This window comes from Pseudomonas sp. EA_65y_Pfl1_P113, assembly GCF_963970525.1.
GTDB classification, from domain to species: Bacteria; Pseudomonadota; Gammaproteobacteria; order Pseudomonadales; family Pseudomonadaceae; genus Aquipseudomonas; species Aquipseudomonas tritici.
Window position 1 is genome coordinate 1 of record NZ_CAXAQM010000031.1, and the last position, 56,305, is coordinate 56,305.

General features: G+C 59.3%; 55 protein-coding genes, 5 tRNA genes and 1 pseudogene (1 of these 61 cut by a window edge). 30 read left to right on the plus strand and 31 right to left on the minus strand.

What is annotated here, in order from left to right:
* Positions 1–301: 301 nt before the first annotated feature.
* Together AACY52_RS22370 and xerC are read left to right on the plus strand one after the other, a co-directional pair.
* Positions 302–472: pseudogene (locus AACY52_RS22370) on the plus strand (conjugal transfer nickase/helicase domain-containing protein); the annotation flags it as partial.
* Positions 469–1,800: a site-specific integrase gene (gene xerC, locus AACY52_RS22375; RefSeq protein ID WP_339560793.1), complete on the plus strand. Its 1,332-nt coding sequence runs from the start codon at positions 469–471 to the stop codon at positions 1,798–1,800. The pseudogene AACY52_RS22370 and the gene xerC, both read left to right, overlap by 4 nt.
* Positions 1,801–1,972: 172 nt before the next feature.
* Here the strand turns inward: xerC and AACY52_RS22380 are convergent.
* From AACY52_RS22380 to rluD, 7 genes are all read right to left on the minus strand, one after another.
* Positions 1,973–2,049, minus strand: a tRNA-Pro gene (locus AACY52_RS22380).
* Between the two features lie 94 nt (positions 2,050–2,143).
* Positions 2,144–2,219, minus strand: a tRNA-Lys gene (locus AACY52_RS22385).
* 5 nt (positions 2,220–2,224) lie between these two features.
* A tRNA-Pro gene (locus AACY52_RS22390) sits at positions 2,225–2,301 on the minus strand.
* Between the two features lie 9 nt (positions 2,302–2,310).
* Positions 2,311–2,386: transfer RNA gene (locus AACY52_RS22395), tRNA-Asn, on the minus strand.
* Between the two features lie 316 nt (positions 2,387–2,702).
* Positions 2,703–5,267, minus strand: a complete 2,565-nt coding sequence (gene clpB / locus AACY52_RS22400; RefSeq protein ID WP_339419512.1) for an ATP-dependent chaperone ClpB — start codon at positions 5,265–5,267, stop codon at positions 2,703–2,705.
* Between the two features lie 130 nt (positions 5,268–5,397).
* Positions 5,398–6,123, minus strand: a complete 726-nt coding sequence (gene pgeF, locus AACY52_RS22405; protein WP_339419514.1) for a peptidoglycan editing factor PgeF — start codon at positions 6,121–6,123, stop codon at positions 5,398–5,400.
* Entirely contained in the window at positions 6,120–7,082 is a 963-nt protein-coding gene (gene rluD / locus AACY52_RS22410) for a 23S rRNA pseudouridine(1911/1915/1917) synthase RluD (protein WP_049710064.1), read from the minus strand. The genes pgeF and rluD overlap by 4 nt, the downstream gene beginning before the upstream one ends.
* Positions 7,083–7,231: 149 nt before the next feature.
* Between rluD and AACY52_RS22415 the strand changes: the two genes are divergently transcribed.
* Positions 7,232–8,257: an outer membrane protein assembly factor BamD gene (locus tag AACY52_RS22415; RefSeq protein ID WP_339419516.1), complete on the plus strand. Its 1,026-nt coding sequence runs from the start codon at positions 7,232–7,234 to the stop codon at positions 8,255–8,257.
* Between the two features lie 124 nt (positions 8,258–8,381).
* Positions 8,382–8,615, plus strand: a complete 234-nt coding sequence (locus AACY52_RS22420; RefSeq protein ID WP_339419518.1) for a PP0621 family protein — start codon at positions 8,382–8,384, stop codon at positions 8,613–8,615.
* On the opposite strand, the gene thiO is transcribed toward AACY52_RS22420, so the two are convergent.
* The 5 genes from thiO to pilV all read right to left on the minus strand — a co-directional run bounded on the left by thiO (position 8,602) and on the right by pilV (position 11,913).
* Complete coding sequence (thiO, locus tag AACY52_RS22425; RefSeq protein WP_339560794.1) at positions 8,602–9,711, minus strand: glycine oxidase ThiO; 1,110 nt, start codon at positions 9,709–9,711, stop codon at positions 8,602–8,604. The genes AACY52_RS22420 and thiO overlap by 14 nt on opposite strands.
* A 62-nt stretch (positions 9,712–9,773) precedes the next feature.
* Complete coding sequence (locus tag AACY52_RS22430; RefSeq protein WP_339419521.1) at positions 9,774–10,175, minus strand: type IV pilin protein; 402 nt, start codon at positions 10,173–10,175, stop codon at positions 9,774–9,776.
* Positions 10,176–10,186: 11 nt separating this feature from the next.
* Positions 10,187–10,717 (minus strand): PilX N-terminal domain-containing pilus assembly protein, encoded by a 531-nt coding sequence (locus tag AACY52_RS22435; protein WP_339560795.1) that lies wholly within the window; start codon positions 10,715–10,717, stop codon positions 10,187–10,189.
* 6 nt (positions 10,718–10,723) lie between these two features.
* Positions 10,724–11,431: a prepilin-type N-terminal cleavage/methylation domain-containing protein gene (locus tag AACY52_RS22440; protein ID WP_339427184.1), complete on the minus strand. Its 708-nt coding sequence runs from the start codon at positions 11,429–11,431 to the stop codon at positions 10,724–10,726.
* The gene (gene pilV / locus AACY52_RS22445; protein ID WP_339419527.1) at positions 11,428–11,913 is read right to left on the minus strand and encodes a type IV pilus modification protein PilV; all 486 of its coding nucleotides are present in this window, start codon (positions 11,911–11,913) and stop codon (positions 11,428–11,430) included. The genes AACY52_RS22440 and pilV overlap by 4 nt, the downstream gene beginning before the upstream one ends.
* Before the next feature lie 193 nt (positions 11,914–12,106).
* Between pilV and AACY52_RS22450 the strand changes: the two genes are divergently transcribed.
* Positions 12,107–12,688 (plus strand): GspH/FimT family pseudopilin, encoded by a 582-nt coding sequence (locus AACY52_RS22450; protein WP_339436851.1) that lies wholly within the window; start codon positions 12,107–12,109, stop codon positions 12,686–12,688.
* Here the strand turns inward: AACY52_RS22450 and ispH are convergent.
* The 6 genes from ispH to murJ all read right to left on the minus strand — a co-directional run bounded on the left by ispH (position 12,642) and on the right by murJ (position 20,172).
* Positions 12,642–13,589, minus strand: coding sequence for a 4-hydroxy-3-methylbut-2-enyl diphosphate reductase (gene ispH / locus AACY52_RS22455; RefSeq protein ID WP_049710073.1), 948 nt, complete (start codon positions 13,587–13,589; stop codon positions 12,642–12,644). The two genes, AACY52_RS22450 and ispH, sit on opposite strands and share 47 nt — an antisense overlap.
* Positions 13,590–13,782: 193 nt before the next feature.
* The gene (fkpB, locus tag AACY52_RS22460) at positions 13,783–14,220 is read right to left on the minus strand and encodes an FKBP-type peptidyl-prolyl cis-trans isomerase (protein WP_010213263.1); all 438 of its coding nucleotides are present in this window, start codon (positions 14,218–14,220) and stop codon (positions 13,783–13,785) included.
* 7 nt (positions 14,221–14,227) lie between these two features.
* Complete coding sequence (gene lspA, locus AACY52_RS22465; protein WP_339436852.1) at positions 14,228–14,737, minus strand: signal peptidase II; 510 nt, start codon at positions 14,735–14,737, stop codon at positions 14,228–14,230.
* Positions 14,730–17,561 carry an isoleucine--tRNA ligase gene (gene ileS, locus AACY52_RS22470; RefSeq protein WP_339419534.1) on the minus strand — a complete coding sequence of 944 codons (2,832 nt, stop codon included), beginning with the start codon at positions 17,559–17,561 and terminating at the stop codon, positions 14,730–14,732. The genes lspA and ileS overlap by 8 nt, the downstream gene beginning before the upstream one ends.
* Positions 17,562–17,575: 14 nt before the next feature.
* Complete coding sequence (gene ribF / locus AACY52_RS22475) at positions 17,576–18,514, minus strand: bifunctional riboflavin kinase/FAD synthetase (protein ID WP_339427185.1); 939 nt, start codon at positions 18,512–18,514, stop codon at positions 17,576–17,578.
* 119 nt (positions 18,515–18,633) lie between these two features.
* Complete coding sequence (murJ, locus tag AACY52_RS22480) at positions 18,634–20,172, minus strand: murein biosynthesis integral membrane protein MurJ (RefSeq protein ID WP_339560796.1); 1,539 nt, start codon at positions 20,170–20,172, stop codon at positions 18,634–18,636.
* Between the two features lie 253 nt (positions 20,173–20,425).
* Here murJ and rpsT point away from each other — a divergent pair, with 253 nt between their 5' ends.
* Positions 20,426–20,704 (plus strand): 30S ribosomal protein S20, encoded by a 279-nt coding sequence (rpsT, locus tag AACY52_RS22485; RefSeq protein WP_003188401.1) that lies wholly within the window; start codon positions 20,426–20,428, stop codon positions 20,702–20,704.
* 245 nt (positions 20,705–20,949) lie between these two features.
* Here the strand turns inward: rpsT and AACY52_RS22490 are convergent, their stop codons facing one another.
* Positions 20,950–21,435 carry a peptidylprolyl isomerase gene (locus tag AACY52_RS22490; RefSeq protein ID WP_058412780.1) on the minus strand — a complete coding sequence of 162 codons (486 nt, stop codon included), beginning with the start codon at positions 21,433–21,435 and terminating at the stop codon, positions 20,950–20,952.
* On the opposite strand from AACY52_RS22490, the gene AACY52_RS22495 reads away from it, so the two are divergent.
* From AACY52_RS22495 to AACY52_RS22505, 3 genes are all read left to right on the plus strand, one after another.
* A complete protein-coding gene (locus tag AACY52_RS22495) occupies positions 21,434–21,724 on the plus strand; it encodes a DUF3565 domain-containing protein (protein WP_339419699.1) in 291 nt (96 codons plus the stop codon). The two genes, AACY52_RS22490 and AACY52_RS22495, sit on opposite strands and share 2 nt — an antisense overlap.
* A gap of 79 nt (positions 21,725–21,803) precedes the next feature.
* On the plus strand, positions 21,804–23,903 hold the full coding sequence (pta, locus tag AACY52_RS22500) for a phosphate acetyltransferase (RefSeq protein ID WP_339419547.1): 2,100 nt from the start codon (positions 21,804–21,806) through the stop codon (positions 23,901–23,903).
* Positions 23,904–24,803 carry an acyltransferase gene (locus AACY52_RS22505; RefSeq protein ID WP_339419549.1) on the plus strand — a complete coding sequence of 300 codons (900 nt, stop codon included), beginning with the start codon at positions 23,904–23,906 and terminating at the stop codon, positions 24,801–24,803.
* Between the two features lie 106 nt (positions 24,804–24,909).
* Here the strand turns inward: AACY52_RS22505 and cysN are convergent, their stop codons facing one another.
* The 4 genes from cysN to AACY52_RS22525 all read right to left on the minus strand — a co-directional run bounded on the left by cysN (position 24,910) and on the right by AACY52_RS22525 (position 29,228).
* The gene (cysN, locus tag AACY52_RS22510) at positions 24,910–26,808 is read right to left on the minus strand and encodes a sulfate adenylyltransferase subunit CysN (RefSeq protein WP_339419551.1); all 1,899 of its coding nucleotides are present in this window, start codon (positions 26,806–26,808) and stop codon (positions 24,910–24,912) included.
* A gap of 53 nt (positions 26,809–26,861) precedes the next feature.
* The gene (locus AACY52_RS22515; protein WP_339436854.1) at positions 26,862–27,203 is read right to left on the minus strand and encodes a four helix bundle protein; all 342 of its coding nucleotides are present in this window, start codon (positions 27,201–27,203) and stop codon (positions 26,862–26,864) included.
* Between the two features lie 103 nt (positions 27,204–27,306).
* Positions 27,307–28,224, minus strand: coding sequence for a sulfate adenylyltransferase subunit CysD (gene cysD, locus AACY52_RS22520; RefSeq protein ID WP_339531167.1), 918 nt, complete (start codon positions 28,222–28,224; stop codon positions 27,307–27,309).
* Positions 28,225–28,469: 245 nt separating this feature from the next.
* Complete coding sequence (locus AACY52_RS22525; protein ID WP_339419555.1) at positions 28,470–29,228, minus strand: Nif3-like dinuclear metal center hexameric protein; 759 nt, start codon at positions 29,226–29,228, stop codon at positions 28,470–28,472.
* A gap of 102 nt (positions 29,229–29,330) precedes the next feature.
* Between AACY52_RS22525 and algW the strand changes: the two genes are divergently transcribed.
* Positions 29,331–30,485, plus strand: a complete 1,155-nt coding sequence (algW, locus tag AACY52_RS22530; RefSeq protein ID WP_339468366.1) for a Do family serine endopeptidase AlgW — start codon at positions 29,331–29,333, stop codon at positions 30,483–30,485.
* 112 nt (positions 30,486–30,597) lie between these two features.
* Positions 30,598–32,694: a TonB-dependent siderophore receptor gene (locus tag AACY52_RS22535; RefSeq protein ID WP_339419559.1), complete on the plus strand. Its 2,097-nt coding sequence runs from the start codon at positions 30,598–30,600 to the stop codon at positions 32,692–32,694.
* An 83-nt stretch (positions 32,695–32,777) separates the two neighbouring features.
* Here the strand turns inward: AACY52_RS22535 and hemH are convergent, their stop codons facing one another.
* Positions 32,778–33,803 carry a ferrochelatase gene (hemH, locus tag AACY52_RS22540; RefSeq protein WP_339419561.1) on the minus strand — a complete coding sequence of 342 codons (1,026 nt, stop codon included), beginning with the start codon at positions 33,801–33,803 and terminating at the stop codon, positions 32,778–32,780.
* A 14-nt stretch (positions 33,804–33,817) separates the two neighbouring features.
* Positions 33,818–34,717 (minus strand): TIGR01777 family oxidoreductase, encoded by a 900-nt coding sequence (locus AACY52_RS22545; protein WP_339419562.1) that lies wholly within the window; start codon positions 34,715–34,717, stop codon positions 33,818–33,820.
* Positions 34,718–34,927: 210 nt separating this feature from the next.
* On the opposite strand from AACY52_RS22545, the gene AACY52_RS22550 reads away from it, so the two are divergent.
* The 12 genes from AACY52_RS22550 (at position 34,928) to AACY52_RS22605 (ending at position 44,915) form a co-directional block, all read left to right on the plus strand.
* Positions 34,928–35,914, plus strand: a complete 987-nt coding sequence (locus tag AACY52_RS22550; RefSeq protein WP_339560797.1) for an FAD-dependent oxidoreductase — start codon at positions 34,928–34,930, stop codon at positions 35,912–35,914.
* Positions 35,911–36,126: a TIGR02450 family Trp-rich protein gene (locus AACY52_RS22555; protein ID WP_049710090.1), complete on the plus strand. Its 216-nt coding sequence runs from the start codon at positions 35,911–35,913 to the stop codon at positions 36,124–36,126. Before AACY52_RS22550 ends, AACY52_RS22555 begins: the two co-directional genes overlap by 4 nt.
* Before the next feature lie 112 nt (positions 36,127–36,238).
* Positions 36,239–37,198, plus strand: coding sequence for a DUF523 and DUF1722 domain-containing protein (locus AACY52_RS22560; RefSeq protein ID WP_339419567.1), 960 nt, complete (start codon positions 36,239–36,241; stop codon positions 37,196–37,198).
* A 3-nt stretch (positions 37,199–37,201) separates the two neighbouring features.
* Positions 37,202–38,131, plus strand: a complete 930-nt coding sequence (locus tag AACY52_RS22565; RefSeq protein ID WP_339419569.1) for a MerR family transcriptional regulator — start codon at positions 37,202–37,204, stop codon at positions 38,129–38,131.
* A complete protein-coding gene (phrB, locus tag AACY52_RS22570) occupies positions 38,132–39,577 on the plus strand; it encodes a deoxyribodipyrimidine photo-lyase (protein WP_339439080.1) in 1,446 nt (481 codons plus the stop codon). It begins immediately after the preceding gene.
* On the plus strand, positions 39,570–39,992 hold the full coding sequence (locus tag AACY52_RS22575; protein ID WP_339439078.1) for a nuclear transport factor 2 family protein: 423 nt from the start codon (positions 39,570–39,572) through the stop codon (positions 39,990–39,992). Before phrB ends, AACY52_RS22575 begins: the two co-directional genes overlap by 8 nt.
* On the plus strand, positions 39,989–40,771 hold the full coding sequence (locus AACY52_RS22580) for an SDR family NAD(P)-dependent oxidoreductase (RefSeq protein ID WP_339419575.1): 783 nt from the start codon (positions 39,989–39,991) through the stop codon (positions 40,769–40,771). Before AACY52_RS22575 ends, AACY52_RS22580 begins: the two co-directional genes overlap by 4 nt.
* Positions 40,768–42,015, plus strand: a complete 1,248-nt coding sequence (locus AACY52_RS22585) for an FAD-dependent oxidoreductase (RefSeq protein ID WP_339419577.1) — start codon at positions 40,768–40,770, stop codon at positions 42,013–42,015. The genes AACY52_RS22580 and AACY52_RS22585 overlap by 4 nt, the downstream gene beginning before the upstream one ends.
* Positions 42,012–42,821: a DUF1365 domain-containing protein gene (locus AACY52_RS22590; RefSeq protein ID WP_339427188.1), complete on the plus strand. Its 810-nt coding sequence runs from the start codon at positions 42,012–42,014 to the stop codon at positions 42,819–42,821. The genes AACY52_RS22585 and AACY52_RS22590 overlap by 4 nt, the downstream gene beginning before the upstream one ends.
* Positions 42,808–44,079 carry a cyclopropane-fatty-acyl-phospholipid synthase family protein gene (locus AACY52_RS22595; protein ID WP_339419581.1) on the plus strand — a complete coding sequence of 424 codons (1,272 nt, stop codon included), beginning with the start codon at positions 42,808–42,810 and terminating at the stop codon, positions 44,077–44,079. Before AACY52_RS22590 ends, AACY52_RS22595 begins: the two co-directional genes overlap by 14 nt.
* Positions 44,072–44,557 (plus strand): DUF2878 domain-containing protein, encoded by a 486-nt coding sequence (locus AACY52_RS22600; RefSeq protein ID WP_339419583.1) that lies wholly within the window; start codon positions 44,072–44,074, stop codon positions 44,555–44,557. Before AACY52_RS22595 ends, AACY52_RS22600 begins: the two co-directional genes overlap by 8 nt.
* A gap of 52 nt (positions 44,558–44,609) precedes the next feature.
* Positions 44,610–44,915: a YkgJ family cysteine cluster protein gene (locus AACY52_RS22605; RefSeq protein WP_339419584.1), complete on the plus strand. Its 306-nt coding sequence runs from the start codon at positions 44,610–44,612 to the stop codon at positions 44,913–44,915.
* Positions 44,916–44,991: 76 nt separating this feature from the next.
* Here the strand turns inward: AACY52_RS22605 and AACY52_RS22610 are convergent, their stop codons facing one another.
* The 6 genes from AACY52_RS22610 to hemA form a co-directional block, all read right to left on the minus strand.
* Positions 44,992–45,510 (minus strand): acyloxyacyl hydrolase, encoded by a 519-nt coding sequence (locus AACY52_RS22610; RefSeq protein ID WP_339419586.1) that lies wholly within the window; start codon positions 45,508–45,510, stop codon positions 44,992–44,994.
* A 113-nt stretch (positions 45,511–45,623) separates the two neighbouring features.
* On the minus strand, positions 45,624–46,418 hold the full coding sequence (gene murI, locus AACY52_RS22615) for a glutamate racemase (protein ID WP_339427189.1): 795 nt from the start codon (positions 46,416–46,418) through the stop codon (positions 45,624–45,626).
* The gene (locus AACY52_RS22620; protein ID WP_339419589.1) at positions 46,411–47,166 is read right to left on the minus strand and encodes a molybdopterin-synthase adenylyltransferase MoeB; all 756 of its coding nucleotides are present in this window, start codon (positions 47,164–47,166) and stop codon (positions 46,411–46,413) included. Before AACY52_RS22620 ends, murI begins: the two co-directional genes overlap by 8 nt.
* Positions 47,160–47,990, minus strand: coding sequence for a peptide chain release factor N(5)-glutamine methyltransferase (gene prmC, locus AACY52_RS22625; protein ID WP_339560798.1), 831 nt, complete (start codon positions 47,988–47,990; stop codon positions 47,160–47,162). Before prmC ends, AACY52_RS22620 begins: the two co-directional genes overlap by 7 nt.
* Entirely contained in the window at positions 47,991–49,073 is a 1,083-nt protein-coding gene (prfA, locus tag AACY52_RS22630; protein ID WP_010565625.1) for a peptide chain release factor 1, read from the minus strand. It abuts the gene before it with no gap.
* Complete coding sequence (hemA, locus tag AACY52_RS22635) at positions 49,070–50,359, minus strand: glutamyl-tRNA reductase (protein WP_339419594.1); 1,290 nt, start codon at positions 50,357–50,359, stop codon at positions 49,070–49,072. Before hemA ends, prfA begins: the two co-directional genes overlap by 4 nt.
* A 183-nt stretch (positions 50,360–50,542) precedes the next feature.
* Here hemA and AACY52_RS22640 point away from each other — a divergent pair, with 183 nt between their 5' ends.
* From AACY52_RS22640 to pth, 7 genes are all read left to right on the plus strand, one after another.
* Positions 50,543–52,267 carry a tetratricopeptide repeat protein gene (locus AACY52_RS22640; RefSeq protein ID WP_339419596.1) on the plus strand — a complete coding sequence of 575 codons (1,725 nt, stop codon included), beginning with the start codon at positions 50,543–50,545 and terminating at the stop codon, positions 52,265–52,267.
* 4 nt (positions 52,268–52,271) lie between these two features.
* A complete protein-coding gene (lolB, locus tag AACY52_RS22645) occupies positions 52,272–52,889 on the plus strand; it encodes a lipoprotein insertase outer membrane protein LolB (RefSeq protein ID WP_049710107.1) in 618 nt (205 codons plus the stop codon).
* 49 nt (positions 52,890–52,938) lie between these two features.
* The gene (gene ispE, locus AACY52_RS22650) at positions 52,939–53,742 is read left to right on the plus strand and encodes a 4-(cytidine 5'-diphospho)-2-C-methyl-D-erythritol kinase (RefSeq protein WP_370467897.1); all 804 of its coding nucleotides are present in this window, start codon (positions 52,939–52,941) and stop codon (positions 53,740–53,742) included.
* A gap of 37 nt (positions 53,743–53,779) precedes the next feature.
* Positions 53,780–53,854 (plus strand) — tRNA-Gln (locus tag AACY52_RS22655).
* A 46-nt stretch (positions 53,855–53,900) separates the two neighbouring features.
* On the plus strand, positions 53,901–54,842 hold the full coding sequence (locus AACY52_RS22660; protein WP_003208392.1) for a ribose-phosphate pyrophosphokinase: 942 nt from the start codon (positions 53,901–53,903) through the stop codon (positions 54,840–54,842).
* Positions 54,843–54,980: 138 nt separating this feature from the next.
* Positions 54,981–55,589, plus strand: coding sequence for a 50S ribosomal protein L25/general stress protein Ctc (locus AACY52_RS22665; RefSeq protein WP_339419601.1), 609 nt, complete (start codon positions 54,981–54,983; stop codon positions 55,587–55,589).
* 169 nt (positions 55,590–55,758) lie between these two features.
* On the plus strand, positions 55,759–56,305 hold the 5' portion of the coding sequence (pth, locus tag AACY52_RS22670; protein ID WP_017529915.1) for an aminoacyl-tRNA hydrolase. Its footprint extends 38 nt past the window's final position; 547 of the gene's 585 nt are visible here — the first part of the coding sequence; it begins with the start codon at positions 55,759–55,761; the stop codon falls past the right edge of the window.

Genomic DNA, 56,305 nt, shown 5'->3' on the forward strand with positions numbered 1-56,305 from the left:
CAGCAAAGCGATTGAGGTACTCACCGACGCTGGCTCGGCCTACTTGCAAGCTGCCAGCGACTTGGCGGGCAGATAGGCCGACCTCGAATTTAAGACGTAGCACTTCTCGAATCTTACGCATGGATAACCGCTCCACGACGACCTCTCTGCTTCGATAAAAGAGGTCGATGGTAGTGAATTAATCCTGCGTTGCTGCCTGCCTTAAGGGTGGCCGGATGACCGTGGAATGGGTGGCCGGATCATCGTGGAATCAGTGGCCGGATGTTTATGGAATAGGTGGCCGGATGGCCGTGGAATCCGCAAAAAAACTGAAAAAAGCTTGAATATCTGGACATGCGACGTTGTTGGACCGCGAAAATCAAAGCAGCTCAAAGGGTACTTACTTATCGACCCGCTTACGATTTTCAGTGAAGTTCCCTATGACAATGTAAGCCTTTCTCTGAAATCGGAATTGTTGGAATCGCCAGAATGACGACGCCTTTGACGTTAACAGAGGAGTACATTTTTGCGCATGATCTTCGAGAAGCCAGCGCGAAGATCTATCGTGCATCGACCAAAGCACTACTCAAGCATTTCCGAACAACCCCGATTGATCAGATTGATCATCGTGCGGTACTGACATGGAGAAAGAGGGTTCTTGAGAACGGATTATCCAAACGCAGCTGGAACACTTATTCAAATCATCTTCGCACCGTTTGGGGCTATGCCATAGAAAACGGGATGATGACGCATACCACCATCAACCCATTCAAGAAAACCAGCGTTATTCCACCAAAGCGAGCCAGCAAGACAATCAATGGAGACGCCATCCAACGGGCACGCAACTGGCTCACCGGTCTTGTTGGGCAAGAACGCTCTACTCACGAGCGGAGCCAGATAACGCCTGCTTGGTTCTGGCTTGCCGCTTTTGAGATGTTTTATTACACCGGCATTCGGCTGAATGCTCTGTTGTGCCTGCGTTTCAAAGATGTTGACTGGGACAGTCAGATGATCTTGGTCCGGGGTGAAACAGAGAAAACCCATCGCGAATTTTTCCTACCCATCATGGATGGGCTCGCTCCACACCTTTGCAGAATCCTGGGAGAAGCGGAGAAAGTTGGCTTTTCACCGGACGATCAACTTTTTAACGTCAACCGATTCTCCCGGCACTATCACGGCAAGGAAATGAACATCGACCAGGTGGAGTCAATGTACCGCAAGCTCACCGATAAAATCGGCGTGCGGATTACACCTCACCGCTTTAGGCACACCCTTGCGACAGACTTGATGAAGCAGCCAGAGCGAAACATCCATCTAACGAAAAGTCTACTGAACCACTCCAATATAGCGACGACGATGAATTATATCGAAGTAGACTACGACCATATGCGTGTCGTTCTGCATGAGAGAAGCTTGGCTCAGGGTGCTTTGAACCAGGTTAGAAGGGTTGATCCAAGCCGTACCCCCCCGGCTTCATCCGTTACTCCCCCACCCACTCAAATAAGGCTGCCATCGCGAGATAGCGCCCACCCAGAACCCAAGAACCTACCGAACCTACAACAACCAGATACCACGGAAGTCGGTCTTGATCGGCCGAGCAGATCGACTGGCACAGGCGCGCTTCAGAAGGCTCTCGAGCTCGCATCTGCCCAACTACATCGCGGCTCCATGCCACCTGCCATGGAATCGCCAGCCGATCAAATAGAGCAGAGTCTTTTGTTAACGTTAATATCAAGCGGGCTAGGCGCCGGCACATTTAGGAAGCGCACCTCGTCTGAGCGATCAATAGGAATCACTTCGTTCTCTCGAGCATCTCCGTAGCACGACACCTAAGGCAAAACGCACCGTTATAGCGAGCTCTGGTTAATCAGAGGCTTTCGCCTGCCTGCGAAATAATTTTCTGAGAAAACCGCCCTGATACATTAGATTCGAGGTATCTATCTGATCAACAAACGAAAAAAGGCGCCAAAAAGGCGCCTTTTTTCTTGAAAAATGGTCGGGGTAAGGGGATTCGAACTCCTGACATCCTGCTCCCAAAGCAGGCGCGCTACCGGACTGCGCTATACCCCGGTAATAAAAAGGCGACCTTTCAGTCGCCTTCTTCGATCAGTGCTTTTGGCCTCTGATCTTAAGATCTGATTCCAGCGTTAACTGGTCTCAAAAATGGTGGGTCGTGTGGGATTCGAACCTACGACCAATTGGTTAAAAGCCAACTGCTCTACCAACTGAGCTAACGACCCAAATATGGTCGGGGTAAGGGGATTCGAACTCCTGACATCCTGCTCCCAAAGCAGGCGCGCTACCGGACTGCGCTATACCCCGGTTTGAAATTGGCTCCGTGACCAGGACTCGAACCTGGGACCCAATGATTAACAGTCATTTGCTCTACCGACTGAGCTATCACGGAACTACACATTTCAAAGTGTTACTTATTTCAAAGCATTTTTACTGCGGTGCAACCTTCTCTTCGACTTTCCCGTATCGCTACGTTCACGTGTCTGAGGCGCGCTATTCTACAATCTTAAAAACCCCTGTCAACCCTTTAAATTGCTTTTAAGACAATGATTTGCGCTTGTTTCTGATTTCTTCTTGGGGAGAAGAAACCCGTGGGCTGACGTTGCTGCGGGGCGCACTTTACAAGCCTTTGCCTTACAGTTCAACGCCCTATCGAAAAAAAAGGCCCCGCAATGCGAGGCCTTGTCTTATCAGCCAACAGCCTGGGCTCAGTGGAAGACGATTTCGTCGTTTTCCACAGTCGCCGTGACGCTGGTGCCCGGCATGAAGCTACCCGACAGAATCAACTGGGCCAGCGGGTTCTCGATCCAGCGCTGGATCGCACGTTTCAACGGCCGTGCCCCATACACCGGGTCGTAACCAACCGCGATCAATTTCTCCAACGCGTCACTGCCCAGCTCCAGCGACAGTTCGCGCTCAGCCAGACGACTGCGCAGACGCCCCAGCTGGATCTCGGTGATACCCGCGATCTGGTCACGTGCCAGAGGCTCAAAGATCACCACTTCGTCGACCCGGTTGATGAATTCCGGACGGAAGTGCGTGGTCAATGCATCCATTACAGCAGCGCGCTGGCCCTCACGATCACCTACCAGCTCCTGGATCTGCGCCGAGCCCAGGTTGGAGGTCATCACGATCACCGTGTTGCGGAAGTCCACGGTACGCCCGTGACTGTCCGTCAGGCGTCCATCTTCCAGCACTTGCAACAGGATGTTAAACACATCCGGATGCGCCTTCTCGACCTCATCCAGCAGGATCACCGAGTAAGGCTTACGCCGCACGGCTTCGGTCAGGTAACCGCCCTCCTCGTAGCCCACATAGCCTGGTGGGGCGCCAATCAAGCGAGCCACCGAGTGCTTCTCCATGAATTCGGACATATCGATGCGCACCATGGCTTCTTCGGTATCAAAGAGGAACTCGGCCAAGGCTTTGCATAGCTCGGTCTTACCCACGCCGGTCGGGCCGAGGAACATGAACGAACCACTTGGGCGATTCGGGTCGGACAACCCGGCACGGGAACGCCGCACTGCGTTGGACACCGCCACCACGGCCTCTTCCTGACCAATGACCCGCTGGTGCAACAGGCTTTCCATTTTCAACAATTTGTCGCGCTCGCCTTCGAGCATCTTCGACACCGGAATGCCGGTCCACTTGGAAACGACTTCGGCAATTTCTTCCTCGGTCACCTTGCTGCGCAGCAACTGGTTCTCGCTTTTACCGTGCTGATCGACCATCTGCAGGCTGCGCTCCAAGTCCGGGATCACCCCGTATTGCAACTCGGCCATGCGGTTCAGGTCGCCTTTACGACGCGCGGCTTCCAGTTCCTGGCGGGACTGCTCGATCTTTTGCTGGATCTGCGCAGAACCCTGCACTTCAGCTTTCTCCGAGGTCCAGATTTCCTCCAGGTCGGAATACTCGCGCTCCAGACGCACGATTTCTTCCTGAAGTTTTTCCAGACGTTTCTTCGCCGCTTCGTCTTCTTCTTTCTTAAGGGCCTGGGACTCGACTTTCAGTTGAATCAGCCGCCGATCCAGACGGTCGAGTACTTCCGGCTTGGAATCGATTTCCATGCGGATACGGCTGGCCGCTTCGTCGATCAAGTCGATGGCCTTGTCCGGCAACTGACGGTCAGTGATATAGCGATGGCTCAACTTGGCCGCCGCAATGATCGCGCCGTCGGTGATCGCCACCTTGTGGTGAACCTCGTAGCGCTCTTTCAAGCCACGCAGGATCGCGATGGTGTCTTCTTCGCTCGGCTCTTCCACCAGCACTTTCTGGAAGCGACGCTCAAGGGCGGCGTCTTTTTCGATGTACTGGCGATATTCGTTGAGCGTGGTAGCACCGACGCAGTGCAACTCACCCCGCGCCAAGGCAGGCTTGAGCATGTTGCCGGCATCCATGGAGCCCTCACCTTTACCGGCGCCGACCATGGTGTGCAGTTCGTCGATAAACAGAATGATCTGCCCTTCCTGCTTCGACAGTTCATTAAGCAGGGATTTGAGGCGTTCTTCGAACTCACCGCGAAACTTGGCACCTGCAATCAACGACCCCATGTCCAGGGACAGCAGGCGCTTGCCTTTCAGGCCGTCTGGCACTTCGCCATTAATAATGCGCTGAGCCAGGCCTTCGGCAATCGCGGTCTTACCCACACCAGGCTCACCGATCAGCACCGGGTTGTTCTTGGTGCGGCGTTGCAGCACCTGGATAGTGCGACGAATTTCATCGTCACGGCCGATCACCGGGTCAAGCTTGCCCTCTTCGGCACGCTTGGTCAGGTCGACAGTGTATTTATCCAGGGCCTGACGCGACTCCTCGTGGTTGGGGTCGTTTACCGCGTCACCGCCACGTAGGTTGTTGATGGCGTTTTCCAGGGCCTTCTTACTCACGCCCTGGCCCAGCAACAATTTGCCAAGCTTACTGTTCTCGTCCATCGCGGCGAGCAACACCAGCTCACTGGAAATGAACTGGTCGCCTTTCTGCTGGGCCAGACGGTCTGCCTGATTGAGCAGACGCGCCAAGTCCTGGGACATATTCACGTCGCCGGTCGGGTTTTGGATTTTCGGCAGTTGGTCGAGCTCTTTGCTCAACTCCTTGCGCAGGCTGTTGACGTCAAAGCCCACCTGCATCAGCAAGGGCTTGATAGAACCACCTTGCTGTTCCAGAAGTGCATGCATCAGGTGCGCAGGCTCAATGGCCGGATGGTCAAGGCCCACCGCCAAGGATTGGGAGTCTGATAAGGCCAACTGCAATTTGCTGGTTAAACGATCAATACGCATTAGTCACCTTCCTTTTGAGCAGGCCGGAGCTATAAAACATCCTGAATGAAGAAACCTGCCAGATACCCCTATAGATGCGGTCGATTCTGGGAGATTCAAGCTACGGGTAGTTGACGCAGATCAGAAGAGTCTAGCGCTCGAGCCAGATAAGGGAGGCAAACCGACCGGTGCGCGAACTGCGGCGGAAAGAAAAGAAGCGTGGATCGGTCACCGTGCAGAAACCGCCACCGTAAACAGCCGTGACATCGCGCGCGGCAAGGCGCAGACGGGCCAACTGATAGATGTCGGCCATGAACTTGCCGGGAGTGCGGCTGGGCACAAAGGCTTTGGCGGTAATCGGCAGTTGCTGCATGAAGGCTTCACGCACTTCAGGGCCGACTTCGAAGGCCTGTGGGCCAATGGCCGGGCCGAGCCAGACCAACACGTCAGCGGGTTCGGCGTCCAGGCTGTCGAGAGCAGCTTCCAACACGCCTGCCGCCAACCCGCGCCAACCGGCATGGGCAGCCGCCACACGGGTGCCGGCGCGGTTGCAGAACAAAGCGGGCAGGCAATCAGCAGTCATTGCGGTACAGGCAATGCCTGGAGTGCTTGTCCAACTGCCATCGGCTTCGGCAGTCTGGCCAGGATCGGCCTCGACCACCTTGATACCGTGGACTTGGCGCAGCCAAGCCGGCTGTATAACGAAGGCATCGGTAAGCCGACGGCGATTTTCCAGGACGGCGTCCAGGCTGTCCTCGACATGATCGCCCAGATTGAGGCTGTCGAACGGCGCCAGACTGACGCCGCCCGCACGAGTGGTGACGCAGGCCTTCACCTGAGCCGGCGCAGGCCAGTCAGGAATCAGCCAGTCACTCATCCGATAAATGCCTCGCGATCCTGCTTGAGCAGCGACAACAACCAGACCAGATCGTCCGGAAGAGGCGATTCCCAGCTCATCCGCTTACCGCTCGTCGGATGATCCAACTCCAGGAAGCGTGCATGCAGTGCCTGGCGCGGGAAGGATTTAAGCGATTCAACCATTGTCACACTGGCCGCCGGCGGAATACGGAAGCGACCGCCGTAGGCCGGATCTCCGACCAACGGGAAGTTGATGTGCGCCATGTGCACGCGAATCTGGTGCGTGCGGCCGGTTTCCAGCTTGACCCGCACATGCGTGTGGGAGCGGAAACGCTCAAGTACACGGTAATGACTGACAGCTTGCTTGCCGCCCTCCATCACCGCCATACGCTGGCGCTGTTGGCCGTGACGACCGATCGGGGCGTTGATCTTGCCACCTGCCACCACCACGCCGATCACGATGCACTCGTAGATTCGGCTGACGCTGCGGCTTTGCAATTGTGTGACCAACTGCGTCTGCGCCTGAATGGTCTTGGCCACCACCATCAAGCCGGTGGTGTCCTTGTCCAGACGGTGCACGATGCCGCAGCGCGGGACATTGATGATGTCCGGCACGTGGTGCAACAAGGCATTGAGCAAAGTGCCGTCAGCGTGCCCGGCAGCCGGATGAACCACCAGGCCTGCGGGTTTGTTGATGACCAGGATGTCGTCATCTTCATAGACGATGTCCAGCTCAATGTCCTGGGCGACCCATTCTCCCTGGGCTTCCTGCTCGGCAGTCAGCTCAAGAATCGCACCACCATGGACTGTGTCTCGCGGGCGGATAACCGCTCCATCCACAGTCAGGCGGCCGTCTTTGATCCAGGCGGAAAGGCGCGAGCGCGAGTGCTCAGCGAATAATTGTGCGGCGACTTGATCGAGGCGTTGGCCGCCCAATTCGGACGGCACCTCTGCGCGAAGTTCAATTTTATCGGACATGCTCAGACTAGGCGTGGCACAGCCTTTGGTTTCGGCTGCGCGCTTGTGGTTAAATACGGCGTCTTTTGCCCCGAGGCTTTCAACGGGGCGCTCATCATAACAGGACGGCCCCGCCCAAGACAGCGGCCGTCATAGGGACGCAAGCCGCCATGCAAGTGAAACACCTGCTGCTGATCGCCATCCTCGCCATGACTGCTGCTTGCTCGTCAACAAAGGAAGTCGTCGACGAAAACCTGAGCGAAGTCGAGTTGTACCAACAGGCTCAGAAAGACTTGGACAATAATAGCTACACCAGCGCCACAGCGAAGCTGAAGGCACTGGAGTCGCGTTATCCGTTCGGGCGCTACGCCGACCAGGCTCAGCTCGAGCTGATCTACGCCAACTACAAGAACGCCGAGCCAGAAGCTGCCAAGTCCGCCGCCGAGCGTTTTATCCGCCTGCATCCGCAGCACCCGAACGTCGACTACGCCTACTACATGAAGGGCCTGACCTCGTTCGACCAGGACGTTGGCCTGCTGGCGCGCTTCCTGCCGCTGGACATGACCAAGCGTGACCCGGGCGCTGCCCGCGACTCCTACAACGAGTTCGCGCAGCTGACCAGCCGCTATCCCAACAGCCGCTACGCGCCGGACGCCAAGCAGCGCATGATCTACTTGCGCAACCTGCTGGCCTCCTACGAGATCCACGTGGCTCACTACTACCTGACCCGTCAGGCCTATGTAGCTGCCGCCAACCGTGGCCGTTATGTTGTCGAGAACTTCCAGGAAACCCCTTCCGTGGGTGACGGCTTGGCGGTGATGACCGAGGCTTACCAACGTCTGCACCTGGACGAACTGGCCAGCACCAGCCTGGAAACCCTGAAGCTCAACTACCCGGATCACCCGAGCCTGAAAGATGGCCAGTTGGTGCCTCAGGTTGCCGAAGCCGACAACCGTTCGTGGCTGAGCAAGTACACTCTGGGCCTGATTGAGTCCCGTCCACCGCTGCCGCCGGGCGAAACCCGCGCCAACCAGGACGTGATCAAGCAGTACCAGGACGCCAAGGACGCTATCCCTTCGGACCTCAAGCCGCATGACGAGAACGGCGACGTGATCGAAGAGGAAGAGCCACAGGCCCTGGGCAACAACCAGGACCGCTCATGGTTCAGCTACATGACCTTTGGTGTGTTTGACTGATTGCACCCTGCGTCATCAAGAAGGAGCCTTTCGAGGCTCCTTTTTTGTGAGCGGTATTATTGCGCTGTGCGCCTGGCACGTCCTTGGCTAAACTGGCGCATTCCTTGTCGAGAAACTGCCCATCATGCTTCGTCTACTGTTCTGGATTGCCGTCATTGCCGCTGCAGTATGGTTCTGGCGCAAATTCAAAAGTCCGGCCGCCAAACAGCAACGCGCCAGTGAGCCCGACGCCGCCTTGATGGTGCGCTGCGCCCACTGCGGCGTGCACCTGCCGCAGGATCGCGCCTTGAGCTCGCGCCAGGAGTGGTATTGCACCCAGGCGCATCTTGAGCAGGGGCCGACGTCTATCCAGCGCTGATCCGCCCCTCAGGCGCATAAGGCGCCGGGTCGATGATCGGCGTACGCGCCAGCAGCAAGTCAGCAAACAATTGGCAGGACGCCGGCGCAAGCACCAGGCCGTTGCGGTAATGCCCGCAGTTGAGCCACAACCCGTTGAAGCCCGGCACGCGGCCGATGTAAGGGATACCTTCCGGCGAACCTGGGCGCAATCCGGCCCAGTGCCCAACAACCTCGGCGTCCGCCAAGGCAGGAATCAACTCAACCGCTGACGCCTTGAGGCTTTCCAGCGCTGTTTCAGTGGGGGTCTTGTCGAAGCCTTCATGCTCCAGCGTACTGCCGATCAGGATGTGCCCGTCACGCCGAGGGATCGCATATCGCCCCTTGGCCAGGACCATGCTCGACAGGAAGTCCGATGCGCATTTGTACAGGATCATCTGGCCTTTGACCGGTTCCACCGGTAGCGCCAAGCCCAGCGTGCCCAGCAACTCACCGCTCCAGGCGCCCGCCGCAAGGACGACCTGATCACCGAAGATCGGGCCATCGGCCGTCTTCACGCCCACCACATTGCCAGCGTCCAGGACAAACCCGGTTACTTCACACTGTTCATGAAGGGTCACACCGGGCAACGCCAGCAGTGCAGCCTTGAGGGATTTGACAAGGCGCGGGTTGCGCACATTGGCGACGTTGGCCATGTAGATCGCCTGGGAGTACCCGCTGCCCAGCACCGGAACGGCATCATGGGCGGCTGATACATCCACTTTGCTCAATGGCCGGCCTTCACGTGCAGCCCAAGCCAAGGCTTCGGCTTCGTCGTCCAAGTCCAGCCAGTACAGCCCAGTGGTGTGCACCTCAGGGTCGACACCCGTCGCAGCAAACAAACGCTCTGCGAGCTGTGGATAAAAATCCTGGGACCAATGCGCCAGCGCGGTGACTGCCGAGCTATAGCGCCACGGGTACAGCGGCGAAATAATCCCGCCGCCCGCCCAGGAAGACTCCTGCCCCAACCCCGCGCGCTCCAGCAGCACCACCGCTTGCCCTTGGGTCGCCAGGTTGAACGCCGTCAACAAGCCGATGACCCCGCCACCGACTATCACTACCTGCTGTTGCTCTGCCATCATTTGATCCAGCCGATAAATAGGAACAAGCGCACCCGGCGCCCAATCATCCAGCACCCTCATTATTGCCCCCAGCACAGCTTGCGCGACATGTCCGGCGCGGCGCCCGGATTGGACCGCGCAGCGGTGCTGGTCAGGCTGAAGTCGCCGCAAGGGTCGCCGACCATTATCGAGTCGACAGCAGGCGTAGCAACCAACTGGAAATCCTGAGGGTTCAATGCAGCGCTGATTCTATAGCGATCATTGCCCGCACTGACGCCGTTCGCGTCAATAAAAGTGCCGTTCCTCGTATAAAAGCGCTCCAGGTGTTGAGCTTGCTCGGTCAACAACGCGACGATTTCAGCGCGATACACCCTTTTCATATGGCCGGTGTATCCGGGATAAGCGATCCCAGCGAGAACCGCGATGAGCGCCACAGCGATCAGTAACTCGATCAGGGTGAAACCCTGGCTATCCATGCCCATTACATTGCTCCTTATTGAAGTTGCCGCCATGCCACACGCCGAAAACGCGAGCCACCCTCCTCGTCCACCCGTACGTAGACGCTCTCCAGCACCGTGCGCAACTGGCCGCTCAGCCCCACAGCTGTCACTCGATACACCGCAGCGCGGGTTTGCGGCGGTAAATGGACCACCCCTACTGCGGGGCCCAGGAATTGAATGCCGTATACACCGCCCTTAAGCGCAACCCAGGTGACGCCAGAAACGGGGTCCACTCCCGCTCCGACCACTGACAATGCTGCTTGCGGCGGCGCACAGGCAACCATCGACGGGCACAACGGCAGCGCCGCGAATGACCGCTGTATGGCCTGTTCACCGCGCCTCAAGCCACTCTCGGCACTTTGCAGCGACTGATTGCGCTGCCAGAGACTACCGGCGATCTTTTGGTGGGTGACTGCGCCTTGTATCGACGACAAACCGATCAGCGACACCAGCAACAGGAACACCAGGCTGGTCAGCAGAACCATGCCCGCCTGGCGCAAACGAATACCCTCCGTGAGCATCATGGTGGCTTACCCCAGACGGTTTCGCAGCGCCGCCACGACGCTGTAGGTTTGATCTTTAACCCGTTCGGCCGGATCTCGCAGCGTCATCAGGATGCGAACACTGCGTATCAGGGATACATCGGCGGGACTCGAGTCGTAGCGCACTACCTCCGTTGATGCGGCTTTGGCCACCACGCCAAAGCTGATATCAAAAGCCTGCACATTATCCACCAGCACTGTCTTGGCGGGCGCCGCAGGCGTGCTGACCTTTAATTGGCCTGCTTCGAAGATGTACGTGAGCTGGCGCAGTGCAAAACGGATCTGTCCGGGTGCAGGCACAGGGGAATTTCCGGCATACGCTTGGGCGCTGCCTGTGCAGTCAGACAGCACCGTCCAATCGGGTTTGCCACTCTCATTGCCGACATCCGCGGTCACCAGCGTCAGCGACTTTGCACCCGCCCCGGCACTCCAACTGACAGGCCGATCAAAGGCCGGAGGAGCGTTGTCGATAAACTCCGTGGCCAAACAGCCAAACATGCCCACCTGACGGATATCCTGGGTCATCTTGCCCAGCAAGAACCGTGCATCATCCTGCAGCATCATGGCGGCCTGCTGGCTGTCGTGGGTGGTCCTGGAACTGATCGCCACCTGGCTGACCCCTAGCACGAGCACCAAGCCCATCGCCAAAGCCAACAGCAATTCCACCAAGCTGAAACCTCGAGTGCGACGCCTCATTGCGTCACCCCCGGCTTATCACTGACGCGACTGGTCAGAATGAATGTTTCCCGAGCACCCGGGCTGTTAGCGCCTCTGCTGTCATCCCAACTGATACTGACAGTGGCTTCGTTTGCACTGATCGACACCGCGCCCTTCGCGCTATCCCCAGCGAAGCCGAGAATATTAGCCTCGAAATCATGCAGGTCCTGGTCGCGCACGCTGGCGGTAGCGCTGCTCGCCGGGGCATGCTCGGACCGATCCCATGCGTAATCGGCAGCGGAATTGGCGCGGATTCGGTCGAGCATGTCGTAGGCAATGAAACTGGCCTGGCTGGTCATCCTGGAACTGTCGGTGTATTTCAGCGCATTGAGCTGGATCACCGCCGCACCCAACAGCCCGATGGTGAGAATCAGCACCGCAACCAACACCTCGATCAGCGTCATGCCGAGCTGATGCCGCGCTAAGGCGTGGGAAAAACGGGTGTTTGGGCAGGCAAGCATTACCGTCGTCATCCGTGTCGAAGGCCAGAAAAAAGCAGCTGAAATCTGCTGTACGGCCCAAGACTAGCGTCGGTTTTTCTCCCGCGCTGCTCCAGGAACAAAGCGAAATACTTTGGACATAAAGGCCACCATCTAGCACCACAGCACGGGCGCTATACCTATGGCTGTACTCAAATCCATGGAGGGATGGCATATGCGACAACGAGGTTTCACCCTGATTGAACTGCTACTCGGACTGATCGTGAGCAGCATCCTGGCTAACCTGGCAGTGCCCAGTTTCAAGAGCCTGCTGGAGTCACAGCAAAGACATAGCGCGGCACAGTCCTTAGCGGGAGGGCTGCGCTACGCACGCACCGAAGCCGTCGCACGCAACCGAGCGGTGGTCATTCACGCGCTGGACGACGACTGGAGCCGGGGTTGGCGGGTGATCGTGGATGAGAGCGGACGCGGCCACTTGGACGATAAAAACCCGGTACTGCTGGAGCGCCAGGACAGCGGGAAGGTACCGATCGTCGGCAATGGCCCGCTCAAGAACCAGGTGCGCTTCAGCAGGCTGGGCGAGCCAATATTTTCAGGGGGAGGATTTCGTGCAGGTACTGTGCATGTGTGCGACTCGGAGAAGCCACAGAGCCTGTATCAGGTCGTACTGGCGCCCAGCGGGCGCATCAGCCTGCGCAGCGACCGCGCCGAGCAGGCATTGTGCCGGAGCTACTCCGGCACCCGGGTAATCAGAGCAGCGAGCGAACCCGCAGCTCCTTGGGCATGGAGAACGTGATGTTTTCTTCGCGCCCCGCCAGTTCGTCCGCACCGGTGGCCCCCCACGCATGCAACTGCTGGATAACGCCGCGCACCAGCACTTCCGGGGCCGAAGCGCCCGCCGTGATACCAATGCGCTCGACGCCATCGAACCAGCTGCGCTGCATGTCTTCGGCGCCGTCGATCAGGTACGCAGGGGTTGCCATGCGCTCAGCCAGCTCACGCAGGCGGTTGGAGTTGGAGCTATTAGGGCTGCCGACCACCAGGACCACGTCACATTCATTGGCCAGTTGCTTGACCGCGTCCTGCCGGTTTTGGGTGGCGTAGCAGATGTCGTCCTTGCGCGGCCCGCCGATGGCCGGGAAGCGACTGCGCAGCGCGTCGATAACACGGCTGGTGTCGTCCATGGACAAAGTGGTCTGGGTCACGAACGCCAGGCGTTCAGGGTTTTGCACCTGAAGATTGGCAACATCCTTTTCGTCTTCGACCAGGTAGATAGCCCCGCCATTGCTGGCATCGTACTGGCCCATGGTGCCTTCAACTTCCGGGTGGCCGGCATGGCCGATCAGGATGCACTCTCGACCGTCACGGCTGTAGCGCGCGACTTCGATGTGCACCTTGGTGACCAACGGGCAGGTGGCATCGAAGACTTTCAGGCCACGGCCTGCCGCTTCGGTACGCACGGCCTGGGAAACACCGTGGGCGCTGAAGATGACGATTACGTCGTCCGGCACCTGGTCCAGCTCTTCGACAAAGATGGCACCGCGCGCGCGCAGGTCCTCGACCACGAATTTGTTGTGGACGACTTCATGGCGCACGTAAATCGGCGGCCCGAAGACTTCCAGGGCGCGATTGACGATTTCGATCGCCCGGTCCACACCCGCGCAGAAGCCACGGGGGTTGGCGAGTTTGATTTGCATGCTGTGCCTCGTGTCTTGCAGCCACTTAGGGTCAAGTTTGACGCTAACTCAACTGACAATGAAGATCAAAGGTGGGAGCGGGCTTGCTCGCGAAAGCGGTGGGTCAGTGGACATATGCATAACTGACAGAGCGCATTCGCGAGCAAGTCGAAACGTCGCGCCGCCCCTCCCACAGTTTTAACCGCGTCCTCGGTCAGAGCGCTTTAACGTCGATGATTTCAACGTCAAAGGTCAAGGTTTTACCGGCCAGCGGGTGGTTGAAGTCGATGGTCACTTGCGCGTCATCGAAGGTTTTCACCACGCCGGGCAGCTCGGTATTCGCCGCATCGTTGAAGATCACCAGCAGGCCTTCCGACAGGTCCATGTCCTGGAACTGCGAACGCGGGATGATTTGCACGTTTTGCGGGTTAGGCTGGCCAAAGGCGTTTTCCGGCAGGATCTGCAGGGTACGCTTGTCACCCGCCTTGAAGCCGAACAGGGCCGCTTCGAAACCCGGCAGCAGGTTGCCGTCGCCCACCTTGAAGGTAGCCGGGGCTTTGTCGAACGTGCTGTCGACCGTGTCGCCATTCTCCAGGCGCAGTGCGAAATGCAAGGTGACTTCCGTGTTCTGGCCGATGCGTTGCTCAGCCAATACCTGATCAGTCATTGACGGTCTCTCCGGTTTTCTTACTTTTGAACATGTCCAACGCCAGCATGATTGCACCGACGGTGATGGCACTGTCGGCAAAATTGAACGCTGGGAAGTACCAACGGTTCTGCCAATGCACCAAGATGAAGTCAATCACATGGCCCAGGGCAATGCGATCGTACAGGTTGCCTAGCGCGCCACCCAACACCAGAGCCAAGGCGATCGCCAACCAGGTGTCATCGCGCCCAAGACGCTTGAGCCACACTACCAGCACCGCACTGACCACCACCGCGATCACGGCGAACAGCCAGCGCTGCCAGCCGCCTCCTTCAGCGAGGAAGCTGAAGGCCGCGCCGGTGTTGTAGGCCAGGGTCCAGCTGAAGTAATCCGGGATGACTACGATCTGCTGGAACATTTCCAGAGTGCCCTCGAAATGAGCCTTGCTGATCTGGTCAATGACCAGCACCAGCAAGCTCAATACGAGCCAGCCCAGACGTCCGAAACGACCGGCATTAGGCATAGTGGCGAACCTCACCAGCACCGCTGATGTTGTCGACACAACGACCGCAGATTTCCGGATGCTCCGGGTTCACGCCGACGTCTTCACGGCAGTGCCAGCAACGGGCGCACTTGGCGAAGGCCGACTTGACCACTTTGAGCTTGAGGCCCGGAACTTCGGTGGCAACCGCGTCTGCCGGAGCCTGGGCAAACGGTGCCAGGCTCGCGGTGGAGGTGATCAGCACGAAGCGCAGTTCGTTGCTCAGCTTGGCCAGGTCGGCGGTCAGGCCTTCCTCGGCAAACAGCGTGACTTCGGCTTGCAGGTTGCCACCGACAGCCTTGGCCGCACGTTGCACTTCCAGCTCCTTGTTCACCGCAACCTTGATGGCCATTACACCTTCCCAATACTCGCGGCCCAGTTCGAAGTCGGCCGGCAGTTCGGTCAGGCCTTCGTACCAGGTGTTGAGCATCACGGACTCGTTACGCTCGCCCGGCAGGTATTCCCACAGTTCGTCGGCGGTGAACGCCAGGATCGGCGCGATCCAGCGCACCAGCGCTTCGCTGATGTGATACAGCGCAGTCTGCGCCGAGCGGCGTGCCTTGCTGTTGGCGCCAGTGGTGTACTGGCGATCCTTGATGATGTCGAGGTAGAAACCACCCAGCTCCTGCACGCAGAAGTTGTGGATCTTCGAATAGACGTTCCAGAAGCGGTATTCGCCGTAGCTCTCCTGCAACTCACGCTGCAGCAACAGGGTACGGTCCACAGCCCAACGGTCCAGGGCGAGCATGTCCTCGGCCGGCAGGATGTCGGTGGCCGGGTTGAAACCGGTCAGGTTCGACAGCAGGAAGCGTGCGGTATTTCGGATACGGCGGTAGGCATCGGCGCTACGAGCCAGGATCTGATCCGACACGGCGATCTCGCCCGAATAGTCGGTCGACGCTACCCACAGACGCATAATGTCGGCGCCCAGGGTCTCGTTGATCTTTTTCGGCTCGATCACGTTCTTCAACGACTTGGACATCTTGCGGCCCGTCTCGTCGACGGTGAAGCCGTGCGTCAGCAGTTCGCGGTACGGCGCGTGGTCATCGATGGCGCAACCGGTCAGAAGCGACGAGTGGAACCAGCCACGGTGTTGGTCCGAACCTTCCAGGTACAAGTCGGCACGCGGACCAGTCTCGTGGCCCATGGGGTGTGAGCCGCGCAGGACGTGCCAATGGGTGGTACCGGAGTCGAACCACACGTCGAGGGTGTCGCTGATCTTGTCGTACTGCGGCGCTTCATCACCCAGCAGTTCGGCGGCGTCCATCTTGAACCAGGCTTCGATGCCTTCCTGTTCAACGCGCTGGGCGACGATTTCCATCAGTTCAACGGTACGTGGGTGCAGCTCGCCGCTTTCCTTGTTCAGGAAGAACGGGATCGGCACGCCCCAGTTACGCTGGCGGGAGATGCACCAGTCCGGACGATTGGCGATCATCGAGTGCAGGCGCGCCTGGCCCCAGGCCGGGACGAACTTGGTTTCTTCGATAGCCTTGATCGCGCGGTTACGCAGGGTGTCGCCGCGGGTCGGCTCTTTGTCCATGCCGATGAACCACTGCGCGGTGGCGCGGTAGATCAGCGGAGTCTTGTGGCGCCAGCAATGCATGTAGCTGTGCTGGATGGTGGCGGTTTGCATCAGCGCACCGACTTCACGCAGCTTTTCGATGATCGGCTGGTCGGCCTTGAAGATGAACTGGCCGCCGAAGAACTCCAGCGACGGCACGTAGACGCCGTTGCTCTGCACCGGGTTGATAATGTCGTCGTTGACCAGGCCGTACTTCTTGCAGATCACGAAGTCGTCCACGCCGTAGGCCGGCGAGCAGTGAACAACGCCAGTACCCGAACCCAGTTCGACGTAGTCAGCCAGGTACACCGGCGACAGGCGGTCATAGAATGGGTGACGGAAGTTGATCAGTTCCAGCGCAGAGCCGGTGGTGGTGGCGATCACCGAACCTTGCAGCTCGTAACGCGCCAGGCAAGCCTCGACCATTTCTTCAGCGAGCACGAGCAGGCGGTCACCGACGTCTACCAAGGCGTAGGTGAATTCCGGGTGCACGTTCAGCGCCTGGTTGGCCGGAATGGTCCACGGGGTGGTGGTCCAGATCACGATGGCAGCCGGTTTGCTCAGGCTTGCCAGGCCGAAAGCCTGGGCCAACTTGGCGTCTTCGGCGATCGGGAAGGCCACGTCGATGGTCGAGGACTTCTTGTCTTCGTACTCGACTTCCGCCTCAGCCAGGGCCGAACCACAGTCGAAGCACCAGTTCACAGGCTTGAGGCCCTTGAACACGAAACCACCTTTGACGATTTCGGCCAAGGCGCGGATTTCACCGGCCTCGTTCTTGAAGTTCATGGTCTTGTACGGGTTGTCCCACTCGCCCAACACACCCAGGCGGATGAATTCGGACTTCTGCCCTTCGATCTGCTCGGTGGCGTAGGCACGGCAGAGTTCACGGGTTTTATCCGCGCCCAGGTTCTTGCCGTAGGTCACTTCGACTTTGTGTTCGATCGGCAGGCCGTGGCAGTCCCACCCCGGGACGTACGGCGCGTCGAAGCCCGACAGGGTTTTCGAGCGCAGGATCATGTCTTTGAGAATTTTATTGAGCGCATGACCGATGTGAATCGTGCCATTGGCATAAGGAGGGCCGTCGTGCAGGACGAACTTCGGACGATCCTTGCCAATTTCGCGCAACTTTCCGTACAGGCCAATACTGTCCCAGCGCTGCAGGATCTGCGGTTCGCGCTGTGGCAGGCCGGCCTTCATTGGGAAGGCGGTGTCCGGAAGGTTTAGCGTGGCTTTATAGTCGGTCATTTAAGGCTCTTCGGTTAGCGATGGGCGCTAGGTGCGGCTAGTGCACGGGCGGCGGCGACATCCGCATTGATCGCCGTTTTCAACGCCTCAAGGGAGGCGAAACGCTGCTCTTCACGCAGCTTCTGGTGGAAAACCACCGTCAAACGCCGGTCATACAGATCACCGGCAAAATCCAAAAGGTGAACTTCCAGGTGGGCCTTGCCATCACCTGCAACCGTGGGCCTGACGCCTATGTTGGCGACTCCCGGCCACGCTTGGCCGTCGATGTCGACGCTCACCAGATACACACCGGTCAGCGGCACACGACGACGTTTGAGTTGCACGTTGGCGGTTGGCGTGCCCAATTGGCGCGCCAGCTTCTGGCCGTGCAGGACCCGACCGGCAATGCGGAACGGGCGACCGAGCAAACGCTCGGCCAAAGCGAAGTCGGCAGCGGCCAGGGCGTTACGCACCTGGGTACTGCTCACGCGCAGGCCATCCAGTTCGACGGTTTGCGCGGCTTCGACGGTAAACCCCTGGTTGGCGCCGGCCTGTTGCAGGAAATCGAAATCCCCGACGCGGTCGCAACCAAAGCGGAAGTCGTCACCGACCTCCAAATGCTGCACGCCCAGGCCATCGACCAGGATGCGTTCGACAAACTCGGCGGCGCTCAGGCTTTGCAAGCGCTGGTTGAAAGCCAGGCAAAGGACGCGGTCCACACCTTCTTCAGCCAGCAATTGCAGCTTGTCCCGCAAGCGGGCAAGACGCGCCGGCGCTGTCTCGGGGGTAAAGTATTCACGCGGCTGCGGCTCAAAAATCACCACGCAGCTGGGCACGCCCAACTCGACTGCACGCTCGCGCAGCCGGGCCAGGATAGCCTGGTGACCACGGTGAACACCGTCAAAGTTGCCAATAGTGGCGACGCAGCCCCGATGTCCAGGGCGCAGGTTGTGAAGACCTCGAACCAGCTGCATAACGCGCTTCTTGCTCATAAAGTGGTCGATTATAACCACACCCGGCCCCGGACGACAGGCAACAGCACAGGCCAAATGGATCGAATCGATAAAACAACCGTTTTATTGCGGCAAACTCTCTAGCTCAGTGACTTGCGATTGAAATCTCGCAGGCGGAAGCCTTGCAGCAGCAACATCCCGAAGTACACCACCACGCCGGCGGCGACCAGCACGCCAAGGCGCATAAAGCGTTGCAGCATCTGGCCCTCGTCCCATGCAGGCATATAGTGCATCAAGCCCAGCAGCACGACCGACATCACCGCCACCGCTACCAGCAATTTGAGGGCAAACAGGCCCCAACCGGCCTGCGGCAGAAACATTTGCTGCTTGCGCAGCTGGTAAAACAACAGCCCGGCATTGATGCACGCACCGACACTGATCGCCAGCGCCAGGCCGGCATGGGCCAGCGGGCCGATAAATACCAGGTTGAGCAGTTGCGTGACGATCAGCGTGAAAATCGCGATTTTCACCGGTGTACGAATGTTTTGCTGGGCGTAGAAGCCTGGGGCCAGCACCTTGATCACGATAATGCCGAGCAACCCTACGGAATAGGCGACCAGTGCGTACTGCGTCATCAATGCATCGTGGGCATCGAATTGGCCGTATTGAAACAGCGACACGGTCAGCGGCTCCGCCAGAATCCCCAGGGCCAGGGCACATGGCAGTACCAACACGAAGCACAGGCGCAGGCCCCAGTCGAGGATGCGCGAGTATTCCTGGCGGTCCTTGCTGGCATAGGTGCGCGCCAGGGTCGGCAGCAAAATCGTGCCCAGCGCCACGCCGAGCACGCCGGACGGCAATTCCATCAAGCGATCGGCGTAGTACATCCACGACACCGAGCCGGACACCAGCAGCGAAGCGAACGCCGTGTTGATAATCAGGGAAATCTGGCTGACTGAGACGCCGAGGATCGCCGGCAGCATATTGCGCATCACGCGCCAGACGCCTGTGTCCTTGAGGTTCAGGCGCGGCAACACGAGCATGCCGATCTTTTTCAGGTGGGGCAGCTGGTAGAGCAATTGCGCCAAGCCGCCGGCCAGCACTGCCCAGCCCAGCGCCATCACAGGAGGATCGAAGTACGGCGTGAGAAACAGCGCGAAGATGATCATGCTGACGTTCAGCAGGGTCGGCACGAAGGCCGGCACCGAGAAGCGGTTCCAGGTATTGAGGATCGCCCCGGCCAGCGATGAAAGGGAGATCAGCAATATATAAGGAAAGGTCACGCGCAGCAGGTCAGTGGTCAGCGCGAATTTTTCCGGCGTATTGGCGAAACCCGGGGCCGTGGCCCAGATGACCCAGGGAGCAGCAAGCATGCCGAGCACGGTCACCAGCATCAGCACCAAGGTCAACAGGCCCGAGACATAGGCAATAAAGGTGCGCGTCGCTTCTTCGCCCTGCTGGGTCTTGTATTCCGCCAGGATGGGCACGAACGCCTGGGAAAACGCGCCTTCGGCGAAGATCCGCCGCAACAGGTTGGGCAATTTGAAAGCAATAAAGAAGGCATCCGTGGCCATGCTGGCGCCAAAAATGCGCGCCAGCAGGGTGTCACGCACAAACCCCAAAACCCGGGAGATCATTGTGATAGAGCTGACGGCGGCCAGCGATTTGAGCAGATTCATTGAAAGAGTTTGCGCCTATAGATAAACAGCAGGCGAAAGAAGCGCCCACTTATGCGATACTGCGCGCCTGCAACAGCACAGAGCCAAAGCTCGCGAGTTTACAGGTCAAGCGCCGGAAATAAATCACCCGCCTCTTCAGATCGACCACTCAGCAGTTCGCATCAGCCGCTCTTGACAACACATCAAGTCATCGGCATGATTCGCGGCCTATTTTGTTTGCTATTTCCTAAAAAGTCTTTCGAGGAGCTCGACGGTGGCCAACACACCTTCCGCCAAAAAACGTGCAAAACAGGCTGAGAAGCGTCGCAGCCACAACGCCAGCCTGCGTTCCATGGTTCGTACCTACATCAAGAATGTAGTTAAAGCCATCGACACCAAAGACGCTGAAAAAGCACAAGCTGCTTACGTTCTGGCTGTGCCAGTTATCGACCGTATGGCCGATAAAGGCATCATCCACAAGAACAAGGCCGCTCGTCATAAGAGCCGCCTGAATGGCCACATCAAGGCTCTGAGCGTTCCTGCTGCAGCCTAAGTGGTAACAACTGCAACGCAACCCAGGTTGTGAAACAGTTAAGAAATGCCCCGTACCGAAAGGTCCGGGGCATTTTTGTGTGTGCCCCAAAATTACCACTGCCTCCTGTGTGAGCGGGCTTGTCGAATCGTCGCACCGCCCGCTCACTACAAAAGCCCGGCAACCCGACTGAACGCTTTCAGACAGGCAAAAAAACGCCCCGAACCAGTCGGGGCGTTTTTGCTAGCAACTGATCAATGCATCAATCAGTGGTGATGACCGCCTTCACCGTGGACGTGGCCGTGAGCCACTTCTTCCTCGGAAGCGTCGCGGATGGCAACGATCTTCACTTGGAAGTTCAGGCGCTGGCCAGCCAGAGGGTGGTTGCCGTCGACGGTAACGTCGTCGCCGTCCAGGTCACGGATGGTGACGATCTGCATTTGGCCGTCCGGAGCGGAGGCGTGGAACTGCATGCCTACTTCCAGTTCGTCAACGCCTTCGAACATGCTGCGGCTCAGCGTGCTGACCAACTCGGCCGAGTATTCGCCGTAGGCATCTTCAGGTTCTACGGCGACGGTCAGCTCATCACCGACGCTCTTGCCTTCCAGCGCCTTTTCCAGGCCTGGGATAATGTTACCTGCGCCTTGCAGGTAGACCAGCGGCGCGCCGCCGGCGGAGCTGTCGATGACCTCACCAGCGTCGTTGGTCAGGGTATAGTCGATGGAGACAGCCTTGTTAGCGGCGATCGTCATGGGGCGAGACCTTTTGCATAAGAATGAAGAACGGACAAGTCTAAACAAGGATTTGCCCGAAAGCGAACAGAACCCGGACGGACGGGGTCAGACAAGCCACTCGGCGATCACCGGCTTTCATCAGGATGAAGACCGGCACTGGGTTGCCGAGCTGTCCTGCGGCCACACTCAGCACCTGCGCCACCAGCCGCCCTGGCAGTCGCGCGCCTGGGTGCTTGACCCCGCGCAACGTATTGAAAAAATAGGCCAGCCCTTTGCCTGCGGCTGGTGTGCGCAAGTGCACGAATAACGATAACCTTGGCATCTGATTCGCGGTAGACGCTCAGCCATAGAGCGCCACCCAAGCCATGCAACTCCAGAGAATTCGCATGCAAACTTTTTTTATCGCGCCCACCGATTTTGGTGTGGGTCTGACCTCCATCAGCCTTGGGCTGGTGCGTACCCTTGAGCGAGCCGGGCTGAAAGTCGGCTTTTTCAAACCGATTGCTCAACCACACCCGGGCGACACTGGCCCTGAACGCTCCACCGAACTGATAGCGCGCACCCACGGCCTCAAGCCGCCACAACCCCTGGGCCTGGCCCATGTCGAGCGGATGCTTGGCGACGGCCAGCTCGACGAGTTGCTGGAAGAAATCATCACGCTGTACCAACAGGCCGCAGTGGGAAAGGACGTGCTGATCGTCGAAGGCATGGTGCCGACCCGCAGCGCCAGCTATGCAGCGCGGGTCAACCTGCACCTGGCGAAGAGCCTGGATGCGGAAGTGATCCTGGTCTCGGCTCCGGAAAACGAAGTGCTCACCGAACTCTCCGGCCGCGTGGAATTGCAGGCCCAACTGTTCGGCGGCCCGAAAGACCCGAAAGTACTCGGCGTGATCCTTAACAAGGTGCGCACCGACGAAAGCATGGAAGCCTTCTCCGCGCGCCTCAAGGAACATTCGCCCCTGTTGCGCAGCGGTGATTTCCGCCTGCTGGGCTGCATCCCCTACCAGCCCGAACTCAACGCCCCACGTACCCGCGACGTGGCCGACCTGATGGGCGCGCAGATCCTAAACGCCGGCGACTACGAAACCCGCCGCATGACCAAGATCATCATCTGCGCCCGCACCATGCGAAATACCGTGGAATTGCTCAAGCCCGGCGTGCTGGTGGTAACCCCCGGCGACCGCGACGACATCATCCTCGCCGTCAGCCTGGCCGCGATCAACGGCGTGCCGCTGGCAGGCCTGTTGCTCACCAGCGACACCCTGCCCGACCCGCGCATCATGGATTTATGCCGAGGCGCATTCCAGGCCGGCCTGCCGGTGCTGTCGGTGAGCACCGGTTCCTACGACACTGCCAACCAGCTCAACAGCCTCAATAAAGAAATTCCCATCGATGACCGCGAGCGCGCGGAAATCATCACCGATTTCGTCGCCAGTCACCTCGATGCGCGCTGGCTGCACCAGCGTTGCGGCACGCCGCGGGAGATGCGCCTGTCGCCGGCGGTGTTCCGCTACCAGCTGATCCAGCGTGCCCAGGCCGCCAACAAGCGCATTGTGTTGCCGGAAGGCAGCGAACCGCTGACCGTACAAGCCGCCGCCATCTGCCAGGCACGCGGCATTGCTCGCTGCGTGTTGCTGGCCAAGCCGGCGGATGTGGAAGCGGTCGCCCGCGCCCAAGGCATCGAATTGCCCGAAGGGCTGGAGGTTCTCGACCCGGACCTGATCCGCCAGCGCTATGTGGAACCGATGGTCGCGCTGCGCAAGAGCAAGAGCCTCAACGCGCCGATGGCCGAGCAGCAACTGGAAGACACCGTGGTGATTGCAACCATGATGCTCGCGCTGGATGAAGTGGACGGGTTGGTTTCCGGCGTTATCCACTCCACCGCCAATACCATCCGCCCTGCCCTGCAGTTGATCAAGACCGCACCGGGTTGCACGCTGGTGTCGTCGGTGTTTTTCATGCTGTTCCCTGAGCAGGTGCTGGTGTACGGCGACTGTGTGATGAACCCGCACCCGAGCGCCGCCGAACTGGCGGAGATCGCCCTGCAAAGCGCTGACTCGGCCGCTGCCTTCGGCATCACGCCGCGCGTGGCGATGATCAGCTATTCCAGCGGCGACTCGGCCAGCGGCGAGGAAGTAGAGAAAGTCCGCGAAGCCACCCTGCTCGCCCATGAACAGCAAAGCTCACTGCTGATCGACGGCCCGCTGCAATACGATGCCGCGGCCAACGAAGCCGTGGCACGCCAACTGGCCCCCGACAGCCTGGTTGCCGGCAAGGCCACGGTGTTCGTGTTCCCCGACCTGAACACCGGCAACACCACCCACAAAGCGGTACAACGCAGCGCCGATTGCGTGAGCCTGGGGCCGATGCTCCAAGGCCTGCGCAAACCGGTCAACGACCTGCCGCGTGGCGCCCAGGTGGACGACATTGTGTACACGATCGCGCTCACCGCGATCCAAGCCGCCAACCGACCTATGGATATCTAAATGCTGGGTTTTCTACCTGCCGCCGTGCGCGGGGTGATCGCATCGCTGTTGCTGGCGCTGAACACGATCCTGCTGTGCTCGTTCTTGTTTATCGTCGCACTGTTCAAGGCGCTGCCGTTTGCCAAGGGTTTCAGCGAATGGCTGATGAACCACACGCATGAGGCCTGGGTCACCAACAACAAGGGCTGGATGAACCTGGTCCGGCGCACGCGCTGGCACCTTAAAGGCCTGGAGGGCCTGGATTACCAGCACTCCTACCTGGTGACCAGCAATCACCAGAGCTGGGTCGACATCATGGTGCTGCAATATGCGCTGAACCGTCGGATCCGCCCGCTGAAGTTCTTCCTCAAGCAGGAGCTGATCTGGGTGCCGGTCATCGGCCTGGCATGGTGGGCGCTGGGCTTCCCGTTCATGAAGCGCTACACCAAGGCTTATCTGGAAAAACACCCGGAGAAAAAAGGCAAGGACCTGGAAACTACGCGCAAGACTTGTGCGAAGTTTCGCGACAACCCGGTGGGAATTTTCAACTTTGCCGAAGGCACGCGGTTTACCCCCGGCAAGCATGCACAGCAGAACTCGCCGTTTCGCTATTTGCTCAAGCCCAAAGCCGGTGGTATCGCGTTTGTGCTGGACGCGATGGGTGAGCAGTTGAAGTCATTGGTCAACGTGACCATTCACTACCCTGCCGGGCGCCCTGGGTATTGGGATTTGCTGTGCGGGAACGTGAAGGACGTGGTGGTGCAGTTTGAAGAGGTGCAGATCCCGGCTGAGTTCATTGGAAAGAATTATGAGCAGGATGGGGAGTATCGGCTGGCGTTCCAGGGGTGGATCAATCGGTTGTGGGAAGAGAAGGATCAATTGCTGGAGAAACTGCACACAGAATTCCCAGGCAAACACTGATCAAAATGGGGGAGCGGGCTTGAGAATGTAAAAAGCCCGCCACCGATGACTCGGTGGCGGGCTTTTTCTTGCCGCTTGAAACTAGCAGCTTGTCACTGCTCCCCTCTTAGATCGCGCCGCGCTGACGCAACAACTCCAGCACTTGTTTGACGCTGTCTTCCAGCGACAGGGCCTGGGTGTCGATGACCAGATCGGCATTCAACGGCACGTCATACGGGAACGACTCGCCAGGGATGTTATCCCCACCCGCCGCGTACAGGCCTTGCGGATCACGCTCGGCACACACCAGCGGTGACGCTTGCACGTACACCGTCAGCAGACGGTCATCGCCGATCAGCGCCTTGGCCTGTTCACGGCCTTCGGCATCGGGTGCGACGAACGCGGCCAGGGTCAGCAGGCCCGCTTCGTTGAACTGACGCGCCACGTGAGCGGCACGACGCCAGTTCTCGGTGCGCCCGGCACGATCCTGCGGCAAACCTTTGTTGAGGTCGTGACGCAGGTTCTGGCCGTCCAGTACAAACACCGCACGGCCCATGTCGAACAGCTTGCGCTCAACTGCGTAGGCCAAGGTGCTCTTGCCGGCGCCGGACAGGCCGCTGAACAAAACGGTGGCCGGCTGCTGGCCGAAGCGCAGGGCACGTTCTTCGGTGGCCACGTGGGCCAGCTTGCCGTGCTGCGACGCGCTGCCGTGAGTGACTGGCGGTGCGATGATCATGCCCGCGGCCACAGTGCCGTTGGTCAAGCGGTCGATGACGATGAACGCACCGGTGGTGCGGTTGCTGTCGTAACCGTCCAGGGCGATGGCCGCGTCGAGGCTGACCTTGACCCGACCAATCTCGTTCAACTGCAGCGAACTCGCCGGGCCTTCGGCCAAGGTGTTCACATCCACACGGTGCACGATGCTGGTGATGGAACCCGGCACGTAGCTGGTGGCGCGCTTGATGTCGTATTTCTTGCCCGGCAGCATCGGTTCTTCGGCCATCCACACCAGCATGGCGTCGAAAGCGTCGGTCACTTGCGGCACGTTGTCGGCATGTACCAACAGGTCGCCACGGGAAATGTCGATCTCGTCTTCCATGGTCAGCGTCACTGCTTGACCAGGGCCGGCGTGCTCCAACTCCCCTTCAAAGGTGACAATGGATTTGACGCGGCTGCTCTTGCCCGACGGCAGCACCACGACTTCGTCGCCCTTGTGCACGATGCCGCTGGCCAGGGTGCCGGCGAAACCACGGAAGTTCAGGTTCGGACGGTTGACGTACTGCACCGGGAAACGCAGGTCAGTGTAGTTGCGGTCGTTGGCGATCTCGACGGTTTCGAGGATCTCCATCAGCGACTGCCCGGTGTACCAGGGCGAACGCTCGCTCTTGTTGACCACGTTATCGCCTTTGAGCGCCGACATTGGCACAAAGGCCATGGTGCTCGGTTTGAAGGCGATGCCATCGGCAAACTTCAGGTAATCGGCCTTGATCGACTCGAATACGCTTTGGTCAAAGCCATTGATGTCCATCTTGTTGACGGCGATCACGATGTGCTTGATGCCCAGCAACGAGGCGATATAGCTGTGGCGTCGGGTCTGGGTCTGCACGCCGTAGCGGGCGTCGATCAGGATGATCGCCAGGTCACAGGTGGACGCACCGGTGGCCATGTTGCGGGTGTACTGCTCATGGCCGGGGGTGTCGGCGATGATGAATTTGCGCTTGGCGGTAGAGAAGTAGCGATAGGCGACATCAATGGTGATGCCTTGCTCACGCTCAGCCTGCAGGCCGTCGACCAGCAACGCCAGGTCGATGTCGTCCCCAGTGGTGCCGGACTTCTTCGAATCGCGGGTGATGGCTTCCAGGTGATCTTCGTAGATCATCTTGGAGTCGTGCAGCAGGCGCCCGATCAGGGTGCTCTTGCCGTCGTCGACGTTGCCGCAGGTCAGGAAGCGCAACATTTCCTTGCGCTCGTGCTGGCCCAGGTAAGCGAGGATGTCCTCGCTGATCAAATCAGATTGATGGCTCATTGCGTTCAAGCTCCGAGCTGTAAGCTTCAAGCGGCAAGCTTGTCGGCGTACAGCTAGTCAGAAATTTTGTTGATCAAGCCGCAGAGCATTTTTGAGAGCTCGCGAGTTTCTGCAATCCAGTTTTCAGCCAGCGGGTGGGCGATGTAAGCAATGTCGCTGCCGATGAGAATCTGTGTTCGTAACTCCCCACAAGAAGCTTTCACTATCCAAAGAAAACGTACCTTCTCTGTAGCACTGCAACGCTCCATACCTTCAGCAATATTGGAGGGCACCGAAAGTGCTGACCGAGTGATCTGATCCTTAAAACCAAGATCTTTGCATTGTGCAAACTCCCGGTAGATTTCCACCGCTAAACACTTGCTTCTCTGCCAAACGACCAACTTCTCGAAGTCCATTACAAGTCACTCGATAGCGGCTCGCAAAAACCGGCTGCAAGCACCAAACTGCAAAGTACGCATACCGCCTTTAACTTGCAGCTTGCCGCTTGTAACTCGAAGCTTAAAAGTACCCTTGACGTTTTTTATCTTCCATCGAGCCTGCGCCATCGTGGTCGATGACACGGCCCTGGCGCTCGGAAGTTCGCGTCAGGAGCATTTCCTGGATGATGTCCGTCAGCGTCTCGGCTTCGGACTCCACCGCGCCCGTCAACGGGTAGCAGCCAAGGGTACGGAAACGGACTTTCTTTTTGATGATTCGGGCTTTGTCTTCGTCGGACAGGTGCTCAAGGATGCGGTCGTCGTCGATCATGATCAACGTGCCGTTCTTCTCGATCACGTCGCGCTCGGCGGCGAAGTACAGCGGTACGATCGGGATGCCTTCCAGGTAGATGTACTGCCAGATGTCCAGCTCGGTCCAGTTGGACAGCGGGAACACACGGATGGATTCGCCCTTGTTGACGTTGCCGTTGTAGACGTTCCACAGCTCCGGGCGCTGGTTTTTCGGGTCCCAGCGGTGCTTGCTGTCGCGGAACGAGTACACGCGCTCTTTGGCACGGGATTTCTCTTCATCGCGACGGGCACCGCCGAATGCTGCGTCGAAACCATGCTTGTCCAGGGCCTGCTTGAGGCCTTCGGTCTTCATGATGTCGGTGTGCTTGGCGCTGCCGTGGGTGAACGGGTTGATGCCCTGCGCCACGCCATCCGGGTTGATGTGGGTGATCAGGTCCAGGCCAAGCTCTTCGACCATTTTGTCGCGGAACTTGTACATTTCCTGGAATTTCCAGCGGGTGTCGACGTGCATCACTGGGAACGGCAGTTTGCCCGGGAAGAAGGCCTTGCGTGCCAGATGCAGCATCACGGCGGAGTCTTTACCGATCGAGTAGAGCATCACCGGGTTGTCGAACTCGGCGGCGACCTCGCGGATGATGTGGATGCTTTCCGCCTCCAGCTGTTTCAGATGCGTCAGTTTGTCGACCATGGTTACTCACGGAAAAACGATCTTGTGGACGGCCAGCGGGCCGTGTTCGAGCGGGGCATGCTAGCACAGCACCTGCTTCTATTCAGGGCGCCAGCTAGATCGAAACGGTATATGAATATGCCCCCAAGTTTGGGCTTCCTGTGGCAGCCGGCTTGCCTGTGATGCAAGCACCGCGGTCAGTCAGGTGAACCGCAGCGATGCGTTCGCAGGCAAGCCAGCGCCCACAGTTTGTCCCGTGGTGAGGCTCAGATCGGGTTAGGGCAATCGATGAAAATATGTTCCAGCGCGAAGCGCCGCGCCAGGTAATCGCCCAGCGCCTGCACACCATAGCGCTCAGTCGCATGGTGGCCGGCGGCGATGAAGCTGATGTCGTTTTCGCGGGCGCTGTGGAAGGTCTGCTCCGAGGCCTCGCCGCTCAGGAACAGGTCGACGCCGACAGCAATCGCGTTGTCGATATAGCCCTGACCACCGCCGGTGCACCAGCCGACGCGGCGGATCATTTCGCTGCCTTCGATCAACAGCGGCTCGCGCCCCATGACTTCTTGCACCCGACGGGCAAAGTCGCGGGGCAACAGGGGCTCGGCAAGGGAGCCGACCAGGCCGACGACTTTGGGGTTGTTCGGGTCCAGTGGGCCTTCGACGGTGATGTCGAGCTGACGCGCCAACTGCACGTTGTTGCCGACGTCGGGGTGCAGGTCCAGTGGCAGATGGTAGGCCAACAGGCTGATATCGTGCTTGAGCAGCGTCTTCAAGCGGCGCTGTTTCATGCCGGTGATACAAGGGTTTTCGCCTTTCCAGAAATAGCCGTGGTGCACCAGGATCAGGTCGGCCTGGGCTTCAACCGCCGCGTCCAGCAAGGCTTGGCTTGCGGTCACGCCGCTCACGATGCGCATCACCTGCGGGCGGCCCTCGACCTGCAGGCCATTGGGGCAATAATCGGCAATTTTTGCGCTGCCGAGGTAGCGGTCTGCTTCCTCGACGAGGGTGGTAAGGGGGACGGCCATAAAAGACTCCTAAATATCCCGTTCGAAGGCGCTCGCAGCCTCGTATAATGCGCGACATTATGGGCGCTCTCCCGCCCCCTGCAACCTGTCAGGACTTACTTGATGCTCAAGGCGCTGCGTTTTTTTGGATGGCCATTGTTGGCTGGCGTGCTGATCGCGATGCTGATTATTCAGCGTTTCCCCGAGCTGGTGGGTCTACCCAGCCTTGATGTGAACCTGCAACAGGCGCCGCAAACCAACGCGGTGGTGCAAGGTCCGGTGACTTATGCCGATGCGGTGGTTATTGCCGCACCTGCCGTGGTTAACCTGTACACCACCAAGGTCATCAACAAACCGGCGCACCCACTGTTTGAAGACCCGCAGTTCCGCCGCTATTTCGGTGACAACGGGCCCAAACAACGCCGCATGGAATCCAGCCTGGGTTCCGGGGTGATCATGAGCCCGGAAGGCTACATCCTTACCAACAACCACGTGACAACCGGCGCCGACCAGATCGTCGTGGCCCTGCGTGACGGCCGCGAAACCCTGGCGCGCGTAGTGGGCAGCGACCCGGAAACCGACCTCGCGGTCCTGAAGATCGATTTGAAAAGCCTGCCCTCCATCACCCTCGGCCGTTCCGACGGCTTGCGAGTAGGTGACGTGGCGCTGGCTATCGGTAACCCGTTCGGGGTGGGCCAGACGGTGACCATGGGCATTATCAGCGCTACCGGGCGTAACCAGTTGGGGCTTAACAGCTACGAAGACTTCATCCAGACCGACGCCGCGATCAACCCGGGCAACTCCGGCGGTGCACTGGTGGATGCCAATGGCAACCTGACCGGCATCAACACGGCGATTTTCTCCAAGTCTGGCGGGTCACAGGGCATCGGGTTTGCGATCCCGGTAAAGCTGGCGATGGAAGTGATGAAATCGATCATTGAGCACGGCCAAGTGATTCGCGGCTGGTTGGGGATTGAAGTACAGCCGTTGACCAAGGAGCTGGCCGAATCGTTTGGCCTGACCGGGCGCCCAGGCATTGTGGTCGCCGGGATCTTCCGCGATGGCCCGGCGCAGAAAGCCGGCCTGCATCTGGGCGATGTGATCCTCAGCATCAACGGCGAACCGGCAGGCGATGGCCGCAAGTCGATGAACCAGGTCGCGCGGATCAAGCCGACCGACAAGGTGGCGATCCAGGTCATGCGCAACGGCAAGGAGATCAAGCTACTGGCAGAAATAGGCCTGCGCCCTCCGCCCGCGCCGGTTAAAGAAGAGGAATAAGCCGACTCATACGGGTGTCCGCTCGAGGACACCTGTAATCTTATATTTCAAAGCAATCCATTCTCATTAGTCATGTTATATTGTTTCAATATCGCTATTGGAACGCTCTATCATGCCGTCTCGAAAAATCGCGCCCTTGGCTGGCCTGGCCTTAGGCTTGCTGCTCGAACCCGCTTTCGCTGAAGAAAACACCCTGGAACTCGACACCATCAGTGTCACCACCGATGCCTATGAATCCGCCACCGGCCCGGTCAAAGGCTACCGCGCCACCCGCTCCGCCAGCGCGACAAAAACCGACACTGCCATTCGTGACATCCCACAATCCATCAGCGTGATTCCCGCCACAGTGCTCAACGACCTGGGCAGCAACAACGTGGAACGTGCCTTGGAATTTGCCGGCGGTGTGTCCAAGCAAAACAACTTCGGCGGCCTCACCCTCTACGAATACAGTGTGCGCGGCTTCACCACGTCAGAGTTCTACCAGGACGGCTTCAGCGCCAACCGCGGCTACCCGAGCACACCGGATACGGCCAACATTGAGCGCATTGAAGTACTCAAGGGTCCCGCCGCCAGCCTGTATGGACGTGGCGACCCCGGCGGCACAGTGAATATCGTCACCAAGAAGCCTCAACCGGAAGCCTTCACCACCGTGCAAACCAGCGCCGGCAGTTGGGACCGCTACCGCACCGCCGTGGATGTGAACACCCCGCTGGACAGCGAAGGCAACGTGCTATCGCGGGTCAACCTGGCCGTGGAAGACAACCACAGCTTCCGCGATCACGTGCAGAGCAAGCGGGTATTCGTCGCGCCCTCGTTCAGTTGGCAACTGGACCCGGATACGAGCTTGCTGGTGGAAAGCGAATTCGTCCGCCACAGCTCTACCTTCGACCGCGGCATCGTCGACGCCAGCGGCGTATCGCGCTCCACCTTCCTCGGCGAGCCCAATGATGGCGACATCGACAACCACAACAACCGCATCCAGGCCACGCTGGAACATCACCTCAGCGACGCCTGGAAACTACGCCTGGCCAGCCACTACAAACAAGGCAGCCTGTGGGGCGACGCTTCGGAAAACCGCACACTGAATCCCGACGGCCACACTATCAACCGCCGCTATCGCGAACGCTCCATGGGTTGGCACGACAGCATTACCCAGCTTGAACTGCGTGGGTTGTTCGACATTGGCAGCTGGCAGCATGAGCTGCTGGTCGGCACTGAATACGAGGACTACCGCAAGAAGGAACGCGTGACGGCTATCGGCGGCAGCGACTATGCCATCGACATCTACAACCCGGTCTACGGCAAGGCCAAACCCAACGGCGTGCGCTCCGGCACCGACTTCTTCGAACAGACCAAAAGCCAGGCACTGAACCTGCAAGACCAGATCATCTTCACCGATCGCTTGCGCGGCATGGTTGGCGCGCGCTTCGAGCATTTCGAACAAAGCACCGACGACTTCACACGCAATCACGCCAAGAGCCGGCAAACCCACAACGCCTTTACCCAACGCGCTGGCCTGCTCTACCAGCTAACGCCCGACGTCGGCGTGTTCGCCAACGCCTCTACCTCGTTCAAACCCAACAGCGGCCTGGATGCCAACGGCAGAACCTTCAAGCCGGAAGAAGGCGTGGGTTATGAAGTGGGGATCAAGAGCGAGCTGTTCGACGACCGCCTCAGCGCCACCCTCGCCGCGTTCCATATCGAAAAGGAAAACGTGCTGGCCCTGGACCCTGCCACCAACCTGAATCGCGCCATGGGCAAAGCGCGCAGCCAGGGCTTTGACCTGCAACTGACCGGGCAAGTGACCGATGCGGTACGGGTGATCGGCGCGGTTGCCTACATCGAGGCCGAAGTCACCAAGGGCGACAAAGCCATTCCAGCCGGCAGCCGGATTCTCGGCGTGGCCAAGCGCAGCGGCAGTCTGTTGGGGGTGTATGAGTTTCAGGATGGCGCGTTGCGCGGATCCGATTTGGGTGCAGCGTTTACCTACGTGGGCGATCGCTCCGGTGAAGCAGGTACGCGTTTCGAACTGCCGGCTTACCACACGGTGGATCTGCTGGCCCATTACAAAGCCACGGAGAATGTCACCGTGGGTTTGAACCTGAACAACCTGTTTGATGAGAAGTACTACGAGCGGTCCTACAGCAGCTATTGGATCAATCCGGGTGAGCCGCGCAATCTCACGGTCAGCCTGACCCTCAAGCTGTAAACACAGTAAAAAAATGTGGGAGCGGCGGTGCGACGATTCGCGAGCAAGCCCGCTCCCACAGTTTGATGTTCATTCGGCTTAAGTTATAGCGTCGTGGGCGCTCTTTCACACAAGGTATTGAGCGCCTTCGCCCACTGTGGATCATCATTCAGGCACGGCACCAGCACCAACTCCTCGCCCCCGGCCTCGCGGAACTGCTCCAGCCCGCGATCGCCGATTTCTTCCAGCGTCTCGATGCAATCGGCGACAAACGCCGGGCACATTACCAGCAGCTTTTTCACACCTTGCTGGGCCAAGGCTTCCAGGCGGGCTTCGGTGTAGGGTTCGATCCACTTCGCCCGGCCCAGGCGCGATTGGAAGGCCACCGACCATTTGCCCTCCGGCAAACCCAGCCGTTCGGCGAAATCGCGGGCGACGCTGAAGCATTGCGCGCGGTAGCACGTCTGCAGCACCTCAGCCGATGCGTTCTTGCAGCAATCGGCGTCCTTGAAGCAATGCTGGCCCGTCGGGTCGAGCTTGGTCAGATGGCGCTCGGGCAGCCCGTGGAAACTCAGCAGCAGGTGATCGTAATCCTGCTCCACATAGGACCGAACGCTCGCCGCGAGCGCATCAAGGTATTCCGGCTGATCGTAGAACGGCTGCAAGATCGAGAATTGCACGTCCAACTGTTTATCGCGCACAACCCGCTTGGCCTCTTCAATCACAGTGGTCACGGTGCTGTCGGCAAACTGCGGATACAACGGCGCCAAGGTCACTTTGCGGATGCCTTGGGCGGCGAGGCGCGTCAGCACAGTTTCAATGGACGGTTCGCCGTAGCGCATCGCCAACTCCACCGGGCCTTGGGTCCACTGCGTGGTCATCTGCTGTTGCAGACGGCGGCTGAGCACCACCAGCGGCGAGCCCTCGTCCCACCAGATGGAGGCGTAGGCGTGCGCCGACTGCTCGGGGCGCTTGATCAGGATCAGCGACACCAGCAAGCGCCGCACCGGCCACGGCAGGTCGATCACATAAGGGTCCATCAGGAATTGATTGAGGTAGCTGCGCACATCGGCCACCGAAGTGGACTTTGGCGAGCCCAGATTGACCAGTAATAACGCGTGATCCGTCATGCAACATCCTATCTCTAGAGGCGGCTGGACAAGTCGTCCAGAGCCGCGCGCAACTCAGTGAACTGGAAAGTGAAACCAGCGGCCAGTAACCGTTCGGGCACCGCCTTCTGCCCACCCAACAAAAGGCCGGACAACTCGCCCAGGCCCACCTTCAACGCAAAGGCCGGCATCGGCATGAACGCCGGGCGGTGCAGCACCTGGCCCAGGGTTTTCGCAAACTCGCGATTGCGCACCGGGTGTGGCGCGCAGGCATTATAAGGACCGCTGGCGTCAGGCTTGTGCAGAAGAAAATCAATCAGGCCGATTTGATCCTTTATATGGACCCACGGCATCCACTGCCGACCATTACCGATAGGCCCGCCCAGCGCCAGTTTGAAAGGCAGCAACAGCCGCGACAAAAAGCCGCCCTCAGCCGCCAGCACCAGCCCGGTACGTACCAGCACTACGCGAATGCCCAAGGCTTCGGCGCGCTGGGCGGTTTCTTCCCAGGCGATGCACAGCTGGCTGGAGAAATCGTCCTGCACGGGGCCGCTGGCTTCGGTCAATTCGCGTTCACCGCCATCGCCATACCAGCCCACCGCCGAGCCGGAAATCAACACCGCTGGTTTTTGTGCCAGACCTTCAAGCCACGCCAGCAAGGTTTCGGTGAGGCTGATACGACTGCTCCACAGCAAGGCCTTGCGCTTGTGGGTCCAGGGGCGATCGGCGATGGCGGCGCCGGCGAGGTTAATGACCGCATCCACCGGGCCGATAACCTCTTGCAGGCGATCAACCCCCGACACTTGGTCGCCACACAACTTGGCGACCTGGTCCGGATGACGACTCCACACCGTCAGGCGATGGCCCTGCGCAATCCAGTGTTGGCAGAGTTGGCGGCCGATCAGGCCAGTACCGCCGGTCAGCAAAATGTGCATGGGACGCTCCTCATGTAACGTTCGCCGCCGATCACTGGTCTATTTTATAAGCAGGGATCAATTTGAACGGGCGTAACGTTGGATTAAGCCTATGGGTTAACCATAGGTCACGCCGTAAGAACAGGTAAGCCAAAACTTATACCAAAAAACAATATTGTACAGCTATTGGTGTCGGCGTAGTCTGTACCCAACGGTAAAACGAGGCCTCCCATGACTGTTCCCATCGCGATCATCGGCACCGGCATCGCCGGTCTCTCCGCCGCCCGAGCGTTACAAGACGCGGGGCACGTTGTACAACTCTTCGATAAAAGCCGCGGCAGCGGTGGCCGCATGTCCAGCAAGCGCAGCGATGCCGGTGCCCTGGACATGGGTGCGCAGTACTTCACCGCCCGCGACCGGCGTTTCGTCAACGAAGTCCAGCGCTGGCAAAGTAACGGTTGGGCCGAGCAATGGAAGCCCCAGCTGTACAACTTCAAGTCCGGCCAACTCACACCCTCCCCCGATGAACAGATCCGCTGGGTCGGCACTCCCCGCATGAGCGCGATCACCCGCGCCCTGCTCGACGACCTGCCGGTGGCGTTTGGTTGCCGCATCACCGAAGTGTTCCAGGGCAAACAACACTGGAACCTGTTGGACGCCGACGGCGAGAACCACGGCCCGTTCAGCCACGTGATCATCGCCACCCCGGCTCCGCAAGCCACCGCGCTGCTGGCCGCCGCTCCCAAGCTGGCGAGTGCCGCCGCCGGTGTGAAAATGGACCCTACCTGGGCCATCGCCCTGGCGTTCGACCCCCCCCTGGATACGCCCATGCAAGGCTGCTTTGTACAAGACAGCCCCCTCGATTGGCTGGCGCGCAACCGCAGCAAACCAGGGCGCGACGCCACACTCGACACCTGGGTACTGCACGCCACCAGTGCCTGGAGCAAGGCCCACCTGGACCTGTCCAGAGAGGCCGTGATCGAGCACCTGCACGGTGCTTTCGCCGAACTGCTGCACAGCGCCATGCCCGCGCCGTCGTTCAGCCTGGCGCACCGCTGGCTCTACGCACGACCATCCAGCAGCCACGAATTCGGCGTGCTGGCTGATGCCGACCTCGGCCTGTATGTGTGTGGCGACTGGTGCCTGTCGGGCCGCGTCGAGGGCGCATGGCTCAGCGGCCAGGAAGCCGCGCGACGCTTGATCGAGCACCTGCAATGAACCGTATCAATCCCGCCAAATTGCTGCTGTCGAAGTGGACAGCAGCACGCCCCCGAAACAAGGAAAAACACTTTCTGGTCACCGAATTGTTTCGCGACGATGAAGGCACCGTACTGGAAATAGAACTGCAAGCCGTCATGACCCGGCGCAGCGAACGCCTGCCCTGGCAAACCCTGCAAGATATCGACGCCTGGAAAATCGGCTGGAAATAGACCGCACGCAAAACTTGTACAAATAATTTGACTTGTACAGCACCGAACCTATGATGAGGCTTAGTTGTACAACATTTTTATGTTGTACAGGAACCTTGCAGAGGGTTGGTTTATGTCCAGCACTACCAAACCGAAGATCGCCATCAGCGCCTGCCTGCTGGGCGAAAACGTGCGCTTCAACGGCGGCCATAAACAATCACTGCTGTGCAGTCAGACCCTCGCTGACTATTTCGACTTTGTGCCGTTGTGCCCTGAAGTGGCGATCGGTCTGGGTATCCCCCGCGAACCGATCCGCCTGGTGGGCGACGCGACCCATCCGCAAGCTGTCGGCACCGTTAATCGCGCACTGAACGTGACCCAGCCGCTGGACGACTACGGCCAGCAAATGGCCGCGGAACACACCGACCTGTGTGGCTACATCTTTATGCAGAAGTCGCCGTCCTGTGGCCTGGAGCGGGTCAAGGTGTACCGCGACAACGGCACCCCGGTGGACGGAGGCGGGCGTGGCATCTACGCCCAGGCATTTTGTGAACGCCACCCTAACCTGCCGGTGGAAGAGGACGGTCGGCTGAATGACCCCGTGCTGCGGGAAAATTTCCTGGCCCGTGTATTCGTCTACGCCAGTTGGCAACAACTGCTGGCCGAAGGACTGACACGCCACCGTTTGCTGGCCTTTCATTCGCGCTATAAATACTTGCTGATGGCCCACAGCCCGGCGCATTACAAAAGCCTTGGCCACCTGCTGGGCAGCATGACCAAGGGCGCCAACCTCGACGAATTGGCCAGCTGTTATTTCAGCGACCTGATGACCGGCCTGAGCAAATGTGCGACCCGTGGCACCCACTCCAATGTATTGCAACACATCAGCGGTTACCTCAAACAGGCCATCAGCGCCGAAGACAAGCAGGAAATGCAAACCGTCATCGGCCAATACCGCCACGGCATCGTACCGCTGGTGGTGCCGTTGACCCTGCTAAAGCACCACTTTCGCCAACACCCGGACCGCTACATCGCGCAGCAGGCCTACCTGCAACCGCACCCGGAAAACCTCAGCCTGCGAAATGCGATCTAGACCATGAGAGCTGCCCTGCTAGACGAACCCGGCGAAGACATCGCCCAAGCCCTCCAAGAAGGCTGGCTGCCAATCCGCGAAGTGGCGCGCCAGACCGGCGTTAATGCCGTGACCCTGCGCGCCTGGGAGCGCCGTTACGGCCTGATCGTGCCCCAGCGCACGCCCAAGGGCCACCGGCTGTTCAGCGCCGAGCATGTGCAACGCATCCACACCATTCTCACCTGGCTCAATCGTGGCGTGCCGGTCAGCCAAGTCAAAGGCCTGATCGACTCCGCCCAGGCCATTCCCAATGCCGTGGAAAATGAATGGCACACCCTGCGCCAGAACCTGGTACACGCCATCAGTGAATTGACTGAGCGCCGGGTCGACGACGCCTTCAACCAGGCCATGGCACTGTACCCGCCACGCACCTTATGCGAGCAACTGCTGTTACCGCTGCTGCAGGAGCTGGAACAGCGTTGGCAAGGTCAATTCCGCGCGCAGATGGAACGGGTATTTTTCTTGTCCTGGCTGCGAAGCAAGTTTGGTGCGCGCATCTACCACAACAATCGCCAGCTGCAGGGTGCGCCATTGCTGCTGGTCAACCAGTCCGACCTGCCACTGGAACCGCATTTGTGGCTCAGCGCCTGGCTGGCCAGCAGTGCCGACTGCCCGGTGGAAGTGTTCGACTGGCCGCTGCCCGTCGGCGAGCTGGCCCTGGCGGTGGAACACCTGCGGCCGCGCGCCGTGTTGCTGTATTCGAGCAAGGCGCTGCAGTTGTCGACATTCGCGAAACTTCTGGGCGGCATCAGTTGCCCTAAGTTGATCGTCGGACCAACGGTGTGCATCCACCAGGCGGAGTTGGCGGTATTAACCCATGACATCCCTGAGTTGCTCGTCGCCGAAGAGCCGTTGTCGGCTCATCAGCTACTGATCCAGCGTGGACTTCTTTAAATGCATCTGATCTGGCTGCGCACAGACTTGCGCCAACACGACAACACCGCCCTGACCGCCGCGAGCCAGCGGGGTCCGATGGCGGCCGTCTACCTGATCACACCCGAGCAATGGCTGGCCCACGACGATGCGCCGTGCAAAGTGGATTTCTGGCTGCGCAACCTGCAAGCGCTGAGTAAAACGCTGGGCGAGCTGAACATTCCCCTGCTGATTCGCACCGCCGCCACCTGGGACCAGGCGCCCAGCGTGCTGGGCACGCTGTGCCGCGAACTCTCGGTGGAGTCGGTGCACGTCAACGAGGAATACGGCATTCATGAAAGCCGTCGCGATGCGGCAGTGTCCAAGGCATTGGAAGAGGCAGGTGTCACTTTCCACAGCTACTTGGATCAACTGTTCTTCCAGCCTGGCAGTGTGCTGACCAAGACCGGCACTTACTTTCAGGTGTACAGCCAGTTCCGCAAGGTTTGCTACACCCGCCTGCACAGCGCGTTACCCCAGAGGGTCGCTGCGCCAAAGGCCCAGGCTGCGCTCAAGCTGAAAAGCGACCCCATCCCGAACACGGTCGAAGGTTTCGAGCCGCCCAGCGACACGCTGCGTGCCCTCTGGCCCGCCGGTGAAGACGAGGCCCAGCGGCGCCTCGACGCCTTCGCCGACCAGCAGATCAGCTACTACAAGGACGAGCGTGACTTCCCGGCCAAGCCCGGCACCAGCCAGCTCTCTGCCTACCTCGCGGCGGGGGTGATTTCGCCGCGCCAATGCCTGCACGCCGCGTTACAAGCCAACGGTGGCGAGTTCGAGAGTGGCGACATGGGCGCCATCACCTGGATCAACGAATTGCTGTGGCGCGAGTTCTACAAGCACATCCTAGTGGGTTACCCACGGGTGTCGCGCCACCGTGCGTTCCGCCCCGAAACCGAAGCCGTGGCTTGGCGCAATGCACCCAAAGATCTCGCCGCGTGGCAGGAAGCGCGCACCGGCCTGCCGATCATCGACGCCGCCATGCGTCAACTGCTTGAAACTGGCTGGATGCACAACCGCCTGCGCATGGTCGTGGCGATGTTCCTGACTAAAAATCTGCTGATCGATTGGCGCGAAGGCGAGCGCTTCTTTATGCGCCATCTGATTGATGGTGACCTGGCCGCTAATAACGGCGGCTGGCAGTGGAGTTCATCCACCGGCACCGACTCGGCGCCGTACTTCCGGATTTTCAGCCCTTTGAGCCAGTCGGAAAAATTCGACAGCGAAGGCGTCTTTATCAAGCACTGGCTGCCGGAACTTGCCGCACTGAATAAAAAGGGCGTGCACAACCCGGATGCAGCCGGTGGTTTGTTCGGCGTGGCCGACTACCCACGATCGATTGTCGACCTGAAGAAATCCCGCGAACGCGCCCTGGCCGCCTTCCGTAGCCTGCCCTCGCGACAAGCCGCAGGGGGCGAATATGAGTGATTTCCTGCGCCGCTTCGCACAGGCCTTTGCCACGCTGGACAAGCACAACCTGCACCTGCTCGACAGCTTGTACAGCAAGGACATCGTCTTTACCGACCCGCTCCACGAAGTCCATGGGCTGCCCGACTTGCACCGTTACTTCAGCGAGCTGTATGGCAACATCAGCCAGCTACGCTTCGACTTCCACGGTTTCGACCAAGTGGCCGAGGGCGAAGGTTACCTGCGCTGGAAAATGAGTTTCTGCCACCCGCGCCTGGCCAAGGGCAAGGTGATTCGGGTGGAAGGCTGCTCGCACTTGATGTGGCGTGACAAGGTGTACCGCCACCGTGACTACTTCGATGCCGGCGCCATGCTGTACGAACATTTGCCGGTACTGGGCAGACTCGTCAGTTGGCTGAAAAGGAGAGTGGGATGAACGCAGTACCGCCCCGTCGTTATTGGCTGACCGGCGCCAGCAGTGGTATCGGTGCAGCGCTGGCCGTGGAGCTGCTCAACAGCGGCGCACACGTCGCACTCAGCTCCCGCACCAAAGAGCCTTTGGAAGCACTCGCCCAACGTTACCCCGGCCAAGTGCTGGTGGTGGCCGGCGACCTGACCAACAGCCAGACCGTGCGCGAGATCGGCGAACATATCGGCGTGGCCTGGGGTTCCCTGGACACGGTGATCCTCAATGCCGGCACCTGTGAATATGTGGACGCCAAGCAGTTTGATTCATCAATCATCGAGCACGTGGTGCGCACCAACCTACTGGCAAGCAGCTATTGCATCGAAGCAGCCCTGCCGCTTTTGCGGGCAGGGCGCAGCCCCCACCTGGTGGGTGTCGCCAGCGCCGTGACTTACCTGCCGATGCCTCGCGCCGAAGCCTATGGCGCGTCCAAGGCCGGCTTGCGCTACCTGTTCGAGGCACTGCGCATCAGCCTTTCGCCGGAAAACATCGACGTTACCGTGATCAGCCCAGGCTTTGTCGACACGCCGCTGACCGAACGCAACGACTTCCCCATGCCCCTCAGTTGGTCGGCAGACAAAGCCGCGCGGCACATCTTCGCCAAGCTGGAAAAACGCCCGCTGGAAATCGCCTTTCCTGCACTCTTTATCGCCACCCTCTGGCCGCTGTCGAAATTGCCGAATCGCGCGCAGTTGATCATCGGTAAACGCATGTTGCGCAGTCCGCCGCCGAAAAAGGACGACCTGTGAAGATCGCCATCATCGGCAGCGGCATCGCGGGGCTGACCAGTGCTTACCTGCTCAGCCGCCAGCATGAGATTACGCTGTTCGAAGCGGGTGATCGTATTGGCGGGCATACCCACACGGTCAACGTGACCGTCGAGGGCAAAAGCTACGCGGTAGACACCGGCTTCATCGTGTTTAACGACTGGACCTACCCCAACTTCATCCGCCTGCTGGAGCAGATAGGGGTAACGTTCAAACCTACCGAGATGAGCTTTTCGGTGTGCGATGAGCAGACGGGGTTCGAGTACAACGGCAACAACCTTAACAGCCTGTTTGCCCAGCGTCGCAATATCCTTTCGCCGGGCTTCTGGGGCATGTTGCGCGACATCTTGCGCTTCAATCGCCAGGCACCGCTGGACCTGCAAGACCAACGCATCAGCGCCGAAATGACCCTGGGTGACTACCTCAACGCCGGTCACTACGGCGAGCGGTTTATCCGGCACTACATCGTGCCGATGGGCGCGGCGATCTGGTCGATGTCCCTGGCTGACATGCTTGCATTCCCCTTGCAGTTCTTTGTGCGCTTCTTTAAGAATCACGGCTTGCTCTCGGTGAGTAACCGCCCGCAATGGTGCGTGATCGAGGGTGGCTCCAGCCGTTACATCGAACCGCTGACCCGCAGCTTCCGCGAACAGATCCGCCTCAATTGCCCTGTGCATAACGTTGAGCGTACCGACGACGGCGTGGTTATCCACAGCCCGGCCGGCAGCGAGGCATTTGATCGAGTGGTCTTCGCCTGCCACAGCGACCAGGCCCTGGCGCTGCTGGCCGATCCAAGCCCAGCCGAACAAGCGGTCCTCGGCGCCCTGCCCTATGCCGATAACGAAGTGGTGCTGCACACCGACACCCGCCTGCTGCCCGACCGCAAACTGGCCTGGGCCAGCTGGAATTATCGGCTGACCGGCAATGGGCAGGCGCCGGCGGCGGTGACCTATGACATGAACATACTGCAAGGCATCGACAGCGCCACGACCTTTTGCGTGAGCCTGAACCAGACGTCGATGATCAACCCGCTGAAGGTCCTGGCGCGCTACACCTACGCCCATCCGCAATACAGCCTGGCAGCGGTGGCGGCCCAAGGCCGTTGGGAGGAAGTGTCTGGCGTGCGTAACACCTTCTATTGCGGTGCCTACTGGGCCAACGGTTTCCACGAAGACGGCGTGGTCAGCGCTTTGCGCGTCGCCCAGGCGTTTGGGGAAACCCTGTGAACAGCGCCCTGTACAGCGGCTGGATTGCCCATCGCCGATTTGCGCCCAAGGCCCACGCCTTTCGCTACCGCATCGGCCTGCTGTACCTGGACTTGAGCGAAGAACACGAAGTGCTTGGGCTCTCGCCCCTGGCCGGGCGCAGTTGGCTGGCGCCCTTTGGTTTTCGCCAACAGGATTACCTGCGTGAATTGACGCGCACCGGCATGAGCTTGAGCGATGCCGTGCGCCAGGAAGTCGGCAAGGCACTGGGGCGTACACCTCAGGGCGTTATCTGCCTACTGACCCAGGCTCGCAGTTGGGGCCTGGCTTTTAACCCTGTGAGTTTCTTCTACTGCTTCGAGGCCGACGGACGTCTGGCCGCGATCCTGTGTGAAGTGACCAACACCCCATGGCGCGAGCGCTATCACTACGTGCTGCCCGCCCAGACCCTCGGCGCAGATGAACACCAGCACTTCGCCGTGGCCAAGGCCTTCCATGTGTCGCCGTTTTTGCCGCGCGACCTGGAATACCGCATGAGCTTCAGCGCACCCGCCGCCAAACTCGGCGTGCACATGGCCGACTGGCAGGGCGAGCTGAAAGTGTTCGACGCCACCTTGAGCCTGCACAAGGAAGCGCTGAACCGCACCAGTTTGCATCGTTACCTAAGGCGCTTCCCCTGGATGACCGCCAAGACCTGCCTGGCGATCTACTGGCAAGCCATGCGCCTGTTGCTTAAACGCACACCGATTTTTCCTCACCGGGCCGCCGATGGCGCCTCCCGCACCGCAGTCGGTTATTCCAAGGATCGCCGCCATGAAATCCCCTAACGTATCGGTCAAGGCCAACCGCCTGAACGTCAACGGCATGACCACCGCGCTGTTGCGCAAAGGCGTACTGCGCCAACTCAGCCAATTGCGCCATGGCCAGTTGGTGGTGATCGAGGATGGCGAGCAGCAAGTATTCGGCGCGCGCGAAGCGCACTTGCTGGGGGAGATCCAGATACTCGACCCCGCCGTGTGGGGCCTGGTGGCGGCCAACGGTTCTATTGGCGCTGGCGAGGCGTTTATTCACGGTTACTGGAGCAGCCCGGACCTGACCGCCGTGGTGCGCGTGATGGTCAGCAACCTGGATGTGCTGGATGCGATGGAAGGCGGCCTAGCACGCCTGGCCCGGCCGTTCACCCAGGGCCTGCACTGGCTCAATCGCAACACACACAAGGGTTCGCAAAAAAACATCGCCGCCCACTACGACCTCGGCAACGACCTGTTCGAAGAATTCCTCGACCCCACCATGATGTACTCGGCGGCGCAATTCCTGACCCCCGACGACACCCTGGAGCAGGCGCAACTGAACAAGCTTGAGCGCATCTGCCAGAAGCTGGCGCTCAAGCCCAGCGACCACCTGCTGGAAATCGGCACCGGCTGGGGCAGCATGGCGCTGTATGCGGCGCAGCATTACGGCTGCAAGGTCACCACCACGACCTTGTCCAAGGAACAGTTTGCCTACACTGAAAAACGCATCGAGGTCCTGGGGCTGCAAAGCCAGGTCACCTTGTTGCTGAAGGATTACCGCGACCTGACCGGCCAGTACGACAAGCTGGTGTCCATCGAGATGATCGAAGCAGTGGGCCATCGCTTTCTGCCGACCTACTTCAAACAGTGCGCGCACCTGCTCAAAAGTGACGGCCTGATGTTGCTGCAAGCCATCACCATTCGTGAGCAACGCTTTGAACAGGCCAAGCGCAGTGTGGATTTCATCCAGCGCTATATCTTCCCAGGCGGCGCTTTGCCCTGTGTGCAGAACATGCTGCACATCGTCAGCCGCGACACCGATATGAACCTGCTGCACATGGAGGATTTCGGCCTGCATTACGCACGAACCTTGCGCCTGTGGCATGAGAATTTTCGCCGCGCCCATGGCCGCCTCGCCGAATTGGGCTACGACGAATACTTCCTTCGGCTGTGGGAGTTTTACCTGTGTTACTGCGAAGGCGGCTTTATGGAGCGCACCATTGGCACCGCGCAATTGCTGCTGGCCAAACCGTCGGCGATCAACCCGCCGTTGCTTGGCCGCTTCAGTGCTTAAGACATTGGCCAATGCCGTGCTGTTTCAGTGCGGCTGGTTCGCCTGTGTGCTCGGCGGTGACAGCTTATGGTTACTGGTAGGGCTGGCTGTACTGGGCATTCATCTGCTGTGGATAAGTTCATGGGCGCAAGACGGCAGGTTGATCCTGGGCGTGACCTTGCTGGGCACGTTGGTCGATACGTCATTACGCACCGTCGGCTTTTTTCAGTTCAGTGAGCCTGGGCCTTTGATTCCGCTGTGGTTAGTGATGCTATGGGCGCTGTTGGCAACCACGCTGCGTCATTGCCTGGCTTGGAGCACCCAACCTCGGTGGCTCGCAGCGTTACTGGGGGCCGTCGGCGGTCCGATGTCTTATTTCGCAGGCAGTCAGTTGGCCGGGGTAAGCTTCGGTTACGCCCTGGGGCCGAGCCTGGTGGGATTGGCACTGCTGTGGGCTTTACTCTTCATACTCCTGGCAAGCGTTGCCAGAAAAAACTGAAGTCGGTCGGCTTTTACTTGCAGCTTGCCGCTCAAAGCTGGAAGCTGCCGCCATGTCCAACATCCCCCACACCCAAATCGCTGAACCCGCCGTCACCTGCTCGACGTGCGCGGCCTGCTGCTGCCAGCTGGAAGTGATGCTGATTACCGACACCGGCGTGCCGGAGCGCTATATCGATACCGACGATTGGGGCGGCGAAGTGATGCTGCGCCTGGAAGACGGCTGGTGCGCAGCGCTGGATCGGGACACGATGATGTGCACGATCTATGAGCGACGGCCGTTGATTTGCCGAGAGTTCGAGATGGGTGCGCCGGAGTGTTTGACCGAACGCGAAGGGATTGCGACGGCGTATCGCTGACCTTGAAACAGGTAGAAATCCAAATGTGGAAGCGAGCAAGCCCGCTCCCACAAGGGGATCTTCAGTGGCCTGAAGATTACAGCGCCATGGTGTAATGCAACGAGTAGCTCTCTACTCCGTCGTTATTGCTGCTGATCCCGGCGTTGGAATAGTGCGTGGCACGAATGCCCACTTCATGCCCACCGGTAAACCGCAGACCAAAACCCAGGCGGTCTTCGAACTGAAAGGCTTGGCCAATGTTGTTGTCTTCCAGCTGGGTACGGGAGAACACCGCTACGCCGATCCCGGCTTCGATGTAGGGTTTGACCGACTGTCCGGCAAACTCATACACAAACACGGGCGAGAACGACAGGCTGCTGGCACCGGCGCGATCGTCACCTTCCCAGTAAGTGTAAGCACCGCTCCAATAGCCCGTCAGGCGACCCGTATCGCTCTGCATCCAGCTCTTGTCCCAATCGGACGTCAACCCCAGCCGATAGGTCAGCGTTGAATCACTGGTTGCCCCCAGACCAAACTCCAACCCGGCGGCGTGCGCCGAAAAAGAGTGTCCCATTACCGCAGCCGCAAGCGCAGCCAAACAGAGAAAACGCTTCATATGAAACATCCCTTCAAACGACGTTGTAAGATTTTATGTACAGGCTAACGTGCTATAGAAGTCGCCGTTAATGCAGAAGTTCAGTCGAAAACCGTGATTTTTTCACGAATTTTTCACAAGCTGAAATCACTCACATTTCCGGAAGTTTTCCATAATGTAGGTAGGATGTTTCTGAAATGTTGCAGATCGCCACTGGTCCAGAACTGTGCAGGTTCAGGGTCGCCGACGGCCAGAAGATCGCGCTCACTCAGTAAACGCTTGAGCTGGCGGGCCACGGCGGCACCGGTGTCGATAAGGATGATGCTGGGGGGCAGCATCTGCGCCAGGAGCGGCTTGAGGAAGGGATAGTGGGTGCAGCCGAGGATGATGGTGTCGCAACCGGCGCTGAGCAGCGGTTCGATGTAACCCTGCAATAACTGGCGCAGGGCGGGGCTGTTCAGGTCGCCGGTTTCAATCAGCTCCACCAGGCCTGGGCAGGGTTGGGTGATGACCCGAACATCAGTGGCGAAGCGGTCCAGCAGCGCAGCGAACTTGGCGCTGTGCAGGGTGCCGGTAGTGGCAAGCACACCGACCACGCCGCTGCGGGTGGCGGCGGCAGCAGGTTTTACGGCGGGCTCCATGCCCACCAGTGGCCAGTCGGGATAGTCCTGGCGCAAGTCGGCGACTGCCGCGACGGTCGCGGTGTTGCAGGCAATCACAAATGCCTTGGCGCCCTTGTCGCGCAGAAATGCCGCAACCTGCCGCGAACGCTCACGAATAAACGCCGGGGTTTTCTCGCCATAGGGGATATGCCCGCAGTCGGCCACGTACAGCAACGCCTCATGGGGCAGCAATTGCTGAATTTCGGCCAGTACCGACAAGCCGCCAACACCGGAATCGAACACACCGATGGGCGCGCCCTTAACCATGTTGGGTCCCGCACACGCTGCAGCCGGGGTCACGCTTAACGCGCAGCTCGCGAAAACGCGTGGTCAAGGCATCGATGAGCAACAGGCGGCCCACCAAGGGTTCGCCGAAACCGGCCAGCAGTTTCAAGGCTTCCAGCGCCTGCAGGCTGCCCACCACGCCCACCAGCGGACCAACTACGCCGGCTTCGCTGCAGGAGAGCTCGGTGTCGCTGCCGTGCCCATATAAACAGTGGTAACACGGGCTTTCGGCGAGACGCGGGTCGAACACTGACAATTGGCCTTCAAGGCGAATCGCCGCGCCGCTGATCAATGGCTTGCCGGTGGCAACGCAAGCAGCGTTGACCGCCTCGCGCGTGGAGAAGTTGTCGCTGCAATCGAGCACAACATCGACCGCACCAACCGCGGCAGCCAAGGAATCGGCATCCAGCGCAGCGCGGTGGGCAGTCAGCTTGATTTCGGGGTTGATGGCGCTCAGGCGGCGCAGGGCCGAGTCGACCTTGGTCTGCCCAACGCTGTCGGTGTCATGGATGATCTGGCGTTGCAGGTTGGTCAGGTCGACCGTGTCGAAGTCCGCCAGATGCAACTCACCCACACCCGCGGCCGCCAGGTACAGCGCAACGGGTGCGCCCAGCCCACCAAGACCAACGATCAATGCACGGCCGTTTTTCAGGCGCAACTGGCCGTCGATGTCGACATGCTGCAACAGAATCTGTCGGCTATAGCGCAACAGCTCCTGATCGCTCAGCACGGCCGGCGTCCCAGCGTGATGCGCTCGTGTCCGCCGAGATCGATACGGCTGTGTACCTCTTCAAAGCCTTCACTCAACAGCAGATCGCGCACAGCCGGGGCTTGGTCGTAACCGTGCTCCAGCAACAGCCGGCCGCCGGCATTCAGGTGAGCGGGGGCGTCTTTGATGATCCGGCGCAGGTCATCCAAACCGTCACGACCGGCCACCAATGCGCTGGCTGGCTCGAAGCGCACGTCACCGGCCACCAGGTGTGGATCATTGTCGGCAATATACGGCGGGTTGCTAATGATCAGGTCATAGGTATGACCCTGCAGCGCGCTGAACCAGTGGCTGTTCAGCACCGCTGCGTTATTGAGGTGCAGGCGCTGGCGATTGCGCTCGGCCAGGGCCACCGCTTCCAATACTCGGTCGACAGCGGTGACCTGCCAGGCTGGGCGCTCGCTGGCCAGGGCCAACGCGATGGCCCCGCTGCCGGTGCCCAGGTCGAGGACCGTGGCGGGCGTGGCTGGCAACAGTTCCAGGGCGGTTTCCACCAGCAGTTCGGTGTCCGGACGCGGGATCAGCGTGTGCGGCGCGACCTCCAGGTCCAGTTTCCAGAAGCCTTGCTGGCCGAGGATATACGCCACCGGCTCACCGCCGCGACGGCGTTGAAGGTAGCCGGCAAAGGTCAACGCGTCCTCAGTGCTGACAATTTTTTCCGGCCAGGTGTGCAGGTAGCTGCGGGGCTTGCCCAGCGCAGCCGCCAGCAACAATTCGGCATCCAGGCGCGCGGTGGGCGAGTCGGGCAGATCAGCGGCACGCAGCAGGCTGGCAATGATGGTCATTTACTCACCTATCGCCGCTAATTGATCGGCCTGATACTCGGCGAGTAACGGCTCGATCACCGCGTCGACGCCACCCGCGAGAATTTCGTCAAGGGAATAAAGGGTGAGGTTAACGCGGTGGTCGGTGACCCGGCCCTGGGCAAAGTTGTAGGTGCGGATACGCTCGGAACGGTCGCCAGAACCCACCAGCAACTTGCGCTCGCTGGCAATTGCGTTCGCGGCGGCGCTGGTCTGCTGGTCATTGAGCTTGGCCGACAACCACGACATCGCCCGCGCACGGTTTTTGTGCTGGGAACGCTCTTCCTGGCACTCCACCACGATACCCGATGGCAAGTGGGTGATACGGATCGCCGAATCAGTCTTGTTGACGTGCTGGCCACCGGCGCCCGACGAGCGGTAGGTATCGACACGCAAGTCAGCCGGGTTGATCTCGATGGCTTCCTGCTCGTCCGGCTCAGGCAACACCGCGACGGTGCACGCCGAGGTGTGGATGCGGCCTTGAGATTCAGTCGCCGGAACGCGCTGCACGCGATGTGCACCGGACTCAAACTTGAGCTTGCCGTAGACGTTATCGCCTTCAACCCGCGCGATGACTTCTTTATAGCCGCCGTGTTCGCCTTCGTTCTCGGACAGGATTTCGACCCGCCAGCCGCGACGCTCGGCATAACGCGAATACATGCGGAACAGGTCGCCGGAGAAGATCGCCGCCTCATCGCCGCCAGTGCCGGCACGGATTTCCAGGAACACGTTGCGCCCGTCGTTCGGATCCTTGGGCAGCAACATGCGTTGCAGGTCGCCTTCCAGCTCGGCCAGCTTTTCCTTGGCCTCGCGGACTTCTTCCACGGCCATTTCACGCATGTCCGGGTCGCTGTCCTTGAGCAGCGCCTGGGCGCCTTCAAGATCGGCCTGCACTTTCAGCAAGTTTTTGTAGGTGGCCACAACTGGCTCAACTTCGGCGTATTCCTTGGAATAGGCGCGGAACTTGGTCTGATCGGAAATGACCTCGCCATCGCCGAGCAAGGCGGTCAGTTCTTCGAAACGGTCCTGGAGCACGTCCAGTTTGTTGAGCAGTGACGCTTTCATTGCGGTTTTTTATCCGAAGAGCTTTCTGACGCGCCCTCACCGAGGGCAAAGAGTTCCTGGGCCATGGCCAGCGCATCGAGGCGGCCTTCGGCAGTTAGCTTTTTTAATTGTACGCTGGGGGCGTGGAGCAACTTGTTGGTGAGGCCCCGGGCCAGTTGCATCAGCACCTCTTCAGCGCTGCTGCCGTTGGCCAGCAAGCGCTGGGCTTTGATCAGCTCCTCGTCGCGCAGGCGTTCGCCTTGCTGACGATACGCCTTGAGCACATCCACCGCCGCCAATTCACGCAGGCGCACCATGAAATCTTCGGCGCCGGTGCTAACCATTTCCTCAGCAGCCTGGGCTGCACCCTGGCGGCTCTTGAGATTTTCGGCGACCACTTCGTGCAGATCGTCAACGCTATAGAGATAAACGTCGTCCAAGTCGCCGACTTCGGGCTCGATATCGCGGGGAACGGCGATGTCCACCATAAAGATCGGTTTGTGCTTGCGCAGCTTCAGCGCGCTTTCGACCGCGCCTTTGCCAAGGATCGGCAACTGGCTGGCAGTGGAGCTGATGACGATATCGCTGCGCACCAGTTCGGCCGGGATGTCAGACAACAACACGGCATGCGCGCCGAACTGTTCGGCAAGGATGCTGGCGCGCTCAAGCGTGCGGTTGGCGACCACGATCCGCTTGACCCCCAGGTCATGCAGGTGACGGGCGACCAAGGTGATGGTCTCCCCCGCGCCAATCAACAAGGCCTGGCTGCGTTGCAAGTCACTGAAAATCTGTTTGGCCAGGCTCACCGCAGCAAACGCCACCGACACCGGGTTTTCACCGATAGCAGTGTCGGTGCGCACCTGCTTGGCGGAGTTGAACGTGGCCTGGAACAAGCGCCCCAGCAACGGGCCGACGGTTCCGGCCTCGCGCGCTACGGCGTAGGCGGACTTCATCTGGCCGAGGATCTGCGGCTCACCCAACACCAGCGAATCGAGGCCGGACGCCACACGCATCATGTGACGAACTGCCGCATCCTCTTCATGCACATAAGCGCAGGCACGCAGGTCATCGAGACTCAAATGGTGAAAATCGGCCAGCCAGCGCAGCACCACATCCGCTGAAAGATGTTCCTGCTCTATATAAAGCTCGCTGCGATTGCAGGTTGAAAGGATCGCAGCTTCGCGACTGTCGGTGAGCCGGCAGAGCTGCTGCAAGGCCTCAACCAACTGCTCTGGCGTAAACGCAACGCGCTCGCGCACGTCTACGGAGGCAGTCTTGTGGTTAATACCGAGTGCGAGGAAGGCCATTCAATATCGCTGATGATGTCGGGAAGCCGACAATTGTCCTACTTCGAAAGATTCAGAACAACCACCGTCGTCTATTGTCCCTATATGTTGTGCCTATGAAAGGCGTCCACTGAGTCTCGGTTATGTTTGGCCGAAGGCTTGTGTCATGATGATCCGACCGCAGGTTAGTCGTCCTCTTCCTATATGAATAGATCTTCCGCGTTGCTCCTTGCTTTTGTCTTCCTCAGCGGCTGCCAGGCCATGGCACCCGTGTCGCCGGACGGTACACCGCCCGTAGAAGACAGCACCCCCGCCCCTGAAAAGCCCAAGGTTTATTCATCGTTCAGTGAAGAAACGGTGTTCAGCCTGCTGAGCGCGGAGCTGGCCGGCCAGCGCAATCGCTTCGATATTGCGCTGGACAACTACGTGACCCAGGCCATCAACACCCAGGATCCGGGAATTTCCGAGCGGGCGTTTCGCATCGCCGAGTACCTGGGCGCCGACCAGGCTGCGCTGGACACGTCGCTGATCTGGGCGAAAAACGCACCGGACGACCTGGAAGCACAGCGCGCGGCGGCGATCCAACTGGCGCGCGCCGGGCGCTATGACGACTCCATGGTCTACATGGAGAAAGTCCTGCAGGGCAAAGGCGACACCCATTTCGACTTCCTCGCGCTGTCAGCTGCCGACACCGACCAGGACACGCGCAATGGCCTGATGAAGAGTTTCGACCGCCTGCTGCAAAAACATCCGAAGAACAGCCAGCTGATTTTCGGCAAGGCCTTGCTGCTGCAGCAGGGTGACGAAGCCGACGCAGCGCTCAAACTGCTGGAACAGAATCCGCCGGAAGAAGGCGAGGTTGCACCGATACTGTTGCGCGCACGCCTGTTGCAGAACCTCAATCGCGGCAAGGAAGCAATTCCGCTGCTGGAAAAAAGTATCAAGAAGTACCCGGACGACAAGCGTCTGCGCCTGACTTACGCACGCATGCTGGTAGAGCAGGACCGCATGGAGGACGCCAAAGTGCAGTTCGCCAATCTGGTCCAGCAATACCCGGACGACGACGAATTGCGTTATTCCCTGGCGCTGGTATGCCTGGAAGCCAAGGCGTGGGACGAGGCCAAGGGTTACCTGGAAGAGCTGATCCAGCGCGAAAGCCATGTGGACTCGGCGCACCTGAACCTCGGCCGCATCGCCGAAGAACGCAATGATCCGCAGGCCGCCCTGCTCGAATATGCCCAGGTCGGCCCCGGCAATGACTACCTGCCAGCCCAATTGCGCCAGGCCGATATCCTGATGAGCAACGGTCGCACCGATGAGGCGGAAAAACGCCTGACCGCCGCCCGCGATGCCGAGCCGGACTACGCGATCCAACTGTACCTGATCCAGGCCGAGACTTTGTCGGCCAACAATCAGGGTGAGCGCGCCTGGAAGTTGCTGCAACAAGCCTTGTTGCAATTCCCTGACGATTTGAACCTGTTGTACACCCGCGCCATGCAGGCGGAAAAACGCAATGACTTGGGGCAGATGGAAAAAGACCTGCGCCTGATCATCAAGCGCGACCCGGACAATGCGATGGCCCTCAATGCCTTGGGTTACACCTTGTCCGACCGTACTACGCGTTACGACGAAGCCAAGGCGCTGATCGAACAAGCCCACAAGCTCAACCCTGAAGACCCGGCCGTACTCGACAGCCTGGGCTGGGTGAATTACCGCCTGGGCAACCTGGACGAAGCCGAACGCTTGCTGCGCCTGGCACTGGAACGCTTCCCCGACCAGGAAGTCGCCGCTCACCTGGGCGAAGTGCTGTGGGCCAATGGCAAACAGCGCGAAGCACGACAAATCTGGGAAAAATTCCTCAAGGAACAACCCGAAAGCACCATCCTGCGCAGCACCATCAAGCGCCTGACCGGTTCCGAGACCCTTTAAGCTTATGTTCTTGCGCCACATCGTAGTGTTCAGTTTTATCGCCCTGCTCGCCGGTTGCGCGGGTTTCGGCGCCCGTGAATCCGTTGAGGGCCAGGGCAACCCGGCGCAATGGAAACAGCACAAAGACCAGCTCAGCAGCATCGATGGCTGGCAGATCGAAGGCAAAGTCGGGGTTCGCGCCCCCAAAGATTCCGGCAGCGGCACGCTGTTCTGGCTGCAACGCCAGGACTACTACGACATTCGTCTTTCCGGCCCGCTCGGCCGGGGTGCCGCACGCCTGACCGGCCGTCCGGGGCAAGTCAGCCTCGAAGTGGCCAACCAGGGGCGCTATGAGGCGACCTCGCCGGAAGTACTGCTTGAAGAACAGATTGGCTGGAAGCTGCCAGTGTCCCATCTGGTCTGGTGGGTACGCGGCCTGCCAGCGCCTGACAGCAAAAGCCGTCTGAGCCTGAATGGCGACAGCCGCCTGGCTACCCTGGAACAGGATGGCTGGCAAGTCGAATACCTAAGCTACGTAGAACAAAGCGGTTACTGGTTGCCCGAGCGCATCAAACTGCACGGTACCGACCTTGACGTCACGCTGGTGATCAAAGACTGGCAACCGCGCAAGCTGGGGCAATAACGTGGCAGTACAAACGCTGACCCTGCCCTCCCCGGCCAAACTCAATTTGATGCTGCATATTCTGGGTCGCCGCGAAGACGGTTATCACGAGTTGCAGACGCTGTTTCAATTTCTCGACTACGGCGATGAACTGACTTTCGCCGTCCGCGACGACGGCGTGATTCAGTTACACACCGAGTTCGAAGGCGTTCCTCACGACAGCAACCTGATTGTGAAGGCCGCCAAAAAAATAAAGGAACAATCCGGCTGCCCGCTCGGCATCGATATCTGGATCGATAAAATCCTGCCCATGGGCGGTGGTATCGGTGGCGGCAGCTCGAATGCCGCGACCACACTGCTGGGACTGAATCATTTGTGGCAACTGGGCTGGGACCACGATCGCCTGGCTGCGCTGGGTTTGGCGCTGGGCGCTGACGTCCCGGTTTTCGTGCGTGGGCACGCGGCTTTCGCCGAGGGTGTGGGGGAGAAACTCAGCCCGGAATACCCCGAAGAACCGTGGTACGTTGTGCTTGTTCCGCAAGTATCTGTAAGTACAGCAGAAATTTTTTCAGATCCGCTGTTGACACGTAACTCTCCTCCCATTAAAGTGCGCCCCGTTCCCAAGGGAAACAGTCGAAATGACTGCTTACCGGTTGTAGCAAGGCGTTATCCAGAAGTACGTAACGCTTTGAATTTGTTAGGTAAATTTACCGAAGCAAAATTAACCGGAACTGGAAGTTGTGTGTTTGGGGGCTTCCCAAGCAAAGCTGAAGCTGATAAAGTCTCGGCCCTTCTTACAGAGACCCTTACAGGGTTTGTAGCAAAAGGAAGCAACGTTTCGATGTTGCATCGTAAGCTGCAAAGTCTGCTCTAAAAGGAATCGAGTGTTAGGCACTCGTTGCAACAGATACAGGGGCGTCGCCAAGCGGTAAGGCAGCAGGTTTTGATCCTGCCATGCGTTGGTTCGAATCCAGCCGCCCCTGCCATTTTCCTATACTCATCCAGGTTACCCTCAGCCTCTAGGTACTGCGCGTGTCCAAGATGATGGTCTTTACGGGGAACGCCAACCCCGATCTGGCTCGACGTGTCGTACGTCAGCTGCATATACCTCTCGGTGACATCTCTGTCGGTAAATTCTCCGACGGCGAAATTACAGCCGAGATCAATGAAAATGTCCGCGGTAAAGACGTCTTCATTATTCAGCCGACCTGCGCTCCGACCAACGATAACCTGATGGAACTCGTCGTGATGGCTGATGCCTTCCGCCGCTCCTCAGCGACTCGAATCACAGCTGTAATCCCTTACTTTGGTTATGCTCGTCAGGATCGCCGTCCGCGTTCCGCACGTGTGGCTATCAGCGCGAAAGTCGTTGCTGACATGCTGACCGTGGTAGGTATCGACCGTGTTCTCACGGTTGACCTGCACGCTGACCAAATCCAGGGGTTCTTCGATATTCCGGTAGATAACATCTACGGCTCCCCAGTCTTGGTGGATGACATTGAAGACCAGCGCTTTGAAAACCTGATGATCGTGTCCCCGGACATTGGTGGCGTCGTGCGTGCACGGGCCGTTGCCAAATCCCTGGGCGTTGATCTCGGGATCATCGACAAACGCCGTGAGAAAGCCAATCACTCTGAAGTGATGCATATCATCGGTGATGTCGAAGGGCGTACCTGTATTCTGGTTGATGACATGGTCGACACCGCCGGCACCCTGTGCCACGCGGCCAAAGCCTTGAAAGAGCACGGTGCAGCTAAAGTCTTCGCCTACTGCACACACCCTGTGCTGTCGGGTCGAGCGATCGAGAACATCGAGAATTCCATGCTGGACGAACTGGTGGTGACTAACACCATCCCGTTGTCCGCTGCTGCTCAAGCCTGTTCGCGTATCCGTCAACTGGATATCGCACCGGTAGTTGCCGAAGCGGTTCGCCGTATCAGCAACGAAGAATCGATCAGCGCGATGTTCCGTTAAGGGTCAAACCTTCGGCACACCTCACTGACGAAAAGCGCCCCGCCCCAGCATTTTGTTGGGGCGGGGCTTTTTTGCCCATATCGCCTTTAGCGCTGGTCGCAAACGCTGGGGCGAATGTGGTTATTTTGGAGATACAACATGAACGATTTTACTCTGAATGCTGAAGTGCGTTCCGACCTGGGGAAAGGTGCGAGCCGCCGCCTGCGTCGTCTCGCAAGCCTGGTTCCAGCTGTAGTTTACGGTGGCGAAAAAGCCCCTGAATCCATCAGCATGCTGGCTAAAGAAATTGCCAAACTGCTCGAAAACGATGCGGCCTACAGCCACATCATCGAGCTGAACGTCGGTGGCAAAAAGCAGAACGTCATCATCAAGGCTCTGCAACGCCACCCAGCCAAAGGCCACGTACTGCACGCTGACTTCATCCGCGTTGTAGCCGGTCAAAAGCTGAGCGCTATCGTACCTGTGCACTTCGTCGGTGAAGAAGCACCGATCAAGAAAGGTGGCGTTGTTTCCCACACTGCTACTGAGCTGGAAGTAAGCTGCCTGCCGAAAGATCTGCCTGAGTTCATCGAAGTCGACCTGTCGGCTGCTGAAATCGGCACCATCATTCACTTGTCCGACCTCAAAGCCCCTAAAGGCGTTGAATTCGTCGCTCTGGCTCACGATGACGACAAGGCTGTTGCCAACGTCCACGCTCCACGTGTTGTCGTAGAAGCTGACGAAGCTGAAGAACCCGCTGCAGAGTAATTTCTCTCTGTAACGTCGGAGCTTGAGGAAACATCGCGGACCGAAACGTAGCGAGAAAGCGGGCGATAACGCGAAGTTTATCTCTGGATAAGTTAGCTTCTGTCGTCCACTTTCGCCGCAACCAGGTTGCGGCGATGTTATCCACAACTCCAAAGGAAGGGCCCCTGTCGTGACTGCCATTAAACTGATCGTTGGCCTGGGAAATCCAGGCGCCGAATACGAACAGACCCGGCATAACGCGGGGGCCCTTTTTGTTGAGCGCATCGCCCACGCACAAGGTGTAAACCTTGCGGCCGATCGCAAATATTTTGGCCTGACCGGGCGCTTCTCGCATCAGGGTCAGGATGTTCGTCTGCTGATTCCCACCACCTACATGAACCGCAGCGGCCAATCTGTCGCGGCGCTTGCGGGCTTCTTCCGGATCAAACCCGAGGAAATCCTGGTGGCCCATGACGAACTGGACCTGCCACCCGGCGTTGCCAAGCTCAAGCTCGGCGGCGGGCATGGCGGGCACAATGGCCTGCGCGACATCATTGCGCAGCTGGGTAATCAGAATAATTTTTACCGTCTGCGGCTCGGCATTGGCCACCCAGGCGTTGCCAGTATGGTTTCAAATTTCGTCCTGGGTCGTGCGCCACGCGCCGAACAGGAAAAACTCGATGCCAGCATCGATTTTGCCCTCGGCGTGCTGCCGGATATCTTCGCCGGTGAATGGA

Coding starts and splice junctions, on each gene's coding strand:
- xerC (WP_339560793.1), top strand. CDS start 469: ATGACGACGCCTTTGACGTTAACAGAGGAGTACATTTTTGCGCATGAT.
- clpB (WP_339419512.1), bottom strand. CDS start 5,267: ATGCGTATTGATCGTTTAACCAGCAAATTGCAGTTGGCCTTATCAGAC.
- pgeF (WP_339419514.1), bottom strand. CDS start 6,123: ATGAGTGACTGGCTGATTCCTGACTGGCCTGCGCCGGCTCAGGTGAAG.
- rluD (WP_049710064.1), bottom strand. CDS start 7,082: ATGTCCGATAAAATTGAACTTCGCGCAGAGGTGCCGTCCGAATTGGGC.
- AACY52_RS22415 (WP_339419516.1), top strand. CDS start 7,232: ATGCAAGTGAAACACCTGCTGCTGATCGCCATCCTCGCCATGACTGCT.
- AACY52_RS22420 (WP_339419518.1), top strand. CDS start 8,382: ATGCTTCGTCTACTGTTCTGGATTGCCGTCATTGCCGCTGCAGTATGG.
- thiO (WP_339560794.1), bottom strand. CDS start 9,711: ATGGCAGAGCAACAGCAGGTAGTGATAGTCGGTGGCGGGGTCATCGGC.
- AACY52_RS22430 (WP_339419521.1), bottom strand. CDS start 10,175: ATGGGCATGGATAGCCAGGGTTTCACCCTGATCGAGTTACTGATCGCT.
- AACY52_RS22435 (WP_339560795.1), bottom strand. CDS start 10,717: ATGATGCTCACGGAGGGTATTCGTTTGCGCCAGGCGGGCATGGTTCTG.
- AACY52_RS22440 (WP_339427184.1), bottom strand. CDS start 11,431: ATGAGGCGTCGCACTCGAGGTTTCAGCTTGGTGGAATTGCTGTTGGCT.
- pilV (WP_339419527.1), bottom strand. CDS start 11,913: ATGCTTGCCTGCCCAAACACCCGTTTTTCCCACGCCTTAGCGCGGCAT.
- AACY52_RS22450 (WP_339436851.1), top strand. CDS start 12,107: ATGCGACAACGAGGTTTCACCCTGATTGAACTGCTACTCGGACTGATC.
- ispH (WP_049710073.1), bottom strand. CDS start 13,589: ATGCAAATCAAACTCGCCAACCCCCGTGGCTTCTGCGCGGGTGTGGAC.
- lspA (WP_339436852.1), bottom strand. CDS start 14,737: ATGCCTAATGCCGGTCGTTTCGGACGTCTGGGCTGGCTCGTATTGAGC.
- ileS (WP_339419534.1), bottom strand. CDS start 17,561: ATGACCGACTATAAAGCCACGCTAAACCTTCCGGACACCGCCTTCCCA.
- ribF (WP_339427185.1), bottom strand. CDS start 18,514: ATGCAGCTGGTTCGAGGTCTTCACAACCTGCGCCCTGGACATCGGGGC.
- murJ (WP_339560796.1), bottom strand. CDS start 20,172: ATGAATCTGCTCAAATCGCTGGCCGCCGTCAGCTCTATCACAATGATC.
- AACY52_RS22495 (WP_339419699.1), top strand. CDS start 21,434: ATGGGGCGAGACCTTTTGCATAAGAATGAAGAACGGACAAGTCTAAAC.
- AACY52_RS22490 (WP_058412780.1), bottom strand. CDS start 21,435: ATGACGATCGCCGCTAACAAGGCTGTCTCCATCGACTATACCCTGACC.
- pta (WP_339419547.1), top strand. CDS start 21,804: ATGCAAACTTTTTTTATCGCGCCCACCGATTTTGGTGTGGGTCTGACC.
- AACY52_RS22505 (WP_339419549.1), top strand. CDS start 23,904: ATGCTGGGTTTTCTACCTGCCGCCGTGCGCGGGGTGATCGCATCGCTG.
- cysN (WP_339419551.1), bottom strand. CDS start 26,808: ATGAGCCATCAATCTGATTTGATCAGCGAGGACATCCTCGCTTACCTG.
- AACY52_RS22515 (WP_339436854.1), bottom strand. CDS start 27,203: ATGGACTTCGAGAAGTTGGTCGTTTGGCAGAGAAGCAAGTGTTTAGCG.
- cysD (WP_339531167.1), bottom strand. CDS start 28,224: ATGGTCGACAAACTGACGCATCTGAAACAGCTGGAGGCGGAAAGCATC.
- AACY52_RS22525 (WP_339419555.1), bottom strand. CDS start 29,228: ATGGCCGTCCCCCTTACCACCCTCGTCGAGGAAGCAGACCGCTACCTC.
- algW (WP_339468366.1), top strand. CDS start 29,331: ATGCTCAAGGCGCTGCGTTTTTTTGGATGGCCATTGTTGGCTGGCGTG.
- AACY52_RS22535 (WP_339419559.1), top strand. CDS start 30,598: ATGCCGTCTCGAAAAATCGCGCCCTTGGCTGGCCTGGCCTTAGGCTTG.
- hemH (WP_339419561.1), bottom strand. CDS start 33,803: ATGACGGATCACGCGTTATTACTGGTCAATCTGGGCTCGCCAAAGTCC.
- AACY52_RS22545 (WP_339419562.1), bottom strand. CDS start 34,717: ATGCACATTTTGCTGACCGGCGGTACTGGCCTGATCGGCCGCCAACTC.
- AACY52_RS22550 (WP_339560797.1), top strand. CDS start 34,928: ATGACTGTTCCCATCGCGATCATCGGCACCGGCATCGCCGGTCTCTCC.
- AACY52_RS22555 (WP_049710090.1), top strand. CDS start 35,911: ATGAACCGTATCAATCCCGCCAAATTGCTGCTGTCGAAGTGGACAGCA.
- AACY52_RS22560 (WP_339419567.1), top strand. CDS start 36,239: ATGTCCAGCACTACCAAACCGAAGATCGCCATCAGCGCCTGCCTGCTG.
- AACY52_RS22565 (WP_339419569.1), top strand. CDS start 37,202: ATGAGAGCTGCCCTGCTAGACGAACCCGGCGAAGACATCGCCCAAGCC.
- phrB (WP_339439080.1), top strand. CDS start 38,132: ATGCATCTGATCTGGCTGCGCACAGACTTGCGCCAACACGACAACACC.
- AACY52_RS22575 (WP_339439078.1), top strand. CDS start 39,570: ATGAGTGATTTCCTGCGCCGCTTCGCACAGGCCTTTGCCACGCTGGAC.
- AACY52_RS22580 (WP_339419575.1), top strand. CDS start 39,989: ATGAACGCAGTACCGCCCCGTCGTTATTGGCTGACCGGCGCCAGCAGT.
- AACY52_RS22595 (WP_339419581.1), top strand. CDS start 42,808: ATGAAATCCCCTAACGTATCGGTCAAGGCCAACCGCCTGAACGTCAAC.
- AACY52_RS22605 (WP_339419584.1), top strand. CDS start 44,610: ATGTCCAACATCCCCCACACCCAAATCGCTGAACCCGCCGTCACCTGC.
- AACY52_RS22610 (WP_339419586.1), bottom strand. CDS start 45,510: ATGAAGCGTTTTCTCTGTTTGGCTGCGCTTGCGGCTGCGGTAATGGGA.
- murI (WP_339427189.1), bottom strand. CDS start 46,418: ATGGTTAAGGGCGCGCCCATCGGTGTGTTCGATTCCGGTGTTGGCGGC.
- prmC (WP_339560798.1), bottom strand. CDS start 47,990: ATGACCATCATTGCCAGCCTGCTGCGTGCCGCTGATCTGCCCGACTCG.
- prfA (WP_010565625.1), bottom strand. CDS start 49,073: ATGAAAGCGTCACTGCTCAACAAACTGGACGTGCTCCAGGACCGTTTC.
- hemA (WP_339419594.1), bottom strand. CDS start 50,359: ATGGCCTTCCTCGCACTCGGTATTAACCACAAGACTGCCTCCGTAGAC.
- AACY52_RS22640 (WP_339419596.1), top strand. CDS start 50,543: ATGAATAGATCTTCCGCGTTGCTCCTTGCTTTTGTCTTCCTCAGCGGC.
- lolB (WP_049710107.1), top strand. CDS start 52,272: ATGTTCTTGCGCCACATCGTAGTGTTCAGTTTTATCGCCCTGCTCGCC.
- ispE (WP_370467897.1), top strand. CDS start 52,939: ATGCTGCATATTCTGGGTCGCCGCGAAGACGGTTATCACGAGTTGCAG.
- AACY52_RS22665 (WP_339419601.1), top strand. CDS start 54,981: ATGAACGATTTTACTCTGAATGCTGAAGTGCGTTCCGACCTGGGGAAA.